General features: G+C 64.7%; 53 protein-coding genes, 2 tRNA genes and 1 pseudogene (1 of these 56 only partly in view). 20 read left to right on the plus strand and 36 right to left on the minus strand.

Annotated elements, in window-relative coordinates:
* The 7 genes from I6F20_RS06175 to I6F20_RS06205 all read right to left on the minus strand — a co-directional run.
* Positions 1 to 1,422: the 5' portion of a tetratricopeptide repeat protein gene (locus I6F20_RS06175; protein ID WP_225125459.1), read on the minus strand. 816 nt of this gene lie to the left of the window's left edge; the window shows 1,422 of its 2,238 coding nt (coding positions 1–1,422); it begins with the start codon at positions 1,420 to 1,422; its stop codon lies off the left edge, out of view.
* 118 nt (positions 1,423 to 1,540) lie between these two features.
* On the minus strand, positions 1,541 to 3,814 hold the full coding sequence (locus I6F20_RS06180) for an O-linked N-acetylglucosamine transferase, SPINDLY family protein (RefSeq protein WP_225125460.1): 2,274 nt from the start codon (positions 3,812 to 3,814) through the stop codon (positions 1,541 to 1,543).
* 112 nt (positions 3,815 to 3,926) lie between these two features.
* Positions 3,927 to 6,158, minus strand: a complete 2,232-nt coding sequence (locus I6F20_RS06185; RefSeq protein ID WP_225125461.1) for an O-linked N-acetylglucosamine transferase family protein — start codon at positions 6,156 to 6,158, stop codon at positions 3,927 to 3,929.
* Positions 6,159 to 6,250: 92 nt separating this feature from the next.
* Positions 6,251 to 6,988 (minus strand): amino acid ABC transporter ATP-binding protein, encoded by a 738-nt coding sequence (locus tag I6F20_RS06190; RefSeq protein ID WP_035999552.1) that lies wholly within the window; start codon positions 6,986 to 6,988, stop codon positions 6,251 to 6,253.
* Positions 6,989 to 6,999: 11 nt separating this feature from the next.
* Positions 7,000 to 8,520, minus strand: coding sequence for an amino acid ABC transporter permease (locus tag I6F20_RS06195; protein ID WP_109145812.1), 1,521 nt, complete (start codon positions 8,518 to 8,520; stop codon positions 7,000 to 7,002).
* The gene (locus tag I6F20_RS06200; RefSeq protein WP_036027974.1) at positions 8,517 to 9,722 is read right to left on the minus strand and encodes an amino acid ABC transporter permease; all 1,206 of its coding nucleotides are present in this window, start codon (positions 9,720 to 9,722) and stop codon (positions 8,517 to 8,519) included. Before I6F20_RS06200 ends, I6F20_RS06195 begins: the two co-directional genes overlap by 4 nt.
* A 25-nt stretch (positions 9,723 to 9,747) precedes the next feature.
* Positions 9,748 to 10,764: an amino acid ABC transporter substrate-binding protein gene (locus tag I6F20_RS06205; protein WP_036027973.1), complete on the minus strand. Its 1,017-nt coding sequence runs from the start codon at positions 10,762 to 10,764 to the stop codon at positions 9,748 to 9,750.
* A 397-nt stretch (positions 10,765 to 11,161) separates the two neighbouring features.
* Between I6F20_RS06205 and metC the strand changes: the two genes are divergently transcribed.
* On the plus strand, positions 11,162 to 12,346 hold the full coding sequence (gene metC / locus I6F20_RS06210; RefSeq protein ID WP_036039383.1) for a cystathionine beta-lyase: 1,185 nt from the start codon (positions 11,162 to 11,164) through the stop codon (positions 12,344 to 12,346).
* A 65-nt stretch (positions 12,347 to 12,411) separates the two neighbouring features.
* On the opposite strand, the gene I6F20_RS06215 is transcribed toward metC, so the two are convergent.
* The 6 genes from I6F20_RS06215 to I6F20_RS06240 form a co-directional block, all read right to left on the minus strand.
* Positions 12,412 to 12,750 (minus strand): lipid-A-disaccharide synthase N-terminal domain-containing protein, encoded by a 339-nt coding sequence (locus I6F20_RS06215; RefSeq protein ID WP_025036223.1) that lies wholly within the window; start codon positions 12,748 to 12,750, stop codon positions 12,412 to 12,414.
* The gene (locus I6F20_RS06220) at positions 12,747 to 13,484 is read right to left on the minus strand and encodes a glycosyltransferase family 2 protein (RefSeq protein ID WP_036027971.1); all 738 of its coding nucleotides are present in this window, start codon (positions 13,482 to 13,484) and stop codon (positions 12,747 to 12,749) included. Before I6F20_RS06220 ends, I6F20_RS06215 begins: the two co-directional genes overlap by 4 nt.
* A gap of 77 nt (positions 13,485 to 13,561) precedes the next feature.
* Positions 13,562 to 14,407 carry a phosphatase PAP2 family protein gene (locus I6F20_RS06225; protein ID WP_225125462.1) on the minus strand — a complete coding sequence of 282 codons (846 nt, stop codon included), beginning with the start codon at positions 14,405 to 14,407 and terminating at the stop codon, positions 13,562 to 13,564.
* 1 nt (position 14,408) lies between these two features.
* Positions 14,409 to 16,151 carry an ArnT family glycosyltransferase gene (locus I6F20_RS06230; RefSeq protein WP_225125463.1) on the minus strand — a complete coding sequence of 581 codons (1,743 nt, stop codon included), beginning with the start codon at positions 16,149 to 16,151 and terminating at the stop codon, positions 14,409 to 14,411.
* Between the two features lie 50 nt (positions 16,152 to 16,201).
* Positions 16,202 to 18,313 carry a penicillin-binding protein 1C gene (gene pbpC, locus I6F20_RS06235; protein WP_518513052.1) on the minus strand — a complete coding sequence of 704 codons (2,112 nt, stop codon included), beginning with the start codon at positions 18,311 to 18,313 and terminating at the stop codon, positions 16,202 to 16,204.
* A gap of 65 nt (positions 18,314 to 18,378) precedes the next feature.
* The gene (locus I6F20_RS06240) at positions 18,379 to 23,574 is read right to left on the minus strand and encodes an alpha-2-macroglobulin family protein (protein ID WP_225125465.1); all 5,196 of its coding nucleotides are present in this window, start codon (positions 23,572 to 23,574) and stop codon (positions 18,379 to 18,381) included.
* A 419-nt stretch (positions 23,575 to 23,993) separates the two neighbouring features.
* Between I6F20_RS06240 and I6F20_RS06245 the strand changes: the two genes are divergently transcribed.
* Positions 23,994 to 24,070, plus strand: a tRNA-Arg gene (locus I6F20_RS06245).
* 140 nt (positions 24,071 to 24,210) lie between these two features.
* Positions 24,211 to 24,429, plus strand: a complete 219-nt coding sequence (locus I6F20_RS06250; RefSeq protein WP_225125466.1) for a hypothetical protein — start codon at positions 24,211 to 24,213, stop codon at positions 24,427 to 24,429.
* Positions 24,430 to 24,450: 21 nt separating this feature from the next.
* Here the strand turns inward: I6F20_RS06250 and I6F20_RS06255 are convergent, their stop codons facing one another.
* Complete coding sequence (locus I6F20_RS06255) at positions 24,451 to 25,734, minus strand: PLP-dependent aminotransferase family protein (RefSeq protein WP_109143820.1); 1,284 nt, start codon at positions 25,732 to 25,734, stop codon at positions 24,451 to 24,453.
* A gap of 114 nt (positions 25,735 to 25,848) precedes the next feature.
* On the opposite strand from I6F20_RS06255, the gene I6F20_RS06260 reads away from it, so the two are divergent.
* Positions 25,849 to 26,076, plus strand: coding sequence for a DUF2171 domain-containing protein (locus tag I6F20_RS06260; RefSeq protein ID WP_025036201.1), 228 nt, complete (start codon positions 25,849 to 25,851; stop codon positions 26,074 to 26,076).
* A 282-nt stretch (positions 26,077 to 26,358) separates the two neighbouring features.
* Here I6F20_RS06260 and I6F20_RS06265 read toward each other — a convergent pair whose 3' ends face one another.
* The gene (locus tag I6F20_RS06265) at positions 26,359 to 26,550 is read right to left on the minus strand and encodes a hypothetical protein (RefSeq protein ID WP_225125468.1); all 192 of its coding nucleotides are present in this window, start codon (positions 26,548 to 26,550) and stop codon (positions 26,359 to 26,361) included.
* Between the two features lie 163 nt (positions 26,551 to 26,713).
* Between I6F20_RS06265 and I6F20_RS06270 the strand changes: the two genes are divergently transcribed.
* Positions 26,714 to 26,875, plus strand: coding sequence for a hypothetical protein (locus I6F20_RS06270; protein WP_035999590.1), 162 nt, complete (start codon positions 26,714 to 26,716; stop codon positions 26,873 to 26,875).
* Positions 26,876 to 27,158: 283 nt separating this feature from the next.
* Here I6F20_RS06270 and I6F20_RS06275 read toward each other — a convergent pair whose 3' ends face one another.
* The 3 genes from I6F20_RS06275 to I6F20_RS06285 all read right to left on the minus strand — a co-directional run bounded on the left by I6F20_RS06275 (position 27,159) and on the right by I6F20_RS06285 (position 28,641).
* Positions 27,159 to 27,920 (minus strand): hypothetical protein, encoded by a 762-nt coding sequence (locus I6F20_RS06275; protein WP_036028017.1) that lies wholly within the window; start codon positions 27,918 to 27,920, stop codon positions 27,159 to 27,161.
* Between the two features lie 171 nt (positions 27,921 to 28,091).
* The gene (locus I6F20_RS06280; RefSeq protein ID WP_057029336.1) at positions 28,092 to 28,328 is read right to left on the minus strand and encodes a hypothetical protein; all 237 of its coding nucleotides are present in this window, start codon (positions 28,326 to 28,328) and stop codon (positions 28,092 to 28,094) included.
* A 76-nt stretch (positions 28,329 to 28,404) separates the two neighbouring features.
* Positions 28,405 to 28,641, minus strand: a complete 237-nt coding sequence (locus tag I6F20_RS06285; RefSeq protein ID WP_035999592.1) for a hypothetical protein — start codon at positions 28,639 to 28,641, stop codon at positions 28,405 to 28,407.
* Positions 28,642 to 28,905: 264 nt separating this feature from the next.
* Between I6F20_RS06285 and I6F20_RS06290 the strand changes: the two genes are divergently transcribed.
* On the plus strand, positions 28,906 to 29,253 hold the full coding sequence (locus tag I6F20_RS06290; protein ID WP_036027966.1) for a DUF6481 family protein: 348 nt from the start codon (positions 28,906 to 28,908) through the stop codon (positions 29,251 to 29,253).
* A gap of 120 nt (positions 29,254 to 29,373) precedes the next feature.
* Here the strand turns inward: I6F20_RS06290 and I6F20_RS06295 are convergent, their stop codons facing one another.
* Positions 29,374 to 29,619, minus strand: a complete 246-nt coding sequence (locus tag I6F20_RS06295; RefSeq protein ID WP_035999609.1) for a pentapeptide MXKDX repeat protein — start codon at positions 29,617 to 29,619, stop codon at positions 29,374 to 29,376.
* A gap of 327 nt (positions 29,620 to 29,946) precedes the next feature.
* On the opposite strand from I6F20_RS06295, the gene I6F20_RS06300 reads away from it, so the two are divergent.
* Genes I6F20_RS06300 through I6F20_RS06310 form a run of 3 tightly spaced genes read left to right on the plus strand, consistent with a single transcriptional unit; the run spans position 29,947 to position 32,875 of the window.
* A complete protein-coding gene (locus tag I6F20_RS06300) occupies positions 29,947 to 30,969 on the plus strand; it encodes a TRAP transporter substrate-binding protein (protein ID WP_225125469.1) in 1,023 nt (340 codons plus the stop codon).
* A complete protein-coding gene (locus I6F20_RS06305) occupies positions 30,966 to 31,520 on the plus strand; it encodes a TRAP transporter small permease (RefSeq protein WP_057029145.1) in 555 nt (184 codons plus the stop codon). Before I6F20_RS06300 ends, I6F20_RS06305 begins: the two co-directional genes overlap by 4 nt.
* The gene (locus I6F20_RS06310) at positions 31,517 to 32,875 is read left to right on the plus strand and encodes a TRAP transporter large permease (RefSeq protein WP_225125471.1); all 1,359 of its coding nucleotides are present in this window, start codon (positions 31,517 to 31,519) and stop codon (positions 32,873 to 32,875) included. The genes I6F20_RS06305 and I6F20_RS06310 overlap by 4 nt, the downstream gene beginning before the upstream one ends.
* Positions 32,876 to 32,978: 103 nt before the next feature.
* On the opposite strand, the gene I6F20_RS06315 is transcribed toward I6F20_RS06310, so the two are convergent.
* Positions 32,979 to 33,662: a GntR family transcriptional regulator gene (locus tag I6F20_RS06315; RefSeq protein WP_035999625.1), complete on the minus strand. Its 684-nt coding sequence runs from the start codon at positions 33,660 to 33,662 to the stop codon at positions 32,979 to 32,981.
* A gap of 227 nt (positions 33,663 to 33,889) precedes the next feature.
* Between I6F20_RS06315 and I6F20_RS06320 the strand changes: the two genes are divergently transcribed.
* From I6F20_RS06320 to I6F20_RS06335, 4 genes and pseudogenes are all read left to right on the plus strand, one after another.
* Positions 33,890 to 34,498, plus strand: coding sequence for a TRAP transporter small permease (locus I6F20_RS06320; RefSeq protein WP_035999731.1), 609 nt, complete (start codon positions 33,890 to 33,892; stop codon positions 34,496 to 34,498).
* A gap of 29 nt (positions 34,499 to 34,527) precedes the next feature.
* Positions 34,528 to 35,761 (plus strand): annotated as a pseudogene (locus tag I6F20_RS06325) (TRAP transporter large permease).
* A gap of 23 nt (positions 35,762 to 35,784) precedes the next feature.
* Positions 35,785 to 36,768, plus strand: a complete 984-nt coding sequence (locus I6F20_RS06330; RefSeq protein WP_225125473.1) for a TRAP transporter substrate-binding protein — start codon at positions 35,785 to 35,787, stop codon at positions 36,766 to 36,768.
* A 73-nt stretch (positions 36,769 to 36,841) separates the two neighbouring features.
* The gene (locus I6F20_RS06335; RefSeq protein WP_225125474.1) at positions 36,842 to 37,768 is read left to right on the plus strand and encodes a dihydrodipicolinate synthase family protein; all 927 of its coding nucleotides are present in this window, start codon (positions 36,842 to 36,844) and stop codon (positions 37,766 to 37,768) included.
* A gap of 105 nt (positions 37,769 to 37,873) precedes the next feature.
* Here the strand turns inward: I6F20_RS06335 and I6F20_RS06340 are convergent, their stop codons facing one another.
* Genes I6F20_RS06340 through I6F20_RS06355 form a run of 4 tightly spaced genes read right to left on the minus strand, consistent with a single transcriptional unit; the run spans position 37,874 to position 43,596 of the window.
* Positions 37,874 to 38,785 (minus strand): hydroxymethylglutaryl-CoA lyase, encoded by a 912-nt coding sequence (locus I6F20_RS06340; protein WP_225125475.1) that lies wholly within the window; start codon positions 38,783 to 38,785, stop codon positions 37,874 to 37,876.
* A gap of 1 nt (position 38,786) precedes the next feature.
* The gene (locus I6F20_RS06345; RefSeq protein WP_225125476.1) at positions 38,787 to 40,790 is read right to left on the minus strand and encodes an acetyl/propionyl/methylcrotonyl-CoA carboxylase subunit alpha; all 2,004 of its coding nucleotides are present in this window, start codon (positions 40,788 to 40,790) and stop codon (positions 38,787 to 38,789) included.
* 4 nt (positions 40,791 to 40,794) lie between these two features.
* Complete coding sequence (locus I6F20_RS06350) at positions 40,795 to 42,399, minus strand: carboxyl transferase domain-containing protein (RefSeq protein ID WP_036027958.1); 1,605 nt, start codon at positions 42,397 to 42,399, stop codon at positions 40,795 to 40,797.
* Positions 42,400 to 42,423: 24 nt separating this feature from the next.
* The gene (locus I6F20_RS06355) at positions 42,424 to 43,596 is read right to left on the minus strand and encodes an isovaleryl-CoA dehydrogenase (protein ID WP_225125477.1); all 1,173 of its coding nucleotides are present in this window, start codon (positions 43,594 to 43,596) and stop codon (positions 42,424 to 42,426) included.
* Between the two features lie 111 nt (positions 43,597 to 43,707).
* On the opposite strand from I6F20_RS06355, the gene I6F20_RS06360 reads away from it, so the two are divergent.
* Positions 43,708 to 44,736 (plus strand): AraC family transcriptional regulator, encoded by a 1,029-nt coding sequence (locus tag I6F20_RS06360; RefSeq protein ID WP_225125478.1) that lies wholly within the window; start codon positions 43,708 to 43,710, stop codon positions 44,734 to 44,736.
* Between the two features lie 45 nt (positions 44,737 to 44,781).
* Here the strand turns inward: I6F20_RS06360 and I6F20_RS06365 are convergent, their stop codons facing one another.
* Positions 44,782 to 45,276: an Lrp/AsnC family transcriptional regulator gene (locus tag I6F20_RS06365; protein WP_057029137.1), complete on the minus strand. Its 495-nt coding sequence runs from the start codon at positions 45,274 to 45,276 to the stop codon at positions 44,782 to 44,784.
* A gap of 213 nt (positions 45,277 to 45,489) precedes the next feature.
* Positions 45,490 to 45,795, minus strand: coding sequence for an ETC complex I subunit (locus tag I6F20_RS06370; RefSeq protein WP_024337795.1), 306 nt, complete (start codon positions 45,793 to 45,795; stop codon positions 45,490 to 45,492).
* Positions 45,796 to 46,048: 253 nt separating this feature from the next.
* Here I6F20_RS06370 and I6F20_RS06375 point away from each other — a divergent pair, with 253 nt between their 5' ends.
* Entirely contained in the window at positions 46,049 to 47,221 is a 1,173-nt protein-coding gene (locus I6F20_RS06375; RefSeq protein WP_225125479.1) for an OpgC domain-containing protein, read from the plus strand.
* Positions 47,222 to 47,233: 12 nt separating this feature from the next.
* Here the strand turns inward: I6F20_RS06375 and I6F20_RS06380 are convergent, their stop codons facing one another.
* The 5 genes from I6F20_RS06380 to I6F20_RS06400 form a co-directional block, all read right to left on the minus strand.
* On the minus strand, positions 47,234 to 47,428 hold the full coding sequence (locus I6F20_RS06380) for a hypothetical protein (protein WP_036027955.1): 195 nt from the start codon (positions 47,426 to 47,428) through the stop codon (positions 47,234 to 47,236).
* A 715-nt stretch (positions 47,429 to 48,143) separates the two neighbouring features.
* Positions 48,144 to 48,220 (minus strand) — tRNA-Pro (locus I6F20_RS06385).
* Between the two features lie 92 nt (positions 48,221 to 48,312).
* Complete coding sequence (locus I6F20_RS06390) at positions 48,313 to 48,798, minus strand: DUF192 domain-containing protein (protein ID WP_035999663.1); 486 nt, start codon at positions 48,796 to 48,798, stop codon at positions 48,313 to 48,315.
* Positions 48,799 to 48,913: 115 nt separating this feature from the next.
* Positions 48,914 to 49,576 carry a cold-shock protein gene (locus I6F20_RS06395; protein WP_225125480.1) on the minus strand — a complete coding sequence of 221 codons (663 nt, stop codon included), beginning with the start codon at positions 49,574 to 49,576 and terminating at the stop codon, positions 48,914 to 48,916.
* 198 nt (positions 49,577 to 49,774) lie between these two features.
* Complete coding sequence (locus I6F20_RS06400) at positions 49,775 to 50,536, minus strand: SIR2 family NAD-dependent protein deacylase (protein WP_225125481.1); 762 nt, start codon at positions 50,534 to 50,536, stop codon at positions 49,775 to 49,777.
* A 253-nt stretch (positions 50,537 to 50,789) separates the two neighbouring features.
* Between I6F20_RS06400 and I6F20_RS06405 the strand changes: the two genes are divergently transcribed.
* Positions 50,790 to 50,954, plus strand: coding sequence for a hypothetical protein (locus I6F20_RS06405; RefSeq protein ID WP_167361660.1), 165 nt, complete (start codon positions 50,790 to 50,792; stop codon positions 50,952 to 50,954).
* A 98-nt stretch (positions 50,955 to 51,052) separates the two neighbouring features.
* Here I6F20_RS06405 and I6F20_RS06410 read toward each other — a convergent pair whose 3' ends face one another.
* A complete protein-coding gene (locus I6F20_RS06410; protein ID WP_036045604.1) occupies positions 51,053 to 51,337 on the minus strand; it encodes a hypothetical protein in 285 nt (94 codons plus the stop codon).
* Between the two features lie 283 nt (positions 51,338 to 51,620).
* Between I6F20_RS06410 and I6F20_RS06415 the strand changes: the two genes are divergently transcribed.
* Complete coding sequence (locus I6F20_RS06415) at positions 51,621 to 51,851, plus strand: hypothetical protein (protein WP_036022988.1); 231 nt, start codon at positions 51,621 to 51,623, stop codon at positions 51,849 to 51,851.
* Between the two features lie 77 nt (positions 51,852 to 51,928).
* The gene (locus tag I6F20_RS37915) at positions 51,929 to 52,054 is read left to right on the plus strand and encodes a hypothetical protein (RefSeq protein ID WP_035999737.1); all 126 of its coding nucleotides are present in this window, start codon (positions 51,929 to 51,931) and stop codon (positions 52,052 to 52,054) included.
* Positions 52,055 to 52,067: 13 nt separating this feature from the next.
* Here the strand turns inward: I6F20_RS37915 and I6F20_RS06420 are convergent, their stop codons facing one another.
* The 3 genes from I6F20_RS06420 to I6F20_RS06425 form a co-directional block, all read right to left on the minus strand.
* Entirely contained in the window at positions 52,068 to 52,265 is a 198-nt protein-coding gene (locus tag I6F20_RS06420) for a hypothetical protein (protein WP_035999739.1), read from the minus strand.
* Positions 52,266 to 52,750: 485 nt separating this feature from the next.
* On the minus strand, positions 52,751 to 52,885 hold the full coding sequence (locus I6F20_RS37920) for a hypothetical protein (RefSeq protein WP_260347228.1): 135 nt from the start codon (positions 52,883 to 52,885) through the stop codon (positions 52,751 to 52,753).
* A 402-nt stretch (positions 52,886 to 53,287) separates the two neighbouring features.
* Entirely contained in the window at positions 53,288 to 53,584 is a 297-nt protein-coding gene (locus tag I6F20_RS06425) for an HU family DNA-binding protein (protein WP_008558895.1), read from the minus strand.
* A gap of 272 nt (positions 53,585 to 53,856) precedes the next feature.
* Here I6F20_RS06425 and I6F20_RS06430 point away from each other — a divergent pair, with 272 nt between their 5' ends.
* Together I6F20_RS06430 and I6F20_RS06435 are read left to right on the plus strand one after the other, a co-directional pair.
* Positions 53,857 to 54,348 carry a hypothetical protein gene (locus I6F20_RS06430; protein WP_225125483.1) on the plus strand — a complete coding sequence of 164 codons (492 nt, stop codon included), beginning with the start codon at positions 53,857 to 53,859 and terminating at the stop codon, positions 54,346 to 54,348.
* A 115-nt stretch (positions 54,349 to 54,463) separates the two neighbouring features.
* On the plus strand, positions 54,464 to 54,766 hold the full coding sequence (locus tag I6F20_RS06435) for a hypothetical protein (RefSeq protein WP_225125485.1): 303 nt from the start codon (positions 54,464 to 54,466) through the stop codon (positions 54,764 to 54,766).
* A gap of 57 nt (positions 54,767 to 54,823) precedes the next feature.
* On the opposite strand, the gene I6F20_RS06440 is transcribed toward I6F20_RS06435, so the two are convergent.
* A complete protein-coding gene (locus tag I6F20_RS06440; protein WP_035999684.1) occupies positions 54,824 to 55,051 on the minus strand; it encodes a hypothetical protein in 228 nt (75 codons plus the stop codon).
* Between the last annotated feature and the right edge of the window lie 159 nt (positions 55,052 to 55,210).

A 55,210-nucleotide genomic window follows, 5' to 3' on the forward strand; every position in this document is an offset into this window, starting at 1 on the left:
GGCGAAGATCTGAAGCCTGTTGCCCGACGAGTGCCCGGACACGTCGATCAGGATGTCGACCTTGTCGGCCTCGATACGATCGGCCAGTTCGTCGTCGAACATCTGCCAGGCATCGACCCAGCCGTCTGCCGCCGACTTGAATTCGGCTGTGATCGCATCTCGTGTCGGCGAGCACGAATAGCAGACGACCTCGAAGCTGGCATGATCGTGATGGCGCAGCACCGGCAGCAAGCCGAACGCCGCCGAATGATACCAGAATTCGGCGGAAACATAGCCGATCACGATCCGCCTGTCGGGATCGAGCTGCCGGGGGGCGAGCTTCCTCTGCGGCACGCGGGCACCGATCGCTTCGCCCCAGGACCGTCGCGTCGCCTGCTGGATCGTGAAATCGGCGTCGGGGAGAAAGTCAAGATAGTAGATCTTCCGCGCCATCAAGTCTGGATCCGGAGAGATCGCCAGCGCGGCGTCGAGATGTTCGATTGCGGACGCGATTTCTCCCTGATTTGCAAAACAGGAGCTCAGCAACGCCAATGCGATCGTGGAACGTGGATTCTGCTCGAGCAAGGTCGTGCAGGCCAGGATCGCCTGTGCGGTGTTGCCCAGGCTGAGCGAGACCTCCGCCTTTCCCCGCAAGGCCATTTCGAACCGGGGCGAAAGTGCAAGGGCCGCATCGAAGTCCGCGGCCGCCTGTTCCAGCCGCGACAGCGCCGAGTTGAGGCGTCCGCGCTGCGCCAGGATCTTCGCCGAATCGGGCTTGATCGCGAACGCCGCTGCGAGTGCAGCTTCCGCCTCATCGTAGCGCTTGAGCTCGATGCTGACCACGCCTTTGCCGATCAGCGCTTCGACGTGGCGCGGCTGAAACAACAACGCGCGGTTAAAGCTCTCCCTGGCGCGGTCAAACCGGAACAGCGCCAGCTCCGCCACGCCATGATTGCAAAGCGCGTCGGCGTAGTCGGGCTTCAGCTTGATGGCGCGCTCGTAGACCTCGATGGCCTGTTCGGGCAGGTTCATCTGGAGCAGGATGTTGCCGAGGCCGGCCAGGGCGGGGGTAAAACTCGGCTTCAGCGCGATCGCTTTCTCCTGACAGGCGCGCGCCGCTTCCAATTTCTGAAGCACGAAGTAGACGGCCGCGAGATTGCTCTGAGCCTCGTGCGAACGCGGATCGATCGCAATCGCGCGCTCGAGCAGCTGTTGCGCTTCGTCGAGGCGCCCGCCCTGCTGCACGCTGAGGCCGAGCACGTGCGTCGCGTCGAAATGATCCGGAACGGCTTGCAAGATCTGGCGGCAGAGCGCCTCGCTCTCCGCATATCTGCCTTGACCATAGGCGCTCGCCGCGGCGGAGATGACGGCGTCGGCCTGCTTCTTCAATTTCTTCTGCAACCGCGCATTCTGGAATGCGCGCGCGCCGACGCTGCTCTGCAAGGTGTCTCTCCGGAAGATGGCCCAAGGCCGAGTCTAACTGATTCGCGCACCGACCCGGCCGGGCTGCCGGACCAGAAATCCGTCCGGGATATCCCGGGGGTCGCCTGCAGGATGCGGCTCAGGAGCCGCCAGGTGCGTCCGCCCCGCTGACCGCAGCGTCGCCGTGCTCGGCGGCAGCGGCACAATAGTCGCGCCAGAACTTTCGGTAACCCGCCTCGAGCTCACGCGTGTAGATCTCGACATTGCCGGCGGGCGAGGCTGCGATCTGGGCCGGTAAGCCCGCGCGCAACTTCGCCAGATATTCGGGCTGCGAGGCAAACTTGCGGGCGATCTCGACATAGCCGTCGTCATCCTCCGCGACCCAGTCGCCGAGGCCGACGGCCGCCACGATGGAGGCGCCGGCACGCGAGGAGGCTCCAATGCCGAGCTTGGCCACGACCGGAACGCCCTTGTAGAGGGATTCCCAGGTGCTGATGCCGCCGTTCTGCGGGAACGTGTCGAGGGAAATATCGATCTTGTCGAAGGCCATCAGATGGTCGTCACGCGAGGTGGTGCCGAGGCAAGTGATGTCCTCCTCCGCAATACCCTGTGCGATGAAGCGTGCGACCAGGCTATCGCGCAGCAGGGCATCGTCGAGCAAACCATGCTTGAGGATGATCTTCGATCCCGGCACTTCCCGCATGATGCGCGACCACACGCGGATCGCATCATCCGAGATCTTGTAGATGCGGTTGAACACACCAAAGGTGACGTAGCCGTTGCGGAGCATCGGCAGCTCGGAGGGCTTTAGATTGGTGACCGGCTCCATCGTGATCAGGCACGGCAGATCGTGGATCTTCTCGGGAAACAGATGCCGGGCCGATGGCGGAATGAAAATGGGATCGGCGAGCACGTAATCCATGGTCGGCATGCCCGTACCCGTCGCGTGTCCGAAGCCGGTGGCCTGGATCGGAGCCGGCTTCCGCGCGAAGCATTGCAGCCTGTTGCCGGTCGTGTGGCCGGAAACGTCGATCAGAATGTCGACATTGTCGGCCTGAATACGATCGGCGAGCTCGTCGTCCGACATCTGCCAAGCGTCGACCCAGACGTCCGCCAGCGCCTTGAACTTGGCGGTGTACTCGTCCGCCCCCGGCCAGGCGTAATAGCAGACGATCTTGAACTTGGCGTGATCATGATGGCGCAACACGGGCAGCAAGGTGAGTCCCGCCGAGTGTTGTCGGAATTCGGCCGCGACATATCCGACCACAATCTGCTTGTCCGGATCCAGCGGCCGCTTCGGCAGCGTCCTTTGCGGAATCCTCGAGCCGATTGCATCCCACCAGGACTTTCGCACCGCCTGCTGGACCGCGAAATCCGCCTCCGCAAGGTAGTCCAGCAAGAAGATCTTGCCTCTGATCGCGTCTCCATAGTCCGGTCGGAGCGCCAGCGCGCGATCGAGATATTCAATCGCGGATTCCATATCTCCCTGGTTCGAATAAGCGAAGCCCAGAAGCGCCAACCCCATCTCCGAGCGAGGATTTCGCTCGATCAAGGTCGTTGCGGCCGCCATCGCCTGCGCGGTCCTTCCCATGACGAGGCAGACCTGCGCCTTGCCCCGAAGGGCCAGCTCGAGCTTGGGCGAAATCGCAAGCGCCGCATCGAAATCCGCCAGCGCCTCCTGCAGGTGCTGCAGCTCGTAACTGAGCCGTCCGCGCTGGGCCAGAATTCGTGGCGCGCCTGGCTTGATTGCGAGGGCCTGAGCGAACTTGGCTGCGGCCTCCTCGTGGTGCCGCAGCTCCATGCTGACCATGCCGCTGCCGACGATGGCCTCGGCGTGACGCGGCTGAAACAGCAGGGCGCGATCGAAGCTCTCCTTGGCACGCATGATCTGCCCAAGCACGATCTCGACCATGCCGCGATTGCAGAGCGCATCGGCATAATCCGGTTTAATCTTGATGGCGCGCTCGTGCATCTCGAGCGCCTGTTCGTACAGCCCCATATGCATCAGCGTGTTGCCGAGGTTGGTCAGCGCCACCGCGAAATTCGGCTTGAGCGCGATCGCCCTCTCCTGGCAGCGCCGCGCCTCTTCGTAATTGCCGAGGTCGAAATGCACGGTCGCGAGGTTGTTGTGGGCATCGTGCAGGCGCGGATCGAGCGCGATCACGCGCTCGAGCAGCTCCCTCGCCTCTTCCAGGCGCCGGCCGTCATGGGCGCACATGCCGAGCAGGTGCATGGCATCGACATGATCCGGAAGGGCTTTCAGGATCTCGCGGCATAGCGCCTCGGTCTCGGCATATCGGCCCTGGCCATAGGCGTTCGCGGCAGCGGCAATGACGGCGTCGGCCTGCTTCATCAACTTCTTCTGCAATCGCGCATTCTGGAACGCGCGCGCGCCGCCGCCGCTCTTCTGCAAGGTGTATCTCCGGAGGATGCCCTCAGCAGAGTCTAACTGATTCGCGAGCTTGGCCTGCCGGTCACCGGAGTCCTATCGCCTCCGGGATTTCCCGGGGCCCAGCGCAATCGTCCTACGCCACGTCCGAGGCGGCGGCACAATGATCGCGCCAGAACCGGCGATAGGCCGCTTCGACCTCGCGCGTGTAAAACTCGACGTCGCCGGCCGGCGAGGCTGCGATCCGAGCCGGCAGATCCGCCCGCAGCTTTGCCAGGTAGGCCGGCTGCGCCGCGTGTTTGCACGCGATCGCGGCATAGCCCGCGTCATCCTCGGCGACCCAGTCCTCCAGGCCGACGGCGGCAACGATGGAGCCGCCGGCGCGCGACGAAGCGCCGCTGCCGAGCTTGGCGACCACGGGAACGCCGGCATAGAGGGACTCCCAGGTGCTGATGCCGCCGTTCTGCGGGAAGGTGTCGAGGGACATGTCGACCATCGCAAAGGCCCGCAGATGCTCGGGGCGCGAGGTCGAGCCCATGCAGATGACATTCTCTTCGGCGACCCCTTCTGCCGCGAACCGCGCGACCAGTCGATCGCGCAGCAATGGATCGTCAAGCAGCCCGTTCTTGACGATGATCTTCGATCCCCTCACCGCATGCATGACGTTCGACCACACCCGGATGGCTTCGTCCGAAATCTTGAAGATGCGGTTGAACACCCCGAAAGTGACGTAGCCGTTGCGGAGCATGGGTGGCTCTGAAGGCGGAATGTCCAGGATCGGATCGATTGTGATCAGGCACGGCAGGTCGTGCACCCTTTCGGCCAGGAGATGGCGCGCCGATTGCGGGATGAAGATCGGGTCCGCGAGCACGTAGTCCATGGTTTGAAGGCCCGTCCCCGTGGCATGCCCGAAGCCCGTCACCTGGATCGGCGCCGGCTTGCGGGCGAAGACATGAGGCCTGCTGCCGGTCGTGTGCCCGGAGACATCGATCAGAATATCGATGCCATCGGCCTGGATGCGGTCGGCCAGCTCGTCATCGGACAATTGTGCGGCATCGACGAAGACATCCGCGAGAGGCTTGAAGCTCTCCGTCATCTCGTCCTGCACCGGCCAGCAGGAATAGCAGACGACCTTGAACTGGGCGTGATCATGATTGCGCAGCACCGGCAACAGAGAGTATGCCGCCGAGTGGTCCCTGAATTCGGATGCGACGTATCCGATCACGATCCGCCGGTCAGGATCGAGTGGCCGCGGCGCCAGCGTCCTTTGCTGCAGCTTCGCGCCGATCGCGTCCCACCAGTATTTCCGCGCGGCCTGCTGGGCGGCGAAATCGGCCTCCGGCAGGTAGTCCAGCACGAAGATCTTGTATCCGATCGCCTCCGGAAAATCCGGCGCGATCTCGAGCGCGGCGTCGAGGTGCGCGAGCGCGGTCAGGATGTCTCCCTGGTTCACATGGCACGCCGCCAAAAGCGCCAACCCCATCTCGGATTGCGGATTGACCTCGAGCAGCGTCTTGACGCCTGCCATCGCCCGCGCCGTGTTTGCCGCGAGAATGTCGATCTGCGCCCGCCAGCACAGCGCGAGCTCGAGCCGTGGCGATTGCGCCAGCGCCGCGTCGAGGTCCGCGGCCGCCTGCTCCAGCCGGGCTAAACTCAAATTGAGCCTTCCACGCTGCAACAGAATCCGCGGCGAACCCGGCTTGATCGCGAGCGCGGCGTCGAAGGCGGCACCCGCCTGCGCGAAGTGCCGGAGCTCGAGGCTGACCATCCCCCTGCCCGCGATCGCCTCGGCGTGAGATGGCTGAAATGTCAGGGCACGGTCGAAGCTCGCCTTGGCGCGCTCGAACTGGCCCGTCATCAATTCCGCCATGCCGCGGTTGCAAAACGCATCGGCATAATCCGGCTTCAGCCTGATCGCCCGCTCGTGCAGCCCGATCGCCTCGTTGCCGAGGCCGATGTGCAGCAACGTATTGCCGAGATTGGTCAGGGTGATCGGACAATTCGGCTTGAGCGCGATGGCCTTCTCCTGGCAGGCGCGGGCGCCAGCGAATTTCTCCAGCGCGAAATAGACGGCGCCGAGATTGCCGTGCGCATCGGGCGAACGCGGCTCGAGTGCAATCGCACGTTCGAGCAGGAATTCCGCCTCGTCGAGCCGCCCGCCGTCGAACGCGCGCAGGCCGAGCAGGTGCGTGGCATGAAAATGATCCGGCACCTCCTTCAAGATCTCGCGGCAGAGCATCTCGGCCTCATCGGGCCTGCCCTGCCCGAGTGCCTCGATCGCGAAGGCCATGACGGCGTCCGCCTGCTTCTTCAGCTTCTTTTCCAGTCGCGCATTCTGGTATGCGCGCACGCCAGCACTGCTCTGCAAGGTCTCTCTCCGGAGATGGTCCGAAAAGAGGCAAGCCGATTCGGATGGTGCCAGGCTTGCGGTCAGACCGGCGAGGCCACGGGTCGCCGGACTCAGCGCAGAATCTGGCTCAGGAACAGCTTGGTGCGGGCGTGCTGCGGGGCGGCGAAGAACTCGTTCGGAGTGTTGGCCTCGATGATCTGCCCGGCGTCCATGAACACGACGCGGTTGGCGACCTCGCGGGCAAAGCCCATCTCGTGAGTGACGACCAGCATGGTCATGCCTTCCTCGGCGAGGTCGACCATGGTGTCGAGCACCTCCTTAACCATCTCGGGGTCGAGCGCCGAGGTCGGCTCGTCGAACAGCATCACCTTCGGGTTCATGGTCAGGGCTCGCGCGATCGCGACGCGCTGCTGCTGGCCGCCGGACATCTGACCCGGAAACTTGTTGGCCTGGTGCGGGATCTTGACGCGCTCGAGGAACTTCATCGCCGTCACCTCGGCGTCCTTCTTGGGGATGTTGCGGACCCAGATCGGCGCCAGCGTGCAATTGTCGAGCACGGTCAGATGCGGGAACAGGTTGAAGCTTTGGAACACCATGCCGACTTCACGGCGGACCGCGTCGACGTGCTTGAGGTTCGGCCCGAGCTCGATGCCGTCGACGACGATCTCGCCTTCCTGGAATTCCTCCAGCGCATTGATGCAGCGGATCAGCGTGGACTTGCCCGAGCCCGAGGGGCCGCAGATCACGATGCGTTCGCCCTTCTGCACCGCGAGATCGACGTCACGCAGGACGTGGAATTCGCCGTACCATTTGTTCAGGCCGGAAATCTTGACGATGGGCTCGGACATGGTGGCCTCGATCAGTTGCGGCGGTGGGCGTTGAGGCGGTGCTCGACGAACAAGGAATAGCGTGACATGCCAAAGCAGAACAGGAAGTAGATGATCCCAGCGAAGGCGAAGCCGGTGAACGCCGTCGACGGCGTCGACCATTTCGGATCCGCGAACGAAGCGCGCAGCGAGCCGAGCAGATCGAACAGCGCCACGATCGAGACCAGCGAGGTGTCCTTGAACAGCGAGATGAAGCTGTTGACGAGGTTCGGAATGACGTGCCGCAGCCCCTGCGGCAGCACGATCAGCGAGGTCGTCTTCCACCAGGACAGTCCGAGGGCGGCGGCCGCCTCGCTCTGCCCGCGCGGGATGGCCGCGAGCCCGCCGCGGACGTTCTCGGCCTGATAGGCACCGGTGAACAGCGCGATTCCGATCAGCGCACGCACCAAGCCGTCGACGGTGAAATTGCCGGGAAGGAACAGCGGCAGCATGTAGGTTGCGAAGAACAGCACGGTGATCAGCGGCACGCCGCGCCAGAACTCGATGAAGGCGATCGAGAAGATCCGGATCAAGGGAATGGTCGAGCGGCGGCCGAGCGCGAGCGCGATGCCGATCGGCAGCGAGGTGACGATGCCGGTGACGGAGACCACCAGCGTCACCAGGAGGCCACCCCACAGATTCGTCGTTACGATCGGCAATCCGCCGTGATCGAGATCCATCAGCCTGATGACGATGGCGATGCCAATGAAGGTGGCGATGCTCGACGCCAGAGCCCGCCCGCCGGTGCGAACACCACCGCCGAGAACGAAGGCGATCAGGCAGACGATCGCGCCCGTGACGGCGAAATCTGCCCAGACCGGCTGGCCCGTGCCCTGGATATAATCGCGCAGCCAGGTGAGCGGAAAGATCAGCCAATGGATCACCGTGCCGAGCAGCACGATGAGGCTCCCGAGCACCCACAGCAGCGGACCGACCGCGGAGGTCCTGCTCGAGGTGAGCAGCGCCTGTCCGGCACCGACGATGCTCTCGTCGAACAATTGCAGCAGGCCGGCCGTCCAGCTCAGCCCGAAGCCCTTGATGCCTCCGCCGTGCAGCAGGAAGAACGCCACCACCGGAAAGGCGACGAAGAACAGGCCGGCATTCAGGCTCTTCGCCGGCAGCCGCGGAATGAGCAGCGGCAACAGTAGGACCACTGCAAGCAACAGCGTCAAGTTCACCCGCCAACGCTCGGCCTCGGGATAGAAGCCGTAGATCAGTTGCGGGAGCTTCGCCTGGATGTAGGGCCAGCAGGCGCCGACCGCAAAGCCGGCGTTCTCGGCGAGGCACGCGGTGCGGTCCTTACCGCTCCAGACCGCATCGACCAACAGGAACTTGACGGAGGGAACGATGGTGAACCAGAGCAGCAAGGCGCCGACGATCGTCAGCAGGATGTTGGTCGGCGAGTTGAACAGGCGCGTGCGCATCAGGCCGATGAAGCCCGTGGTCTTCACCGGCGCCGGACGCTCGGCGAGCAGGTCCTGGCGGACGAAGCTGGACGAGATGACATCGCTCATGCGCCGAGGCTCCGGCTGACACGCCAACCGTAGACGCTCATGATCGCGCTGGTCAGGAGCGAGATCAGGAGATAGACGCCCATCGTCATGGCGATGATCTCGATCGCCTGCCCGGTCTGGCTCAGCGACGTGCCGGCAAACACCGACACCAGGTCAGGATAGCCGATCGCGACCGCCAGCGACGAGTTCTTGGTGAGATTGAGGTACTGGTTGGTCAGCGGCGGCACGATGACGCGCATGGCCTGCGGCACGACGATGAGGCGGAGCGTGGCGCCGCGGCTGAGGCCGAGCGAAGATCCCGCCTCCATCTGCCCCTTGTGAACGGACAGGATGCCAGCGCGCACGATCTCGGCGATGAAGGCGGCGGTATAGGTCGCCAGCGCCACCGTCAGCGCCACGAATTCCGGGATGATGCGTGAGCCGCCGGCGAAGTTGAACCCCCTCAGCTGCGGCAGCTCGAAGGTGAAAGGCAGACCGAAGACCAGCATCGTGGCCAGCGGAAGCCCGAATAGCAGGGCCAGCACGGAAGGCCAGATGCGGATCACCTGCCCGCGCTGAAACAGCGCTCGCCTTGCGTAGACGCGCAGCGCCAGTGAGGCGACGATGCCGAGCGCCAGCACCGCGAGGAACGGCGCGAGACCGCTCTGACCGATCGGGCTGGGAATGACGAGGCCTCGATTGCTGATGAAGGCAATGCCGAACAGGGAAATGCTCTGCCGCGGATTTGGCAGGGCCGCGAGCACCGCCAGGTACCAGAACAGGATCTGGAACAGCAGTGGCAGGTTGCGGATGACCTCGACATAGATCTCGCCGACCCGCGACAGCAGCCAATTGGGCGACAGCCGGCACAGCGCGACGATGAAGCCGATCACCGTGGCGAAGACAATGCCCACCACGGAGACCACGAGCGTATTCAACAGTCCGACCACGAACACGCGCAGGAACGTGTCCGAGCCGGTATAGGAGATCAGGGTCTGGTTGACGTCGAAGCCGGCATTGTTCCTGAGGAAGCCGAAGCCGGCGGCGATGTGCTGGTTCTCGAGATTGGCCCGCGCGTTGGAGACGATCTCGTAGCCGATCCAGCCCAGGATCGCCGCGAAGGCAAACTGGACGGCAACGCCGTTCCAGCCTGCCTTGCCGCCCAGAATGCGCCGGATCTTCAGCGCGATCTGGGGCGGCGGTTTTCGAGCCTCGGTGCTCATGCCGCTGCCGGCCGATCAGGGCTGATCAGCGGATCGGCGGCGCGTACTGAAGACCGCCCTTGTTCCAGAGATTGTTGACACCGCGATTGATGCCGAGCGGCGAACCGGCGCCGACGGTGCGATCGAACACCTCACCGTAATTGCCGACGGTCTTGACGATCCGCACCACCCAATCCTTGGTCAGGCCGAGCTGTTCGCCGAAATTGCCGTCGCTGCCGAGCACGCGCTTCAGCTCGGGATTTTCCAGCTTCGCCTTCTCGTCGATGTTCTTCGAGGTCACGCCGAGCTCTTCGGCGGTGAGCATCGCGAACAGCGTCCATTTCACGATGTCGAACCACTGGTCGTCGCCGTGCCGCACCATCGGACCGAGCGGCTCCTTCGAGATGATCTCGGGCAGCACCATGTGGTCGTTGGGGCTGGCGAGCTTGAGGCGGTTGGCGTACAGGCCCGACTGGTCGGTGGTGAAGACGTCGCAGCGGCCGGCCTCATAGGCCTTGACGGTCTCGTCGTTGGTGGCGAACGCGATCACCTCGTACTTCATGTTGTTGGCCTTGAAGTAGTCGGCGAGATTCTGCTCAGTGGTGGTGCCGGTCTGCACGCAGACCGATGCACTGTTGAGCTCGAGCGCCGAATTCACCTTGAGCGACTTCTTCACCATGAAGCCCTGCCCGTCGTAATAGGTCACGCCGGTGAAATTGGCGCCGAGCGAGGTGTCGCGCGAGATGGTCCAGGTGGTGTTGCGCGAGAGCACGTCGACCTCGCCGGATTGCAGCGCCGTGAAGCGGTCCTTGGCCGACAGCGGCACGAACTTGACCTTGGTCGGATCGTTGAAGATGGCGCCGGCAATGGCGCGGCAGACGTCGACGTCGATGCCGGTCCAGTTGCCCTTGTCGTCGGGCGAGGAGAAGCCCGGCAGGCCTTGGCTGACGCCGCAGGACACCATGCCCCGATCCTTGACGGTCTTGAGCGTTTGCGCATCGGCGGCTTGGGCGGTGAGGCCGGCGGCGAGAGCAAGGGAGAGAGCCAGGGTTACGCGTTTCATGGGCTTTGGGCCTTTCAAGGTCGTCTCAAGGTCAGGAATGTTGTCTTAGGATCGTCTCTGCCAAACCAGGTCCTTCAAGAATCCGGCCTTGCAAGAGTCATGCTGGAAAACCTTGCCGAACACTCGCCGATCTCGGGAGCCCATACCTTCATCCCCGCCGCCGGCGCCCGCCATCTCTTGGCTGTGACGCGACGTCCGGTCAGGCAATGGATCGAAGGTCGCGGCAGGCCCCTCAACATGCGGCGACTGAATAGCACCTGCGCATCACAGAACGACTGGCGTTCCGGGTCAAGGGGTTGACGGGACTCTTCTGTGTTCTGTTATTAACGACCGCGGCCTTTCGGTCGGCCCAGGGGCGCGATGCGTCCGGTGGAAACGCGGTTTTGAAAGCAGGCGCATGGATTCTTCGTCCCCCCAAGAGCAGCACGCCGAGACCCGGCTGGTCACCTCCGGCCGCGACACCAAGGCGCAGAAGGGGTTCGTCAATCCGCCGGTCTTCCACGGCTCGACCGTGCTCTATCCGACCGCAGAGGACCTGCACGCCCATCGCGGCGAGTTCACCTACGGCCGTCACGGTTCCCCGACGACCAAGGCGTTCCAGGAGACGCTGATGGCGCTGGAGGGTCCGCAATGCGCCGGCGTCGGTATCGTGCCGTCGGGGCTGTCGGCGATTTCCACCACCCTGCTCTCGGTGCTCAAAGCCGGCGACCACATCCTGGTGGTCGACAACATCTATCGACCCTCGCGCAATTTCTGCAACGGCATGCTGACCCGCTACGGCGTCGAGACCACCTATTTCGATCCGATGATCGGCGCCGGCATCGACAAGCTGTTCAAGCCCAACACCCGGGCCGTTCTGGTGGAGGCGCCGGGCTCGCAATCGTTCGAGATGCCCGACATCCGCGCCATCGCCGAAGTCGCACATGGGCGCGGCGCGCTCGTCATCGACGACAACACCTGGGCGACGCCGCTCTATCACCGCTCGCTGGACCAGGGCGTCGACATCAGCATGCAGGCCGCGACGAAATATATCGGCGGCCATTCCGACATCATGTTCGGCACCATCTCGGCCAACGCCAAGGCCTGGCCGATGATTGCCGAAGGCATCCGCTTGCTCGGCGTCTGTGCCGGCCCCGACGACGTCTTCCTGGCGCTGCGCGGCCTCCGCACGCTGTCGGTGCGGCTGGCGCAGCATCATCGCTCCGGGCTCGAGATGGCGCGCTGGCTGGCGGCAAGGCCTGAGGTTGCGCGCGTGCTGCATCCCGGGCTGGAGACCGATCCCGGTCATGCGATCTGGAAGCGCGACTTCACCGGCGCCTCCGGCCTGTTCAGCATCGTGCTGAAGCCGGCGCCGCAGCAGGCGGTCGACACCATGCTCAATACGCTGAAGCTGTTCGGCATGGGCTTTTCCTGGGGCGGGTTCGAGAGCCTTGCAATTCCCTTCGATTGCGATGCCTATCGCACCGCGACCAAATGGGAGCCCGGCGGCCCGACGCTGCGTCTCCACATCGGGCTCGAGAGCACCGACGACCTCAAGGCCGATCTCGACCGCGGCTTCGCTGCCCTCAAAGCGGCCATGTGAGCATCAGGATTGGGCATCTCGCCTAGCAACGTGCCAGGCTTCAACAAGCGGAGCCGAACGCTGGATCAGCGGTCCAGCGTCTTCGAGGCGGTGCCGCGGTTCTTCCAGATCAGCATGATGTTTCTGATATAGATGATGGTCGCGAGCGACTGTCCGAGGATGATGACGGGCTCGCGCTTCACGACGCCATAGACCAGCGTCATCAGCCCGCCGCCCATCGAGCAGAACCAGAACGCCATCGGCACCACGCTGTTGCCGGCGCGCTCGCTCGCGATCCACTGCACCAGGAAGCGCGCCGTGAAGAACAGCTGCGCGACCAGGCCGAATGCCAGCCAGAAGTCGAACTTGGCGACGAAGACGTCATAGAGATAATTGCTCAGCGCCTGACCGTATTGAATGATCATGCGTCCACCTCGGTCACTTCTGGCGTCGGCTTCTTGCGGCGGATCAGCCACCAAACGCCGGCGAGATCCATGATGCCGATCCACAGCCGGTCGAAGAAACCATAGTTGGACACGCCCGAATGGCGCGGCCGGTCGATCACGTCGACATAGGCGATGTCGTAGCCTTCGCGGCGGACCAACGCGGGAAGGAAGCGATGCAGCCCGTCAAAATAAGGCAGCATCAGGAAAACGTCACGCCGGAACGCCTTCAGCCCGCAGCCGGTGTCGCGCGTGCCGTCCTTCAGGATGGCGTTGCGAATGCCGTTGGCGACGCGCGACTGGAATTTCTTGAAGCCGGTGTCCTTGCGCCCGATCCGCTGGCCGGCCGCGAGCCCGACGCGCCCTGCTCCCTTCTCGACCGCCGCGATCAGGTCGGGCAGGAAGGCCGGATTGTTCTGGCCGTCGCCATCGAGTGTCGCCACGATCTCTCCGCGCGCCGCGCGCACGCCGCTGCGCACGGCCGCCGACTGGCCGCCCGATCTTGCATGGCGAAGCTGACGCAGATTGCTCTGCTGCTTCATGATGGCGCCAAGCCGCTCGCCGGTGGCGTCGGTCGAGCCGTCGTTGACGTAGATGATCTCATAGGGCCAGCGGCCATCGAGTGCCGCGCCGATCTCCGCGATCAGCGGCGCGATGTTGTCGGCTTCGTTGCGCACGGGAACAACGATGGACACCGAAGGCTGGGACGTCGACAAATCGAGGCTCGTGGTTGGAATTGACCTGCCCAAAGGACCTGCCCAAGGGAACCGGCGGTCCCGGCAGGCAGCCGCTTTTATGGGGCGGATGCCCGGTGGGCAACCCTTTTGAGGCGGTCGGAAAACGTCCCTGAAAGCGGCACGATGGTGCCGTCGGCGCGGATGGCAAATCCGAGCTTTCGGGCCGCGAACCAGTAATGAACGGCCATGGCGCCCACCGTTCCGACCAGAGCGCCGGCGACCACGTCGCTCGGATGATGCGCCAGCAACACCAGGCGCGTCAGCACGATCACGATTGCGTAAGTGAACATGAAGACGCGCAGACGCGGCCACAGTGCCGAGACGGCAAACGCCAGGGCGAACGCGGCCACGGCGTGGCCTGACGGCAGGCTGGCATAAGCCCCCGTCCCCTCGAACGGGACGAAGTTGAACGGATTGGCCTTGCCCCCGACGAACGGACGTCCGCGGCCGATGACATATTTCAGGATCTCGGCGACGAAGGCTGACACGGCAACCGACAGAAACAGGAATTGCAGCCGCGTGCCGAAGCCGAGCAGCAGCGCGCGGCGGCTCCCACGCAGCCCGGCCGCGACGAGCGCCAGCACCACCAGCGCAGCCCCCAGCACCGAGAGGATATACTCGTCCTTGCCGAAATCGGTGAGGATGCGGATCGGCCACAGGCTCGGCGTGCCGCGCGGCGGCATCAGCAGGATCTCGGTCTGATCGAACGCGACCATCAGCACGATGACGAGCGCTGCACCCGCCGTGGCAAGCCACAGCGAATGCCGCGCCAGCTTCCGGGCGGCCTCGGCGCGGCGCGAGTGCGAGGGCGACCGCACGAGCTGCGCCAGCGCGCGCCAGGACACCGCTAGCAATTGCGCAGGATAGCCGGCATGCGCTGCAACGTCGGTCAGAGCCCGCATCCTATTCGGTACCTTCCGATCGGAAGATCGAGATCGAGATCGCGCGCCCTTGCGAGAAGTTATAGCCGTCGATGCGCGCGCCGACCTTGTAGCGCAGCCCGATCGCCTCGGCACGCTGCACGAAGCTGCGCTCCGAGCGCTGCTCGATCAGCGCGAAGCGGCAGCTGCCCTGCCGCAGGAAGTCCGCCGCACCGGAGCCGTCCGTGAGCAAGGTCCGGGTGCCCGCCAGGAAGACGAGGCTCGGCTCGTGATAACCGGCCGCAGCCGCCTTCGGTCCGACGCAGGTGACGTTGCGAAGCGCGCGCGCGATCTCGATGCTGGGAAACAGCGGGGTCAGCGACGGCAGCACGATGCCGTAAATCGTCACGGCGAGCATCAGGCCTGCGACCAGGGCGTTGAGAAACGAGCGCTCGGCGCGGTTGGTATCGAACAGCCACCAGGCGAACAGACCGAAGATCAGCGCGGCCGCGATGAACGGCCAAGCTACGAAAGCGGGCTGCCGCGTCAGTATCACCGAGCCGACCACCGCGATGATGGAGGCGGCTGCGGGGATCGCGAACCACCAGGCCGAGCCGCGCATCAGCCAGGAGCGCGACAGCACGCGCCGCTCCACCGCGCCGGCGGTGAGGATCGCGATCGCGGGATACAACGGCAGCACGTAATGCGGCAGCTTGGTCAGCACCGCCTCGAACACGATCCAGGACGGGATCAGCCAGGCCAGCAGGAACTGCGCACCGGGCTCGCGGCGGGCCCGCCACACCGCGGGCGCCGCCATCGCCGCCAGCGGCGCACCTGGCCAGAACGTGATCCAGAACAGCGCCAGGTAAAGTCCGGGCGGTGCGCCGTGGGATTCCTGGGCGCCAAGCTTGCTCAGCATGTCGCCGCCGACGGAGGTGGTGAAGAAGGTCTCGCCCGCGCGCCAGAAGATCGCGACGAACCAGGGCAGCACCAGCACCAGCATCCACATCAGGCCCCAGACAGGCCGCAGCTTCCACAGCCAGGAGGCGTCGCGGTCCTGGATCGCGAGCGCGACGATGGTCAGGCCTGCGAACATCAGGATCAGCGGCCCCTTGATCAGGATGCCCGCAGCAAGCGCGGTCCAGAAGATCGCGGGCCAGCTCCAGGGCGGATGCGTCTCGTCCTCGGCGCGCTGCCAGGACAGATAGGCCCGCGCCATCGCGCCCATCGCGGCAACCACGCAGAGCAGCAGCACGGCGTCGGTCTTGGCCAGGCGCGCCTCGACGCCGAGCAGCACCGAGGCGCACATCATCAGCGCCGCCAGCACCGCGGCACGCCGCGTGACGAAGCCGAGCGCGGCCCAATACGTCATCAGCACGGCGCCGATCGCCCCCATCAGCGACGGCAGCCGGTAGACCCAGATCCGCAATTCGGCCTTCGGCAGCTTGAGCATCGAGGCGGCCTCGACGGTTGCCGACTGCAACCAGTAGATGCCGACCGGCTTCTTGTAGCGGACGTCGTCCTGAAAGCGGATGTCGACATAGTCGCCGCTCTCGACCATCTGCTTGGTGGCCTGGGCAAACCGTGCCTCGTCGCGGTCGATCGGCGGGATGGTGAAGAAGCCCGGCAGGAACAGCAGCAGCGCACACAGCACCAGGAAGCCGACCGCGCGCGGGTGGCTGGCAGTGACGATGTCGAGCATGCGCACGAGCCCGCTGCCCGGATTTGTGGGCGATTTCGACTCGCGGGGGGCACCAAAACGGGGGCTGGGGTAGGTGTCGGCCATTGGTTCCGCTTACGCTGAAACCGCCATGGCGACAACCGCTTAAGGCAGGGTCATTGAATTCGAATGACGACTGTGTCCGCGGCGCCCGTGGCGTCGATCACGGTGAGCCGTGCAAAGCCCGGGCCGGGCGGATCTATCAGCCGCTGACGGCGGCCGTCGATCTCGCCGAGCGCGGTGCCGTTAACCATGACGGTCATGGGCAGCACGCCGCCGGCGACCTTGACTGGCATCGCCGCGCTCGCCCGGCCACCCGATCGATCGACGTCGATCCGCGAGCCGTTCAGCGGAAACTGGATGTGCAGCGGCTGCTCGCCCCCGCTTCGCACCAGTTCGCCGACCGGACGGAACCGCTTCAAGGGCAGCGGCAGCTTCGCGTTGCTTGCGACTAGGGTTCCCTTGGGCGGCTTCGGCAAGGCGGTCAGCGTCTTGCCGCTGCGGGCGAAGGCATCGAACAGGATGGGCGCGGCGGCAACGCGTCCGATCAGGCCGGGAACCGGCGCTCCGTCCGGACGGCCAACCCAGACGCCGATGGTCATGCGACCGTCGAAGCCGACCGACCAGGCGTCGCGATAGCCGTAGGAGGTGCCGGTCTTGAAGGCGATGCGGTTGTGGGCGGCGTTCTCCGGCGGTGGCGTGCCGAGCAGGACGTTGCCGACCTGCCAGGCTGCGACCTGATCCAGCAGCCGCAGCGGCTCCCGATCGTCCCTGGCCGTCACGATCTCGCGCAGCGGCTTGGTGGTCCCGAGGCGGGCAAAGCCGGCATAGAGCTGGGCCAGATCCTGCAGCGTCACGCCGACGCCGCCGAGCCCCATGGCGAGGCCGGGCGCTTCGTCCTTGGGCAGGACGAGGTTGCCGCCGGCCTGCCGCAGCCGCGAGGTCAGCCGGCTCGAGCCGACGCGGTCGAGCAGCACGATGGCCGGCACGTTCAGCGACAGTTGCAGAGCCTTCCTCACCGGAACCGTGCCCTGGAAAGTCATGTCGAAATTTTCCGGCGCATAGGAGCCGAAGCGGACCGGGCGGTCGTCGATCAAGCTGTCGGGATGGACAAAGCCGTCCTCGAAGGCGAGCCCGTAGATGAAGGGCTTGAGCGTCGAGCCGGGTGAGCGGATGGCGCGGGTCATATCGACCTGCCCCGCCCGGCTCTCGTCGAAATAATCGGCCGAGCCGACGCGGGCGAGCACGTCGCCGCTCTCATTGTCGACCACGACGATTCCGACCGAGATGTTCGGACCCAGCGCAGTTGCGCGGTCGCGCGCCAGCGGCTCCAGCACCTTCTGCAAGGTCGCATCGAGCGTCAGCTTGATGATCGGCGCGTCCTTGACCGTCGACTGCGCGGCGTCGGAGGCATGCGGCGCCAGGATCGGCATCGGCCTGCGCAGTTTCGGCACCGGCATCGCTTTGGCCTGATTGGCGTCGTCGGCGCTGACCACGTGCTCCTCGACCATGCGGTCGAGCACGCGGTCGCGCGCCTTGCGCGCAGCCTCCGGAAACCGGTCGAGCCGGCGTGTCTCCGGCGATTGCGGCAGCGCGACCAGCAACGCGGCCTCCGCCAGCGACAGCCGCTTCGGCTCCTTGCCGAGATAGGAGATCGACGCCGCGCGGATGCCTTCGAGATTGCCGCCATAGGGCGCCAGCGCCAGATAGAGATCGAGGATCTGCTCCTTGCTCATGCTGCGTTCGATCTCGATGGCACGCACGATCTGCCGCAATTTTGCGTAAAGCGAGCGCTGCCGCCGCGGCTCCATCAGACGGGCCAGCTGCATCGTGATGGTCGAGCCGCCCGAGACGATGTGGCCGCGCGTTCCGAGCTGCAAGGCGGCGCGTCCCAGGGCGAGCGGATCGATGCCGCCATGGGCGTAGAAGCGCTGGTCCTCATAGGCGAACAGCAGTTTCAGGTAGGTCGGATCGACGTTGGTCCTGGCATCGACCGGCAACCGCCAGCGCCCATCCGCCATCGCATAGGCGCGCAGCAGCTTGCCGTTGCGATCGATGATGGTGGTTGAGACCTGGCGGGCTTCGTCGAGCGGGAGCGGGCCGAGCGAGTAGACCCAGCCAACGAAGCCGATGATGGCGAGGATAAAGGTGAGCGCGGCTGCGGAGAGAAGGCGAAAGGCGATCCGCCCCCTCCGCCCGTCATGGCCGGGCTTGACCCGGCCATCCACGCCAACACCCACCGCCGGCGCGGCTGTGGATGCCCGTGTATGTGGCTCGACCTCGCTCATCTCACTCACTTCGCCGCCCGCACCTCGACACTGCCCGTGCCGGTCCGGCCATAGCGCGAGGGATTGTACATGTCCTCGACATAGGCCTGCGGCAGCACGTATTTGCCGGGCGAGACCGCGCGCACGACATAGCCGAGCGTGAAGACCGACTTGGAATCCGAGGCCCGGTCGACGGCCGCGGTGAAGCGGTCGTCGCGGAATTCGGTATGTTCCGGCTCCTCGCCGTCCTCGATCCAGTCCAGCGTGCCGCTGTCGCCGGACGACACCAGGTTCGGATTGTCGATCTCCAGGCCCGCCGGCAGATAGTCGGACACCATGATGTGGCCGTACTCGGGCTTGGCCTCGGTGATCTTCAGCACCACCGCAAAGCGCTGGTTCTGCTTGACCTTGCTGATGTCCGCGGGCTTGCCGTCGAGCGTATAGTAGCCGCGCTCGATCTTGAAGCCGTTGGACGCCGCCGGCTCCGGCGTGACCGGCGAGCCCGACACCGAGACGACCGCCTGCACCGGCGCCTCGCCGGTGTTGGTGATCTTCGGCGGCTTGCCACCCAGCGTGTCCGCCTTGTAACTGCGGTACAGCGCAGTCTTGACCGGCTGCCCATCGACCTCGATCGAGAGGTTCTCCTTGGCGAGCGCCCGTGCCGCCAGCACCAGCCACGCATTCTCCTGCGTGGAGGTGTAGGGCGTCAGCCCACGGGCGGTCTCGACCCGCGACACCGCCTGCGTCAGCGTCGCCCTCGGCGCATTGCCTTCACTGGCGAGCGACACCAATGCTGCGGCATCGCGCAGCTGCGAGCCGTAGTCGGTGCGGCCGAATTCCAGCGCGGGCTTCGGCGCAAGGCTGTCGAGCGCCGCGCCATAGACCCGTTCGGCGCGGTTGCGGTCGCCGACCAGGGCGAGCGCCGCCGCAAGCTGCGATTTCGCGATTGGGGTCGCGAGGTTGGCGAGCTTGGTATCGGCGAGATAGCGGAGATCGCCGATCGGAGCTGCGCCGTTACGGGCGAGCACATAGAGGCCATAGGCGAGATCGCGGCCACCGTCCTTCTCCGGCTCGTCGGCATTGACGACGGAGTTGCGGATACGGTCGAGCGCGTTCTTGAACAGCACGTCCGGCACCGCAAAGCCCTTCTCGCGGGCACGGGTGAGGAAGTCCGTCACGTAGGCATCGAGCCAGGCATCGTCGCCGCCGGCCAGCCACAGGCCGAACGAGCCGTTCGAGCCCTGGCGCGCCAGCAGCCGCTCGATGGCGTCGCGGATGCGCTGGTCGACCTCGGTGTCCATGGCAAGATGCGCGCCGGCCGCGAGCTCGTTGACATAGAGCAGCGGCATCGCCCGGCTCGTGATCTGCTCCGAGCAGCCATGGGGATAGCGGTCGAGCGCTTTCAGGATCGTTGCCGCATCGAGCGCGGTCGACAGGCTGGCCGAAACAGAGACACTGCCAGTGCCCGGCACGAGGTCGGAGAACATGTCCGAGCTCAGCGTCAGGCTCTCGCCCTTCGCCAGCGTCCGGATCGAGCGCCGCGCCAGCACCTGCGTCGCCGGCTTGACGTCGAACACATAGTGACGCACCAGCGCGAGGCCATTCGGCCCCTTGATGTCGACGTCGAGCGTCGCCTGCCCCGCCGCGGTCGCATCGAGCGCGAGCGAGAACGAATTGCGCTGCTTGGCGGCGAGCTTCACCGTGGTTGCGGGATTGCCGGTCATCTTCACCGGGCCGCCCGCCTTCACGTTGATGACGTAGTCGCCGGCCTGGCCCTCCACATTGTCGATCTCGAGATTGACCGAGCCGCGGTCGCCATTGAGCAGGAAGCGCGGCAGCGTCGTCGTGAGCACGACGGGATCGCGGATCACGACGTCGGTGTTGGCGCGGCCGAGCTTGGTCGCGGTCCACGCCACCGCCATCACGCGCGCGGTGCCGGCGAATTCCGGAACATCGAAGCTCACTTCGGCCGAGCCGTCGGCGGCGACCGTGACGATGCCGGAATAGAGCGCGAGCGGCTTCTGCGTGGGCGGCGAGCCCTGTAGCTCGCCACCGGCGTCGCCGCCGGACTTGATCTGGCCGCGCGTGCCCGACATGCCGTCGATCAGCTGCCCGTAGAGGTCGCGGATCTCGGCGCTGAGGCGACGCTGGCCGAGATAATAATCGTCCGGCGCCGGGGGCTTGTAATTGGTGAGATTGAGGATGCCGACGTCGACCGCGGCGATGACGACCTTGGCGTCCTCGCCCGGATTGAGCCCATCGAGCTTGACGGGGATCTTCAGCGTCGAATTCGGCCGGATCAGCGAAGGCGGCGACAGCTTGACCTGCAAGGTGCGAGCCTGCTTGTCGATGCCGAACCATTTCAGCCCGATCGCACGGCCAGGCATGCGCTGGGCGGCGGCATCGAGCGGACGGCGCAGCGTCGCCACCACATAGGCGCCGGTGCCCCAATCCTTGCCGATCGGGAGCTTGACCTGCGCGGTGCCTTCCTTGACGTCGATGGTCTGCGTCGTCAGCAGCCGCTCGCCGAGCACGTTGATGGTGAGCTTGCCGGCGCTGCGGACGTTGACGGACACCGTCATGGTGTCGCCGGAGGCGTATTGCGGCTTGTCGATCGAGGTCTCCAGCAGGTCCGGCGTGTCGGCGCTGCCGTCCGAGTACCAGCCGACGTCGAACTGCACCGAGGTCACCGGGCCGTCGGCCTCGTTCGACTTGACGTCGAGCCGGTAGCGGCCGGGCTCCGGCGTGAGCGAGAGCCGCGTCGGCTTGTCGACCGTAACAGTGACGTCGCCGTCGGCGACGCGCGAGGTCGACTTGACCGGCTCGTACTCCCAGTAATTGTTCTGGCGGTACCACTGGTAGCGCGATTCGATCTTCAGGAGCTCGTAGCGCAGACCGTCGCGGCGCAGCTTCTCGCCGTCCGGCGAGACGAACACGACGTCGAACTCGGCCTTGTCGCCCTCCGTGACGTTCTTGTCGCCGAACAGCGGCTTGATGCCGATCTGCGCCGTTGCCGGCGCGACCGGCAGCACGATCTTGCGCTCGACGGCGCGGCCGCCGGTCTCGACCATGCGGACGAAGATCTGTGCCTCCTGCGGGCGCGTCGAGGCCGGCTGCTTGTCCAGCGTCACCGGGAAGGTCGCGACGCCATTGGCGTCGGCCTCCGGCAGGTTCTCCAGCGGCGTGCGCTCGTTCGAGGTGGTCTCTTCGTCGTCGACGCCGAACTTGTAGCCGGCAAAGCCGGGCCGCTCGGCCGCCGGCGCGATCAGCATGTCGCCTTCGAGCTGCAGGCCCGAAGCAGGTGCGCCATAGAGGAAATGACCGTCGGCCTTAAGCTCCACTGGAGCGTTAGCTTTGATCAGCTTGTCCTTGGCGGACAAGTCGAATTCGATCCGATCGGGGACGTAATCCTCGACCATGAAGGTGGTCTCGCCGACCGAAGCTCCCTTCGGATCGGTGAAGGCGCGCACCCGCCAGGTGCCGGTCGGTACGGCCGAGTTGAGCGGCACGGACAGCGTGCGGCCGCCGGCGCCCTGATCCGCCAGTACGGCGCGACGATATTCGACGCCGTCCGGGCGCTCGACCACCAGCGTCATCGGCCCGCCGGTGACGGCATTGCCCTGCCCGTCGCGCAGCAGCGCGGTGAGGAACACGGTCTCGCTGGAACGGTAGACGCCACGCTCGGCATAGACGAAGGCATCGGCGCCGGCGGGCACCGCGCGCCCCGAAACGCCGCGGTCGGACAGGTCGAAGGCCGAGGTCTTCAGGCTCAGGAAGGCATAATCGGCCTTCTCGCCGGTGACCGTGAGCATCGCCGGCGACAATCCGCCCTCGCCGCGCGCAAGGCCGGCCTCGAACAGCACGTGACCGGCATCGTCGGTCTTGCGCGTCGCCAGGATCTCGTTGTTGCGCGCGACCAGGCGCACCTCGGCCTTGCCGACCGGGTCGGTCGACGCCAGCGAGTTGACGAAGACATGAATGCCGTCATTGCCGGAATAAGCGGCGATGCCGAGGTCGGAGACGATGAACCATTGCGTGGCGAGCTGGTAGTCCTCGTCCGAGGCCCTCGCCGCGGCCGTCATGACGTAGACACCGGGCTGGAGCTCGCCGAGCGCCTGGTCGACCGGGAACGCCGTGGTGACGTCCTGGTTCAGCGTCGTCGCAGTCGCAAGCTCGCCGGTCCACACCTTGACGCCGCGCTCGTCGCCGAGCTCGCTGAGCTGGTACTTCGACAGCGTCCTCTGAAAATCGCTGTCCACGACCGTGTTGATCAGGTTGCGGTCGCCGATCCGGAAGACATTGATGCTAACCGCAGGCGTGTTGACACTGACGACGGGAATGCCGCGCTGGCCGGTCCGCGGCAGCACATAGGCGCGGCTGGTAAAGCGCACGAACGGCTTGCGGTCGCGCACATAGATGTTGAACTCGGCCGATTTCGGCAGCCCCTCCTTCACGGACGACGGCAAGCCGGCGCGCAGGTTGATGTTGTAGCGCTCGCCGTGCTTCAGCCCGTCGACGCAGAGCTGCTTGCCTTCGGCCGACAGCGCCGGCTTGTCCTGGCCTGCAAGCGCCAGGAACGGCGCGAAGTCGATGCGCTTGGCGAGCTCCTCGGAGAACTGGAAGCAGGCGCGCGGGCTCGCCGAGTCCGAGTCGACGGTATAGTCGAGCAGCCGGAAGCCGTGCTCGTCGCGCATCTTCTCATATTGGCCGCGGACCTCGGCGACCTCGCGCATGTCGAGCGACAGCCGCAGCGCATCCAGTGCCGGCCGCCACAGCTTGCGGTCGGCCAGCGCCTTGCCGAGCACGGCGAGCGCGTCGGCCTCCTCGCCCGGATTGCCGGCGCGCATGTAAGCGATATAGGCCGCCGTCGAGGCGCGCTCCAAAAGGAAGGTCTGCTCGCTCGAGCTCTTCGGCGAGATCTGGAAGATGACCTTGGCGAGCCGCAGCCAGTTGCCGGCATCCTCGGGCGTGGTCGCGGCGATCTGGCCGAGCACCGAAAGGCCGGTGCGGTAATCATTGCGCCGGAAGGCGGCGTCGGCGTCCGTCTTCAGCGTCGCATTGGTCTTGGCGACCGGCCCCGCCTCGCTCTTGATCTGGGCCTCCAGCTTGATCGCGGAATCCGCGAGGTCGTCGCGTTTGAACGCCTTGTCGGCGGCCTGCGCGGTGACAAGGCCGAGCGCTAGCGCGGCGCAGATTGTGACGGCGCGAACGAGACCGATCATTGAAGACTCCCGGAAAGCGCGGACGAACGCCGCGGCGGCAAATGAAATGCGCGGAAAGGTGACGGACTCAAGGCGATGGAACCAGAAGGTGCAAAGCGTCGCTTTCGCCATGACAGAGGTAAGCCCAGAGGAGACCGGCCAAGATATCGCCACGCACGCCGTCCTGATGGCGCAGCACTACCTGACCAGTCGACCGGCGGCCGTGCCCCGGAAGCTGTTCAGCGTTCCCGGCGATGTGATCCATCGTCCAGTCCGCTGCCGCTCAACCCGGCACCCGACACCCCACCGTTCCGCTTTGTCGCCGCACTGAGGAAAACGGTTCGGTTCAGACTTGGCGAAACACCAGTTTTTTCATATTGGCATGCTACATGAACGGCCAGCCGCCCAATCCGGGCGGCTCAAGACGGCCGGCTCAAGACGGTCCCGTAGCTCAACTGGATAGAGTAGCGGATTTCTACTCCGCGGGTTGCAGGTTCGAGTCCTGCCGGGATCGCCAGCTCGTTGCCTTGCCGCCGCTCTTCACGAACGCGTGGGTAACCATATGCCGGCCTTTGAACGGCGCCGATCAGCCCTATCTAAGCGCCGGGTGAGACGCGCCCGATAGGTTTGGGAATGCAGCAATCCGAATTGACGAGAATGGCGATCGCATCTGCGGTCGCGATCGTTGCGATCTCGTATTTGGCGGTCGACGCGGGCTTGGTGAGCACCAATGCGGTCACGAGGCCCATCAAGGTGGTCCAGGCCTCGATCCTTGGCGCCGCAACGGGACAACGTCAGCCTGCATTTGCAGTTGAGGACTGGGCGCGCCGCGGTCACGACAAGCCGCGACTCGAATATTGCCTGGCGGTCGACTGATCGACGCGCCCGCCCTCCGGTCTATCCACAGCCTGCCCGCTGATGACCCCGCCACCACCGCGCAATGGCCGCGGTGAGATCGTCCCACACCTCCGTCGGCAGGTCCGGCACCGCCACCCGGACGCTGTACTGGTCCGTCGTCGCGTCGTGAAACCACTCGGTCGCGGCGAAATCGAAGCCGAAGCTGCCGGCGTGGCGGATGGGAAAGCCCGCGCGGCGCAATTCGCAGCTCATGTCCTCGGCAGCCTGCCGTGCTGCCGCCTCGTCGAGCGCGCGCCTTCCGCGAAGAGTCACGTAGAGGCCGTGAGCGAAGCGAAGCTGAGCCGAGAGCGCCGGGATCTCGGCGGCAAAGCATCGCGCCGAGCTGCGGCCGTTGCGCAAGATCGCCGCCACGCGCCGCTTCGTCAGCGCCCAATACGCCGCGCTGCCCGCGAAGGGCGGGAAGTGGGCCGGCAATGCCGCGCCGCCGAGCAGCCGCACTGCGTTGCGCGTTTCGAACGCGAGGCGTGACCATTCAGCGTCCCCTGCCCGCGGTGGACGCTCATGCCCGCGCACGAAGACGGCCGAGCCGAGGCGGCCATATTCCGCTCCGAGCGAATCGAGCTTGTTGTGGCTTCGCACCAGCACCAGCGCAATTCCGTGTCGCCTGGCCCACCCCACGACGCGCCTGATGCGGCCCGACCTGCCGGCGAAGCACGTCGTATCGAAAATCAGGAGATCGAGGCCCGAGCCGTCACAGCGCAGCACCGCCTCGATGGCGCCGGCGACGGAGCAGGAATCCAGCAGCAGGATCCGCGGCGAGCTCACCCGTGCAAGCGCATCGCCGAGCGGCAGCGGCAAGGGTTCGATCCGCAAATGCGGCATGAAGCTTCGGATCAGCTCCAGCGTCTCGCCATAGCAGCCTGGCAGCACCAGGATATCCGCCTTCGCGACGATCCGCGCGGAGGCGAGCAGCACCGCGGAGATCGCCGCCATCCCCGAGGCAGTGTAGATCGCCGTGCTCGTGCAGCCGCCGTCGAGCTCGTAGAACGACGGACCGCGTACCGTGAGATCGGCCCGCTGGTAGTCGTAACTGAACTCGAACGGCCCGCTGGCGGGATCGGCCGTGTGCGACCAGGCGGTCTCGGTCGCCTTCCACTCGTGTAATTCATGCTCCGCCCTGAGCGCGGCAGTGATCTGGAATTTGGACCTGACGACGTCATCGACGGAACGCGGCGACGCCAAATCGAGCGGGTTTCTCAGGCCGTCGTTTAACAGCCTGAGTTCCCAGTGCTTGCGTTCCAGATAGGCCCGAACGGTCTCCATCGCGCTTCTTGACAGATCCAATCAGGCGTCAACGTCCGGAAATCCCAACGGGTCCAACGTGCCTGCTGCAACGAACCGGCGCCTTCGCAGTTGAAGCCATGCAAGGAGGACAGCATGGCTGACATCAGAGAGCACATGAAGATCATCGGCAAGGACGGCGCACATGTCGGCACCGTCGATCGTCTCGAGGGCAACCGCATCAAGCTGACGCGCAAGGACAGCCCGGAAGGTCACAAGGACCATCATCACTACATCGACACGAAATATGTCGGCGCCGTCGAAGGCGACGTGGTCAAGCTGTCGGTGAATGCCGACGCCGTCCCGAAGACCGAAGCTGCGTAAAACACTGAGCCCCTGCGGGGGCTTTTTGTTTGTTCACGGTCCGACTCCGCTTGGTTCGCGAGTACGAATCGCGACTGCAATTCGATTGCGCGGAGCATTCGTTAACGATGACTTTCTGCGGAAGGTCGCTGCAATGCGATCGGATTTCAGCGCTGCGGATTGACCGGGAACGAATGCGCGATCCGCGCGTTGGAAGACCGAACTGAGTGGTGCCGACCCGCCAGCCCCGGTCGGCTTTGAAGGACCCCGTGCTTGTCCCCCGAGCACGGGGTTTTTCTCATCTCAGCGCTCTCGGGCCAAAGGCCTGCGCCCGGCTGGATGCGAGGGGCCGCCTTGCTCATCGTGCAGATCGCGGGCGAGTTCGTGCCATGCCAGGGCCAGCTGGATCAGCCGTTGCCTGTCGGCACCCTCGGCCTCCGCGGCGCGCTTCATAGCGGCCTCGGCCTCATGTTGCGGATCGTACTCGGTGTACATGCGCAGACTCTAGCCGGCCATCTGGACGAGTGCGTGGCAATTTCGTCCGTATGATTGCGGGGTAACGACCAGCCTTCCTGCACCCCTCTGTGAACCACGTCACAGCCTGTCCGCGACATCTCCGCTAAACTACGTGTCCAGGCTTCATGGGTGATGTCCGGTCATGACACGCAAAGCAGCAACCGAAGTCATCGTCCCGAGGCAGCGACATCGCGCGGACCTGCTCGGCATCGCCTATCTCGGCACCATCGGCGTCGTCATGGTGGCCTGGATCGCGGGCCTGGTCTGGGCCTCGATCGCATTCTTCGACTGGCTCGTGTCCTGACCGCCCAAGGCATGGGCCTGCCAGCTGATCGCCGTTTTAGAGCAGGTAGGGCAACGCCTGCGAGAGTTTAATTCCGCCGCAAACGATCATGGCCCAGAGCGCCACGCTGATCTGGATGGCATCCAGCATGTCCCACATCCCCCGCGAATCATCCCGTCATTTTTCTTTGAAATTGACGTGAGGGGGCGACGAGCACCAGAGCCAATTCAAAGCGACCATCGGCGTGCAAATGGATGAGGCGGGCCGAAGCCCGCCTCCAATGGTCCGATCCTGCCTGCAAAACTCAATAGCAGGCGCGGGGATCGGCCTGCACATATTGGCCGTTCGGATAGCGGTAGTAGCAGGTGCCCTGCGCCCAGTAATAGCCGGGCTGGGACGCCGCGGTCGCGCCAGCAATCGCGCCCGTCGCGCCGCCAAGAACCGCGCCTGCGGCGGCCCCGGTTGCATTGCCCGAGATCAGTCCGCCCAGCAGGCCGCCGACGAGCGCGCCGCCGAGCGCGCTGGCGCCGGGATCGGCCGGCGGTGGCGGCGGCGGAGGTGGCGGCGCATAGGCCACCGGAGGCCGGGCGTAGACCACCGGCACGTCGTCGATATAGTCCTCTGAAATGTAGGCGGGCGGGCCGGCCATACGCTGCGGATAATAATACCAGACGCCGCCAACGTCCCACCACCAGCCGGATCGGCCATGGCGGACGTCGTGGCGCCAGCGTCCACCCTCCCAGGCAAGGTTGCCGCGATAGGTGTGCCCACCCCAATCACGTGTGGGAGCAGGACCGCGCGCGACGTGACGTCCGGGCGGCGGGCCCCCGGCGTTGTGACCCGCATGGGGCTGACCGCCGGGCTGCGCAGGCCTGGTCGCTTGCTGCGGCGGAGGGCCCTTGCGCATGGGCGGATTGGCCTGTGGCGGCGCGCCTGCTGCCGGCCCGGCCGGCGGTTGGACGACCTCTTGCCGGGACCTGGCCTCTTGCGCCTGCGCCGACAGCGCGAGCAGCGACGTGGCCGAAACCAAGGGAATGAAGATCTTCAGATGTTTGGACGCACTCATGCGTGCTCGCCCCCTGCTCTCATGGCCGTGAATCCCGGGCGCGATCGGCGAATCGCCGCGCGCCGGGCTGATGCCGGCCGAAATCACTGCCCTGCTTGATCGGCTAAGTCCCGTTACAAATGATTAAGATCAGGGCATTTTTTCGGCCCCATGGCCATGCTGTAGAGCGCTCTAGCGAGCCGGCTCGATCACATTGCAATTGCTTCGCCCGGACATCAGACAATCCTGCATCTTGCTGGCTGCCGTCAGATCCCGGGCAAGCCACCAGCCGACGCCGAGGATCACGACCGCGATGATCAATCCTGCCAGCGCGCCGCGGCGGTCGCCGCCGGACGGAGGCTTGGGCTGACGGTTCGGTCGAGGATGGGGCTCCTCGCCCGGTTCGGATCTGGACTCTGGCTTCGACATGGCCGCCTGGTCACGCTGGCGCGCTGGCTTTACCACCTCTGCGGCGTCGCGTCACATCCGGATCGTCCGGCCCAATTCAGCCCCGGGTCTGCTGGATTGCATCCTTGCGCAAGGTTTCGACCGCCGGAATTGCCTCCTGAACGCGCGGTGCGCAGCTCGTGAGCACGAATGCGGTCTGGGTGCATTCCCAATCCGCTCCCAGCACGGCACTTTCGATGGGCTGCGGACGAGCCAGCAGCAGCGCGGCGCCGGCCACGCCTGCCAGGGCGACGGCAATCGCGAGCGCCTTCAGGCTTGGTCTTGAGATTGTCATGCCCGTGCTCCGTCTCGTACGGGGCGGACGCTAGGCGTCGCCCATGTGCTCCCTTATGAGGGACATCACAATTCGGCAGTTTTTTCGGGCTACGAGAGATCGTCGGGGGGCGATTTTTCGTTGACCTGATCGGCTGCGATTATGGGTGGCTTCGCGACGCGCGCCGATGTACACGCTTCTGCGTCGCGTGGCGCCTGCTATGCCCAGCCGACTTACCAACAGGCACCGATGTAGGATCGAAAGCGAGGAAGACAAGGCTCGTCGATGAGTGGATTCAGGGAACCCGGCTTTGCAGACCGGCAAAAGGCGGCGCAGGACGCCCGCAAAAATCTTTTGAACAAGTTCAAGTCGCAGCCGGGGCCGGATGATCCCGCGGTGGCGGCGAAGCGCGCCGAGCGTGAGGCCCTCGCGGCCAAGCGCGCCGAGGCAAAGGCCGCGCGCGAGGCCGAAAAGGCTGAGCAGAAGCGCCTCGAGGAAGAGGCCAAGGCAGCCGAAGCTGCGCGGATCGCGCGGGAAGCCGAGGAAGCCGCCGAGAAACAGGCTGCGCTCGAGGCCGAGCAGAAGGCCAAGCGCGATGCGCGCTACGCCGCCCGCAAGGCTAAGCGCAAGTAAAACGCGCTGGTCACGTTCAATTGAACTTGAACTGAGCCATCATTCCGGCGGCCTCAAATGCCGCCGGAATTCGAGAGGACGCGGCCCGCCCAAGGGGCGTTGCGCGATGACGACCCGGGATCAGTTCTTCTTCATCATCCCGTCGTCCTTTTTCATGCCGTCCTTCGACATGTGATCCTTCTTCATGCCGTCGTCCTTGGACATGTGGTCCTTCTTCATCATGCCGTCCTTGGACATCGTGTCCTTTTTCATCATGCCATCATCCTTGCCCATCTTGTCCTGAGCAAAGGCGGCCGGCGCAAACGCGAGGCCTAGCGAGAGAGCGGCAGCCGAGACGCCGAGCACGATGCGGGTGCGAATGGTCATGGTTCATCTTCCTTCGTGATTTGTTTGTCAGCGACGGACGCCGCTATCCTGTCTCGACGGATAGCCGTGTGGCGTTGTTACGCTGACCATCGATAAATTTCTGCGGCCAGCCGCCCTCGTTGATTGGCGAGCCCGCATGGATCGGATGTGCTGCAGCGCAGCACAACCGGCACTTGCCGCGGCACTCTGTCTCGAACTATCAGATGAAAGACCATCGGATGGAGACCGGCTTGGATTGGCCCCGCGGTCGCGAAGAACCCAGTTCAAATCACCTCTGCCAAAAACACTCCGAGAAACGCCCAAAGAAACGCCCAAGGGGATTACATCATGTTCACGCGCCGCCATCTGCTCGCGACCGCCGTCGCGGCACCTGCCATTCTCCGCTTCGGCACCGGCACCGCGCAGGCCGCGACCACGCTGAAGATCTCGCATCAGTTCCCAGGCGGCACTATCGACAAGGGCGATTTCCGCGACCGGCTGTGCCGCATGTTCGCTGCCGAAGTGAGTAAGCGCAGCAATGGCGACATTGCCGCCGAGATCTATCCGAACTCCTCGCTGATCAAGACCAACGCGCAGTTCTCCGCCATGCGCAAGGGCGCGCTCGATATCAGCCTCTATCCGATGCCCTATGCCGGCGGCGAAGTGCCGGAGACCAATATCGGCCTGATGCCGGGCCTCGTGACCAACTACGACCAGGGTCTGCGCTGGAAGAAGGAGCCCGTCGGCAAGGCGCTGACCGACTTCCTGGCCGACAAGGGCATCATCCTGCTCACCTGGGTCTGGCAGGCCGGCGGCGTTGCTAGCCGTTCCAAGCCGATCGTCGCCCCGGAGGACGCCAAGGGCCTCAAGGTGCGCGGCGGCTCGCGCGAGATGGACATGGTGCTGCAGACCGCCGGCGCCTCGGTGTTGTCGGTCCCGTCGAACGAGATCTACGCGGCGATGCAGACCGGCGCCTGCGATGCCGGCATCACCTCCTCGACGAGCCTGATCTCGTTCCGCCTGGAAGAGGTCGCGAAGTCGCTGACCTCGGGCGCGGGCGCCTCCTATTGGTTCATGCTCGAGCCGCTGATGATGTCGAAGGCGATCTTCGACAAGCTGCCGAAGAACCATCAGGACATCCTGCTCGCGGTCGGCACCGAGCTCGAAGCCTTCGGCCGCAAGGGCGCGCAGGATGACGACGTCGAGGTCGCCAAGGTCTATGAGAAGGCCGGGGCCAAGGTCTCGGCGCTCGACGCCGCCACCGTCGGAAAATGGCGCGACATCGCCCGCGACACCGCGTGGAAGGACTACAGCGCCAAGACCGCGACCGCCGCAAACCTGCTCAAGCTCGCCATCGACGTCGCAGCATGAGCCACGGTCCGCTTCCGGATCGTGACGACCGGACGAGCGTTGCCGCGGGGACCGGCCCTGCGGCGGCGATCGATCGCGGTCTCGCCGTCCTCAACAGCATCATCGTCGTGTTCGCCGCGATCGCACTTGTCGCGGCCTGTGCAATCCTGAGCTACAGCGTGCTCAGCCGCGCGCTGTACAAGGCCGCGAACTATTGGCAGGACGAAGCCGCCGTGTTCCTGCTGGTCGGCGCGACCTTCATGACGGCGGCCTATGTGCAGCAGAACCGCGGTCATATCGGCATCGAGGCCTTCGTCGGCCTGCTCTCGCCATTCGCGAACCGGGTCCGGCTCTGGCTGGTCGATGCCGCCACGTTCCTGTTCTGCGCCTTCTTCACCTGGAAGTCGTGGACACTGGCGCACGAAGCCTATGTCGACGGCCAGGTCTCCAACTCGATGTGGTCGCCGCCGCTCGCCATTCCCTACACGCTGATGGCGCTGGGGATGAGCCTGCTCTGCATCCAGATCCTCGTGCAGCTTGCGCTGCCTTTCGCCGGAGCCAAGCGGCCATGAGCGTTTTCGGCATCGGCCTCGCCTACGGCATCGTGACGCTGCTCGTGATGTTCTCGGGCATGCCCATTGCGTTCGCGCTCGGCGCGGTCGCGGTGGTGTTCATGGCCATCTTCATGCCCTCGGCCTCGCTCGATACGGTGACGCAGAACGTCTACGAGGAGATGGCCTCGATCACGCTGTTGTCGATCCCGCTCTTCATCCTGAAGGGCGCGGCGATCGGCAAGTCCCGCGCCGGCCAGGATCTCTATCTGGCGCTGCATGCCTGGCTGCACCGCGTGCCCGGCGGCCTCGGCGTTGCCAACGTGTTCGCCTGCGCGCTGTTCGCGGCGATGGCGGGGTCTTCGCCGGCAACTTGCTCGGCGATCGGCTCGGCCGGGATCCCCGAGATGCGCAAGCGCGGCTATTCCGGCGGCTTCGCCGCCGGCATCATCGCAGCGGGGGGCACGCTCGGCATCCTGCTGCCGCCCTCGATCACGATGATCCTGTTCGCGGTCGCCGCCGAGAAGTCGCTCGGCCGCCTGTTCCTCGCCGGCATCGGTCCCGGCCTGCTGTTGGTCTTCCTATTCGGCGCCTATGCCGTCGTTCGCTTCCGCCAGGAATATGCCGCCGCCGAGGTGGCTTACAAGAACGGCGAACCGGAGGCTCCGATCTTGCATCGTGACGAGTACACGCTCGCCGAACGCTTCAGCGTGCTGCCGCGCGTGATCCCCTTCGTGCTGCTGCTCACCGGCGTCATGGTCGCGCTCTATGGCGGCTATGCCACGCCGTCGGAGACCGCCGGCCTCGGCGGCCTCCTGGCGCTGGCGCTGATCGCTGCGATCTACAGCGTGTGGCGGCCGAGCGACCTCGCGCCGATCATGAAGTCGACGATCCGGGAATCGACCATGCTGATGATGATCATCGGCATGTCGCTGCTCTATTCCTACGTGATGAGCTATCTGCACATCTCGCAATCGGTCGCCGAATCCATCGTTGCGATGCACCTGCCGCGCTGGGAGCTGCTGTTCGCGATCCTCGTCATGGTCGTGGTGCTCGGCTTCTTCCTGCCGCCGGTCTCGATCATCCTGATGACGGCACCGATCATCCTGCCGCCGCTCCGCGCCGCCAATTTCGACATCATCTGGTTCGGCGTCGTCATGACCATCGTGATGGAGATGGGGCTGATTCATCCGCCGGTCGGCCTCAACATCTTCGTCATCCGCAACGTCGCGCCCGATATTCCCCTGCGCGAGGTGATCTGGGGTACGCTGCCCTTCGTGCTCTTGATGATGCTTGCAGTGCTGCTGCTGTGCCTGGTGCCGGGGATTTCGACCTGGCTGCCGGACCTCGTGATGGGGCCGGACGGAAGCAGGTAGAAGCGATCGCCGGCCTGTAGGGTGGATTAGCCGAAGGCGTAATCCACGTCTTCTGTCGCAGCGGAGACGAACAGCGGTGGGTTACGCCTTCGGCTAACCCACCCTACGATTTCTCCTTCCGCCGCGACTTCGGCGCGTTCGCCACCACCTGCAGCAGGTCTTTGCGCACGGCCTCGATGTGCCGCTCCAGGAAGCGGCAGGCCTCCTCTACTTTCTGCGCACGACAGAGCGCGATCAGATGGGCGTGCTCCTTCTCGGCAATGCCCATCGACTTGGTGTTGGAGAGTTGTAGCCGCGTGTAGCGGTCGCTGGTCTGCAGCAGCGACAGCACGATCGCGCGCGTGCGCGGCTGCGGGGCGTGGACGTAGAGCGCCATGTGGAAGTCGGCATTGAGCTGGCCCCATTCACTGACGTTGCGCGCCTTAATCGCCTTCTCGAAGCTCCGGTGGATGTCGTCGAGCCCATCGAAATCCTGCGTGGCGAAGTGCGGCGCCGACTGCGCCAGCAGTCGCGGCTCCAGGATACGACGGAGGTCGAACACGTCGTTGATCTCGTCCAACGACAGCTCCGAGACGATGGCGCCCTTCTGCGGCACGATCCGCACCAAGCCTTCCGCCTCGAGCTGGAACAGCGCCTCGCGCACCGGGATGCGGCTGACGCCATAGGCTTCGCCCAGCGCGTCCTGGCGCAGCTGCGATCCGGCCGGATAAGTGCCGTCGAGAATTGCCTGGCGGAGCTGGTCGACGATCGCGGCCGACAGGGTGCGATGCTTCAGAGGCTGTTTCATCTGATCGTCCGATGTCCTTCCCGACTCGCGCGGCCGACGCGGTCCCTGTCTTGCATGTCGAGCTGCCCGGCAAAAGCCGGGGCGCCGCATAGTGCCCAGCAAACGCGCGCCCTGCCGCCGAAATGACCGCAAACTCCGTTTGACTCTCAAAATGTATAAATTATACATTTGGCAATCGCACGACAAATCTTCAGGGGGTTGGGGCCTCTTTCATGATCGAGCAGACCATGCCGGCCACGCGCGCACTCAGCCTCCGACGCATGATCGTCCGGATGTCGAGTGCCCTGCTGGCCTGCGAGCGGCTCGCGCTGATGGGCCTGATGTACCTGCTCACCGGTCTGATCCTGGTGAACGTCGTCACCCGCTACTCGCATTTCCCGATCTACTGGATCGATGAATCCGCCGTCTATTGCGTGGTCTGGCTGACCTTCATCGGGGCATCCGCGATGACGCGGCTGAGGCTCGATTTCGCCGTGACCATGCTGACGGAGCGACTTTCCGGTCAGCACCAGAAATTTGCAAAAGTGATCTCGACCGGCCTCGTCGTGGTGTTCGGCGTCGCCCTGATCGTCACCTGCGTGCTCTGGATGGACCCGGTGGGCCTCGCCCGCGCCGGCTTCGACGGGCGTAAGCTCGCCGCCGAGACCTTCAACTTCCTCTACACCGAGCGCACGCAGACGCTGAACTGGCCGACCTGGGTGCTCTATCTGACGCTGCCGATCTTCGCGGTGTCGATGACCGTACATGGTCTCGCCAACCTGCTGGAAGATCTCGAGCTGGTCCCGCGCACGCCGCCGAAGGGCTTCCAGCTCTCCGAGCTCGACGGGGTCAATTGATGATCACGTCAGCAGCCTTCATGGCCTTCATGCTGGTCGGCGTACCGATTGGCCTCTGTCTCTGCCTCGCCGGCCTCGTCTACATCGCCGCCTCGGGCAACCCGGTGCTGTTCCAATCCTATCCGCTGCAGCTGTTCGGCGGCGTCGACAGCTACGGCCTGATCGCGATCCCGCTCTTCATCCTGATCGGCGAGATCATGAATGGCGGCGGCATCACGCGGCGCATCGTCGACATGGCGATGGCCTTCGTCGGCTCACTCAAGGGTGGTCTCGCCTACGTCAACATCCTCGCCAATGTTCATCTCGTCCATCCTGGGATCGGCGACCGCGCAGGTCGCGATCATGGCGCAGATCATGGTCCCCGAGATGGAGAAGAAGGGCTACGACAAGACCTTCGCGGCCGGCCTGACGGCCTATGGCGGCATGCTCGGCCCGATCATCCCACCCTCGGTGATGTTCGTGGTCTACAGCGTGCTGGCGCAGGTCTCGGTCAGCGACATGCTGATCGCCGGCATCGTCCCGGGCGTCATCCTCACCGTGATGTTCTGCCTCGTCATCGCGCTGATGGGCTACATCTACAACTATCCGCGCGCGGACTACCAGACGCCGCGCCAGCGCGTCATGACCATCCTGCGGACCTCGCCGACGCTGCTGATCCCGATCGTCATCGTCGGCACCATCCTCGGCGGCCTCGCCAATGCGACGGAATCCGCGGCCGTCGGCGCGGTGGCTGCGGCCGTGGTCGGAAAGTTCTGGACCAAGGAATTCAAGTTCTCGCAGCTGCCGCAGATGATGCTGCGCAGCGCGATCTATTCGGCGATCGTGCTGTTTCTGGTCGCAGCCGCCGCGGTGTTCTCCTGGGTGCTGATCTTCGGCAAGGTGCCGCAGGAGACCGCCGCCTGGATCCAGACCGTCGCCAAGGATCCGGTCAGCTTCATGCTGATCTGCAACGTCATCCTGCTGCTGATCGGCACTGTCATCGACGGCATTCCCGGCTTGATCATGACGGTGCCGATCCTGCTGCCGGTCGCAACCGAGATCTATCACATCGACCCCCGGCAATTCGGCGTCGTCGTGGTGATCAACCTCGTGCTCGGCCTTTTGTCGCCGCCGGTCGGGCTTTGCTTCTTCGTCGCGGCCGCCGTCACCGGCGCCAAGCCCGGCAGGATGTTCATGGTGACGCTGCCCTTCTTCGTCATCGCCTGCATCCTCCTGGTGCTGCTCTCGCTCTATCCCTCGCTCTCGCTGATCCTCGTCAAATAGACCCATCCGAAAGGAGCCCGACCATGCCGCTTTCACGCCGCCACTTTCTCGCCGCCAGTGCCGCCGCCTCGGTGTTCGCCCCGTCGCTGGCGCTCGCCCAGGCCAAGGAATTCCGTCTCGGCCTGATCACGCCGAACGGCCATTCCTGGAACAAGGCCGCGCTCAAATTCGGTGACGAGCTCAAGGCCGCCACCAACGGCCGCCTGACCTTGACCGTCTTCCACGCCGGCCAGCTCGGCAACGAGACCGCGATGATGCAGCAATTGCAGTCCGGCGCGCTCGACATGGGCTTCATCCAGGCCGCCGAGCTCGGCTCGCGCGTGCCGCACATCGCCGCGATCAACGCGCCCTACATCGTGCGCTCGACGCCGGCGGTGGCAAAGTTCGTGCGGCATCCGGCGGCGGTGAAGTTGTTCGAGGTGCTGCCGCAGGAGACCGGCACGATCGGGCTCGGCTGGGGCATCACCGGCATGCGCGCGGTGTTCTCCTCCAAGGACCTGAATTCGCTGGCCGACATCAAGGGCATGAAGCTGCGCATCAACCCGACGCCGGTCTATCGCGACTTCTATTCCTCGCTCGGCGCGGCGCCGACGCCGATCCCGACGCCGCAAGTGTTCGACGCCATGGCCAACGGCCAGGTCGATGGTCTCGAGGCCGATCTCGAATTCTCCTGGAACCAGCGTTTCGACAAGGTGTCGAAGGTGATCCTGCAGATGAACGCCGTCTTCATGCCGATGGCCGCGGTCGTCTCCGGCCGCGTCTGGCAATCGCTGCCCGCCGCCGACCGCGAGCTGATCACGAAAACGATCAAGGCGACGCTGGACGCGCAGATCGACGAGCTCGCCGGCAACGAGCCCACGCTGATCGAGAATTTCAAGAAAGCACCGATCCCGATCCGCCAGGTCGACGCCAAGGACACCGAGGCCGTCATCGCCGAGTTCGACAAGATCTGGCTGCCCAAGGCCCCCGTCCTCGCCGAGCTGCGCAAAGTCGGCGCAACGCTCTGATCCCGTTCCCCATCCCTTTCACAAGAGCCGGCGGCTCCAGCCCCCCGCCGGCACATACCCCTGGAGTCAAACCATGAGCCGCCGCGTTGCCTGGGAAGGCGTCTTCCCGGCCGTCACCACCCAATTCCACGACGATCTCTCGCTCGACATCGACGCAACCGCCAAGGTGATGGACGGATTGATCCGCGACGGCGTCTCCGGCCTGATCGTCTGCGGCTCGGTCGGCGAGAACACCTCGCTCGAGCGCAAGGAGAAGGTCGCGATCATGGAAGCGGCGAAGTCGGTCGCGAAGGGCCGCGTGCCCGTGCTGTGCGGCATCGCCGAATTCACCACGGCGTTTGCGGTGGAGACCGCTAAGGAAGCCGCACGCGTCGGCATCGACGGCGTCATGGTGATGCCGGCGCTGGTCTATTCCTCCAAGCCGCACGAGACCGCCGCGCATTTCCGCGCCGTTGCCTCCGCGACTGACCTTCCCGTGATGCTCTACAACAACCCGCCGATCTACAAGAACGACGTTACGCCCGATATCCTGGCCTCGCTCGCCGACGTCGAGACCGTGGTCTGCTTCAAGGATTCCTCCGGCGATACGCGGCGATTCATCGACACCCGCAACATGGTCGGCAACCGCTTCGTGCTGTTCGCAGGTCTCGACGACGTCATCGTCGAGAGCGTCGCGATGGGCGCCGTCGGCTGGGTCTCCGGCATGTCCAACGCCTTCCCGCGCGAGGGCGAGACGCTGTTCCGCCTCGCCAAGGCAGGGCGCTTCGCCGAGGCGATGCCGCTCTACGAATGGTTCATGCCGCTCCTGCATCTCGATGCCCGCCCGGACCTCGTCCAGTGCATCAAGCTGTGCGAGCACATCATGGGCCGCGGCACCGCCCTGACCCGCCCGCCCCGCCTGGCACTGCTGCCGCAGGAAAAGGCCGAGGTCGAGGCCCTGATGGCCAAGGCGCTGAAGAACCGCCCGCGCCTGCCGGATGTCGGGCTGAAGGCGGCTTGAAAACTCTCTCGGTCGTCATTGCGAGGAGCCCTTGCGACGAAGCAATCCAGACCGCCTCAGCGGAAAGACTCTGGATTGCTTCGCTTCGCTCGCAATGACGGAGAACTAGGAGACAGCCCGCTTCTTCTTCGCGTTCAGCGCGGAGGCCACGCGGCTCACGGGCGGCTTGCCGAGCACGCCGCTCATCGCGTTCGTCGCCGCCAGCAGCTTCTCCATATCGACACCCGTCCTGACGCCCATACCCTCCAGCATGTAGACGACGTCCTCGGTCGCGACGTTCCCCGTCGCGCCCGGCGCATAGGGACAGCCGCCGAGCCCGCCGGCAGCGGCGTCGATGACGCGGACGCCCTCCTCCAGCCCTGCATAGAGGTTGGCGAGCGCCTGGCCGTAAGTGTCGTGGAAATGCATCGCGAGCCTGGCTGCGGGAATGTTGGCGGCAACCGCGCGCAGCATCTCCTTGGCCCTGGCTGGCGTGCCGACACCGATGGTGTCGCCGAGCGAGATCTCATAGCAGCCAAGATCGAACAGCGTGCTCGCAAGATCCGCCACCGCCTTCGGCTTGATCTCGCCATCGAACGGACAGCCCAGCACGCAAGAGATATAGCCGCGCACCTTGACGCCATCCTCCCTGGCGCGCGCCAACACCGGCTTGAAGCGCTCGATGGACTCCGCAATCGTGCAGTTGATGTTCGCCCGGGAAAACCCCTCGGAGGCCGCCGCGAACACGGAGACCACTTTCGCGCCCGCGGCACGCGCGGCGTCATAGCCTTTGTCGTTCGGCACCAGCACGTGGAATTCGGCGCCCTTCACATGCGCGACGCCGCGCAGCACGGCATCCGAGCTTGCCATCTGCGGGATAGCCTTGGGCGAGACGAAGGCGCCGACCTCCACGGTATCCAGCCCGGCCGCCACGAGCGCCTCGATGAAGGCGATGCGCGCCTCGACGCTGACGGACGTCTTCTCGTTCTGAAGGCCGTCGCGCGGCCCCATTTCGATGATGCGGACCGGATCGCTCATCTCATTCCCCTGCAGGTTCGACCAGAGCGAGCTCGACGCCCTCCTGCACGATGTCGCCGACCTTGCACTTGATAGATTTCAGCACGCCGGCATAGGGCGCGCGCAGCGTCTGCTCCATCTTCATCACTTCCAGCGTGAGGATCGGCGCGCCCTTCTCCAGCTCGGCCCCCTCCTCGGCCAGCACGGCAACCACCGTGCCCGGCAAGGGTGCTGCGATCTTGTCCTCGCCGACATGCTCCTCGCTCTCGCCGCCGAACGGATCGACCCAATGCAGGTCGAAGCGGCCGTTGCGCGTGCGCAGGTACAGCTCATGGCCATCGATGACCGCTGCCACTGACGATTTGACGCCGTCGAGCGTCAGGTCGAAGCCGCCATCCTTCGCAGCGATCGTGAACGCCAGCTCGCGGTCGCCGATCACCAGCGTCGACGGTCCGCTGCCGTAGTTCAGCGTGATCTTCTGCTCCGGACCATGGCCGACACGGAAGGCAAAGCTGCGCTGGCGGCGACCGACCGGCTGCCAGCCGAAGGTCTGCCAGGGCGAACTCGCCTCCGCATGCGCGGTCTGCCGCTCCTCGTTGACGATGGCGGCAACTGCGGCGCAGAGCTCGAGCTCTCCGGGCGCCGGCGCCGCGGCGGTCAGCACCGCCAGCTCGCGCTCGATGAAGCCGGTGTCGATCGCATTCGCCCGCACCTTCGGATGCGTCATCAGCGCCGACAGGAACGGGATGTTGGTGACGATGCCGCGGACGTCGGACTCCTCCAGCCCGCGGTTCAGCCGCTCGATCGCGACGTCCCGCGTCGGCGCCCACGCGATCACCTTGGCGAGCATGGCGTCATAATACGGCGAGACCGTATCGCCCTCGCGATAGCCGGCGTCGATGCGCAAGCCCCCGGTCTCCGCCGGCAACCGCCAGGTCGAGATCCTGCCGACCGACGGCATGAAATTCTTGGTCGGGTTCTCGGCGTAGACGCGCGCCTCGACGGCATGGCCGTTGAGCCTGATCTCATCCTGCTTGAGCGGCAGCGCCTCGCCGAAGGCAACGCGCAGCTGCCACTCGACCAGGTCGATGCCGGTGATCAGCTCGGTGACGGGATGCTCGACCTGCAGGCGCGTATTCATCTCGATGAAGAACACGTCCTTGCCGTCGGAGACGAACTCGATGGTGCCGGCACCGACATAGTTCACCGCGCCCGCCGCTTTTCGCGCGGCGGCGCAGACGGTTTCGCGCTGCGCAGCATTGAGCGTCGGTGATGGCGCCTCCTCGATCACCTTCTGATGCCGGCGCTGGAGCGTGCATTCGCGCTCGAACAGCGAGAGCAGATTGCCATGGCTGTCGCCGATGATCTGCACCTCGATATGCCGGGGATTATCGACATATTTTTCAATCAGCATGCGGTCGTCGCCGAAGGCGGCCTTGGCCTCGCGCTTGGCGCTGACGATCGCCGGCGCCAACTCATCGGCGGACCGCACGATGCGCATGCCGCGCCCGCCGCCACCGGCGGAGGCCTTCACCAGCACGGGAAAGCCGATCTTGTCCGCCGCCTTGGCGAGCGTCGCCTCGTCCTGGGCCTCGCCGTGATAGCCTGATACCAGCGGCACGCCGGCCTTCTCCATCAGCTCTTTCGAGCCGGATTTCGAGCCCATTGCCGTCATCATCCCGGCGGTCGGCCCGACGAAGACGAGGCCGGCGTCATAACAAGCCTGCGCGAACTCGGCATTCTCGGAGAGGAAGCCGTAGCCGGGATGCACGGCCTCCGCTCCGGTCTTGCGCGCGGCCTCGATCAAGCGCTCGATATTGAGATAGCTGTCGCGGGCGCGGGCGGGCCCGAGCAATACGGCCTCATCGGCGAGCGCGACATGCATCGCCTCGCGATCGGCCTCGGAATAGATCGCGACCGTGCGCAGGCCCATCGCACGGGCGGTGCGGATAACGCGGCAGGCGATCTCGCCGCGGTTGGCGACCAGGAGCGTGCGGAAACGCCGGTAGAGTTTTGAGCGGTCCATCACATCACATCCTGAACAGGCCGAATTTCGTCGGCTCGAGCGGCGCATTCGATGCCGCCGAGAGGCCAAGGCCGAGCACGAGACGCGTGTCGGCCGGATCGATCACGCCGTCGTCCCACAGCCGCGCGGTCGCGTAGTACGGGTGGCCCTGGCTCTCATATTGCGCGCGAATGGGCTCGCGGAACTTGTCTTCCTCTTCCCTGGACCAGCTGTCGCCCTTGGCCTCGATATTATCGCGTCGGACCTGGCTCAGCACCATCGAGGCCTGCTCGCCGCCCATCACCGAGATGCGCGCGTTCGGCCACATCCAGAGGAAGCGCGGCGCGTAGGCACGGCCGCACATGCCATAATTGCCGGCGCCGTAGGAGCCGCCGATCACGACGGTGAATTTCGGCACCGACGCCGTCGCAACCGCCGTGACGAGCTTGGCGCCGTCGCGCGCGATGCCGCCCGCCTCGTACTTCTTGCCGACCATGAAGCCGGTGATGTTCTGCAGGAATACCAGGGGAATGCCGCGCTGACAGCACAGCTCGATGAAATGCGCACCCTTCAGCGAACTCTCGCTGAAGAGAATGCCGTTGTTGGCGATGATGCCGACCGGATAGCCCCAGATATGGGCGAATCCGCACACCAGCGTCGTGCCATAGAGTTTCTTGAACTCGTCGAACTCCGAGCCGTCGACGATGCGCGCGATGATATCGCGCACGTCGAACGGCTTGCGGCCGTCGACCGGCACCACGCCGTAGATTTCCTCCGCCGCGAACAGCGGATCGCGCGGCTTATGCATGTTCAGGTTCGGCCGCACGGAAGGCTTGAGCGTGCCGACGATACGCCGGGCGATGCCGATCGCATGCGCATCGTTCTGGGCGTAGTGATCGGTCACGCCGGACTGCCGCGAATGCACGTCGGCGCCGCCGAGCTCCTCCGCACTGACGACCTCGCCGGTCGCGGCCTTCACCAGTGGCGGGCCGCCGAGGAAGATGGTGCCCTGGTTGCGCACGATGATGCTCTCGTCCGACATCGCCGGCACATAGGCACCGCCGGCGGTGCAGGAGCCCATCACGATCGCGATCTGCGGAATGCCCTGCGACGACATCTGCGCCTGATTGTAGAAGATGCGGCCGAAGTGCCGCTCGTCCGGAAAGATCTCGTCCTGCAGCGGCAGGAAGGCGCCGCCGGAATCCACCATGTAGACGCAAGGCAGATTGTTCTGCCGCGCAATGTCCTGCGCACGCAGATGCTTCTTCACCGTCATCGGGTAGTAGGTGCCGCCCTTGATGGTGGCGTCATTGGCGACGATCACGCATTCGCGGCCCGAAATGCGCCCCACCCCCGTGACGACGCTCGCCGAATGCACATCGCCGCCATAGAGGCCATAGGCCGCGAGCGGCGACAGCTCCAGGAACGAGGTCCCGGGATCGACCAGGAGGTCGACGCGCTCGCGTGCCAGCATCTTGCCGCGCGCGGTGTGGCGCTTGCGCGAAGCCTCGCCGCCGCCGCCGGCGACCTCGCTGAGTTTCTCACGCAAGTCCGCGACGAGACCGCGCATGGCCTCGGAATTGCGTGCAAAATCTGATGACGACGGATCGATGCTGGAATGAAGCGGCATGGTGTTTCCAATGGGGTGAAGGACTTAAGCCGTCTCGGCCATCAGCTCGCGGCCGATCAGCATGCGGCGCACCTCCGAGGTGCCCGCGCCGATCTCGTAGAGCTTTGCATCGCGCCACAGGCGCCCGACCGGGAATTCGGAGGTATAGCCGACCCCGCCCAGCGCCTGGATTGCTTCGCCCGCCATCCACGTTGCCTTCTCCGCGGAATAGAGGATCGCAGCAGCCGCGTCCTTGCGCAGGGTGCGCGCGTGGTCGGCGCGGTCGCAGGCGCGGCCCACCGCATAGACATAGGCGCGCGTGGCCTGCCAGGTCGCATACATGTCGGCGAGCTTGCCCTGCATCAGTTGGAAGTCGCCGATCGGCTGGCCGAACTGCTTGCGTTCATGCATGTAGGGCACCACCGCATCCATGCAGGCCGCCATGATGCCGAGCGGGCCACCCGAGAGCACCGCGCGCTCATAATCGAGGCCGGACATCAGCACCTTGACGCCCTCGCCCACCTTGCCCATCACATTCTTCTCCGGCACCTCACAATCGTCGAAGAACAGCGGATAGGTGTTGGACCCGCGCATGCCGAGCTTGTCCAGATGCTGGCCGTGTGTGAAGCCCTTAAAACCCTTCTCGACCAGGAACGCGGTCATGCCGCGCGGCCCGGCCTCCGGATCGGTCTTGGCATAGACCACCAGCACGTCGGCATCGCCGCCGTTTGTGATCCACATCTTGGAGCCGTTGAGCACGTAGCGGTCGCCGCGCTTGTCGGCGCGCAGCTTCATCGAGACCACGTCGGAGCCGGCGCCCGGCTCGGACATCGCGAGCGCACCGACATATTCGCCTGAGATCAGCTTCGGCAGATAACGCTGCCGCTGCGCGTCATTGCCGTTGCGGCGGATCTGGTTGACGCAAAGATTGGAATGGGCGCCGTAGGACAGGGCCACGGCCGCCGAACCGCGCGAGATTTCCTCCATGGCGACGATATGGGCGAGATAGCCCATATTGGAGCCCCCATATTGCTCCGGCGCGGTCATGCCGAGCAGGCCGAGGTCGCCGAAGCGCTTCCAGAGATCTGCGGGGAAAAGATTAGCCTTTTCGATCTCGGCGGCACGCGGGGTGATCTCCGCCTCCACGAACGAACGAACGGTGTCGCGCAGCAGGCTGATGTCTTCGCCCAGATCGAAATCGATGCTCGGGATGTTCAAGGCGAGTCCTCCGTATTTTGGGCTCCGAAACTAGCCCGGTCCCGGCCCTCTTGCAGTCGAAAAGGTTGCATTTTCCGCCAAACTTGGCGAGGATTTCCGAAAGGAATTCCGATGCCTTTTCAAGCCGCCACCGCGATTCCGCGCCGCGCCGTCACGCCCGCCGCCTTCGTCCGCGGCGTGGTGGCCGCGTACGAGCATTACGGCCGCGATCCCGCCGAAGCCTTGAGCCGGGGTCAGGTCGCGCCGGAGCTTGTGAATTCTCCTGATGGGCGTGTGACCGCGGCCCAGTTCGAAGCGCTGGCGGGCCATGCCATGCGCGAGCTCGATGACGAGGCGCTTGGCTGGTTCTCGCGCCGGCTGCCATGGGGCACCTACGGCATGCTGTGCCGGGCCTCGATCACCGCACCGACGCTGGAGGTCGCGCTCAAGCGCTGGTGCCGGCATCACCGCTTGGTCACAGAGGATGTGCTGCTCGATCTCGAGGTTGGCGAAGAGACCGCCGTCGTGTCGATCCGTCAGCTCCGTGACCTCGGACCCTTCCGCGAGTTCTGCCTCGTCACGCTGTTCCGCTACGTGCTCGGCTTCTCATGCTGGGCTGTCGACTCCCAGATCGCGCTCCGCGCGGCTGAGTTTCCTTACTCAGAGCCCGGCCACGTCTCGGTCTATCCGACCATCTTTTGCCGGAGCGTCCGCTTCGACGCGGACCGCGCGGCCATCGTCTTCGACAAGCACTATCTGTCGCTACCGCTGACGCGCAGCGCGGCCGATCTCGACAACATGCTCAAGGGCGCGCTCCGGCTCACCGTGCTGCCGTACCGGCGCGACCGCCTGCTGGTCGAGCGCGTCCGCCGCGTGCTGCGAGAAGCGCGCGGACGGGTCCTCGGCGCCGAGGACGTCGCGCGCGAGCTTGCGCTCTCCACCCGCACGATGCATCGCCGTCTGCGCGAGGAGTCCACCTCGCTGCGCGATCTCAAGGAGGAGACGAAATTCGAGCTGGCCAAACAGGAGCTGATGCGCGGCCGCACGCCGATCAAGCGCATCGCCGAGATCGCCGGCTTCCGCAACGAGAAGAGCTTTTCGCGGGCCTTCCGAACCTGGACCGGCACCTCCCCGCGCGAGTTTCGGGGGCGGTATCGCTGAGGCGCTTTTCTGAGATTCAGACTTGATCGTGGAATATTCGGAGCCCTACCCCGCCGGCTCTGCCACCGCGACCTCCTGCAATGGCAGCGGCACGTCCTTGGCAACCCCGAGCACGGGGAAGCTGCGCACGTTCTTGACGTTAGGCATCGCGGCGAAATGCAGGAGCTGCTGCCGCATACTCTCGACACTCGGGGCCACGCATTTGAGCAGATAGTCGGTGTCGCCGGAAATCCGCCAGCATTGCTGGATGCGCGGGATTGCGGCGATCGAGCTCTCGAACGCCTCCAGCACCGGCTGGGCCTGGCTGCCGAGCTGGATCGAGACGAACGACACCACCTCGTAGCCGAGCAGCCGCTCGTCGATCACGGCGCGAACCGCCCGGATCACGCCGCGGCTGAACAGCGACTTCAGCCGCCGCAGGCAGTTCGGCGCGGACACGCCGACCCGCAGCGCCAGCTCGTTGTTGCGAACCCGCCCGTCCTGCTGCAGTTCGGATAGGATTTTCAGATCGACGCCGTCGAGCTGGTCACGCCCCGCCATCCCCCACCTCGTCCTGGTCGTGTCATGCGAGGCAGCGAAGCACGGGGCGGAATTGGTGCCAAGGGTTCTCAGGCGCGGGCGACCAGCCGCTCCCTTCTTCATGGCCGGGCTCGTCCCGGCCATCCACGTTCTTCGTCTACCGCCAAAAATGTGGATGCCCGGGACAAGCCCGGGCATGACGGCACTTTGGATGCTTCGGGTGAGAATGGCCCCTCAATGCGTCCAGGGTTCGCCGCGGCGGAACGAGAAATTGTCGGCATAGGCAACCGGCCGGCGGATCGACTCCTTGGGCTCGATCACCTGGTAGGCGATGCCCTTGCGCTCGCAATAGGCGATCGCCTCTTCCTTGCTGTGGAAGCGCAGCGTTATTTGCTGCTTCATGTCGGCCGACGAGGTCCAGCCCATCAGCGGCTCGACCGAGCGCGGCTGCTCCGGCTCGTAATCGAGCTGCCATTCCCTGGTCTTGGACCGGCCGGATTGCATCGCGTTCTTGGCGGGCTTGAAAATGCGTGCGGTCATGACTGGTCCGGGCCTCTTGGTCTTTCCGTTCGATTTCGATGCGTCACGGTGGCAGTTGGTGGAAATCTCGGGGATAGTATAGAGAAGCCGGTTGGGAACTGATCCTGATTCCGGGCCCGGCAACCCTCGCCAACGGTATAGTCATTATGCTGCACCGTGACAATTGCGTACCCGCGTTTCATCCTGGGACCCCGTTTGGCGGCCCGGTTTCATCGATCTCCGTGCTTCTGTCCTCTCTGAAAGCTCCCGACGCATGGCCTTCCTGAACGTCAGCGCCACACTTCCCGACAAGGGTCGCGACCTCCGGCTCGACCTGTTTCGCGGTGTCGCAAACTGGGCGATCTTTCTCGACCATATCCCCGACAACGTCGTGAACTGGATCACGACCCGCAACTACGGCTTTTCCGACGCGGCCGACCTGTTCGTCTTCATCTCCGGCTACACCGCCTCCTTCGTCTATGCACGGATGATGCTGGACCGCGGCTTCATCGTCGGTGCCACCCGGCTGACCAAGCGGGTCTGGCAGCTCTATGTCGCCCACATCATCCTGTTCGTGATCTACATCGCATCAATCAGCTATCTCGCGCTGCGCTTCGGCGATTCCGAGATGATCAACGAGTTCAACGTCGCCGGCCTCGTCGACAACGCCACCGAGACGCTGCGCCAGGGCCTGTTCCTGCGCTTCAAGCCGCTCAACCTCGACGTGCTGCCGCTTTACATCGTGCTGATGGGCCTGTTTCCGCCGGTGCTGTGGTTCATGCTGCGCAAGCCCGATTTGACGATGATACTGTCGATCGTGCTGTGGCTCGCCGCGCGCCATAACGGCTGGAACCTGACCGCCTATCCGGCCGGCCAGTGGTACTTCAACCCCTATTGCTGGCAGGTGCTGTTCGTGTTCGGCGCCTGGTGCTCGATGGGGGGCGCGCGGCGCTCGGCAACGCTGATCAATTCGCCTGTTACGCTGTGGGTCTGCCTCGGTTATCTCCTGTTCGCGCTGGTCATGACCATGGCCGGCCGTTTCCCCACCTTCGGCGGCATGTTCCCGGAATGGCTGTTCTCGGCCTTCAACCCCAATGACAAGACCAACCTCGCACCGTATCGCTTCCTCCACTTCGTGGTGATCGTGATCCTGGTGATCCGCTTCGTGCCGAAGGAGTGGCCGGGGCTGGAGTGGAAGGTGTTCGACCCCTTGATCGTCTGTGGCCAGCAGTCGCTCGCCGTGTTCTGCGTCGGCGTGTTCCTGTCCTTCGTCGGTCATTTCGAGCTGTCGATGAGCTCAGGGTCGCTGCTCGCGCAGATCTTCGTCAGCGTCGCCGGCATCGCGATCATGACGACGGTGGCTTATTACATCTCGTGGTCGAAGAAGCAGGACAAGCCGCTGAAGCCGCCGCCGGCCAAGCCGGCTGCGGAGGCGAAGGCGGCCTGAGAGAGGCGGCAGTTAGGCCGCCTCTTCGCCGTCGAACTCGGTGAACTTCTTGTAGATCCAGTCTCGGCCGTCATGGCGGCGCCAGACCTTGCCGAGCACGAACTGCCCGTTGATGGAGCGGCGCGGCACGATCACCGTCCAGAGGTGCCAGATCTCGGTCCAGTTTGACTGCGGACCGATGGTCCCGATGTTGCGGTCAATAGACATGGCAGAACTCGCTGGCGCAGAACTTAGGCTGATCCGCGCGCCGCGACGAACAATCATCTGTGGTGGCACAGAATGGACAGCCCATCGCGAGCCGGGACCGACCTGATAGCAGCCAGCCAAACGGCCGCAACAGCCGCTCGCCTTTAACCTTGCCGATCAACCTTACTTCTTGGGATGGAGCGGCGCGTTTGGTTGAAAGCCCGCGCCGGTTTTTCTAGAATGCCCGTGATTTGAGGACGGGCGCGCCGTTTCGGCGCAGGGCGATTTTAAGACTGAACTTTGCAGACGATCGGACGTTTGGAAGCAAGTAGATTGCTGGGGGGACGACAATGATGAAATTGCAATGTGCGCGTCTGCGCCTCGCGTTGCGCGTGATCCCGCCCGCGCCAATCGTGAGCATGGCGTCGCAACGGCCGCCGCAAGCCGCCAACGACAATCAGATGGCCTGGCCGTACGTGCCATTTCCGCCCGGCTGGTACGCCTCGAACTGACGAGCGCGGCGGACAAAACGCAACGCCGCGCAAGCGGAATATTCATCGCTTGGCGGCGTCCGGTTAGACATTGGGCGCTGAAATCCCCAACACGGATTTGTCTATCGCGACGGGCGAAGGTTCGATGAGGCTTTGCTGATTTCCGCGCGAAGCGGAGGCCGGACGCGTAGATGCCTGGCCATTGCCGGTTGGATGCTGACCTCTAGGCCAGCGCCGCCCGGGACTGGTCGGGGCAGCTGGATTCGAACCAACGACCTGCAGTACCCAAAACTGCCGCGCTACCAGGCTGCGCTATACCCCGAATGTCCGGCGAGCCCCGTCGATACACGCTTCCCGGAGCGCCAGCAAGCTTTCCAAAGCCGCCGGCCTGGGCCGCAATCGCCCCTGCCCGTCCTATTTGCCGCCGAACAGGGGGTGGCCGACGCGATCACCGGGGCGGATGCCGTACTTCTGCGCCGTCCCCGCCACCACCTCCAGCACGGCCCGGGCGGGTCCCCGGGAGGAGATGATCTTCGTCGACAACGGCTCGGTATTCTCCGCAATGCGCAGGATGCGGCCATCGGCGCGGATGAAGATCATGTCGAGCGACACATAAGTGTTCTTCATCCACATCGAGATTTCCTGCTCGGGATTGAAGTCGAACAGCATGCCTTTGCCGTCGGCCAATTCCTTGCGGTACATCAGGCCGGTCTCCTTCTCCTCCGGGGTCGTTGCCATCTCGACCGAGAACACCTGCACGCCGTTCTTGGTGACGATCTCGAGCGGCTGGAAGCTCGCGGCGCCGGCCGGCGCGCCGGCGACGGCCCAGCCGGCGATGACGAGGATGGCGGCCAGCCAGCCCTTCAGAGCGGACCAGGCGGCCTTTCGATCAGAATTCATCGGGGCTCTCGCGGCGTGGGACTTCAATCAGTCCTTACGCGGCGACCGCCGGAAAAGGAAGAGGCGCGCCGGACTTGCAGCGCGCCTCTGCTCACAATTGCTGGAAGTCATAGCCTTAGTGCGACTGCAATCCCGGCGATCCGGTCTCGGGATGGATCTCGGCCGCCATCATGCCCTTGGAGCCGGGCCCGAAGCGGACCAGCACATACTGGCCCGGCCTCAGCTCAGTCATGCCGAAGCGGCGTAGCGTCTCCATGTGCACGAAGATGTCGGGCGTGCCCTCGCCGCAGGTCAGGAAGCCGAATCCGCGCAGCCGGTTGAACCATTTGACCTGGGCCCGTTCCAGCCCGCTGGTTGGGGTGACCGTGACATGGGTGCGCGGCGGCAGCATCTGCGCCGGGTGGATCGCGGTCGACTCGTCCATCGAAACGACGCGGAAGGCCTGGTAGCCCTTGGCGCGCTGGATGCACTCGACGACGATGCGGGCGCCCTCATAAGCCGTCTGGAAGCCATCGCGCCTAAGCACGGTAACGTGCAGGAGCACGTCCGGCCAGCCATTGTCGGGAACGATGAAGCCGTAACCTTTGGAGGCGTCGAACCATTTGATGACGCCGGTGACCTCGACGAGGTTGGCGCTGGGTTCGCCCAATCCGGTGAAGGGATTGAGCGCATTGTCGCGGCCGGCTCCGCCATGCTCGCCCGGCGTCAATCGCCCCTGCGAGGTGCCCTGTCCGGGAACTCCAAGCTTCTTGGACTCAAATCCGTCCGACGACCCCATAACCCCGGACCCCACACTGCCATGCAACCCGCCACATTGGCGGCGCTCGAATCACGCGCCTTAAGAGAATGTTCTCAATTCGACGCGACGCGAATCTTTCGACTCAAAAGATAACACTCCCGGTTGAGACGCATAGACAAAAAAGAGATTCGCCGGAACCTATGAACAGCTTGCACAGCCGCGAATCAAATTGATGCCTCAATTGCCGACAAAGGGCCCGAGAGTCTCGCCGATGTCGTGGTGGATGACGAGGTCGGCGATGTCGTCCTGCTCGGTCGGCTCGCGATTGATGATCACGAGACGTGCACCGGCGCGCTTGGCCATGATCGGAAAGCCGGCCGCCGGCCAGACCACCAGCGAGGAACCGATCGCGATGAAGAGATCGCAGGCCTGCGACAGCGCTGTCGCGCGCTGCATCTCCTCGTCCGGCATCATCTGCCCGAAGGAAATCGTGGCGGTCTTCACCGGCGCGTCGCAGGCGGTGCAGTCGGGCGCGATGCCATCGTCATCGAAACGGCGCTTCACCCAGTCGAGCGGGTAAACCTGCCCACATCCGATGCAGCGCGCATAGGTGGTATTTCCGTGAAGCTCAACCACGTGCTCCGGCGCGAAGCCGGAGGCCTGGTGCAGATTGTCGATGTTCTGGGTGATGACGGCGGGAACCTTGCCGGCGCGGTAGAGCGATGCCAGCGCCCGATGGCCGCGGCCGGGCTTCGCTGCGGCGAAGACCTCCTCCATCGCAAAGCGGCGGCGCCAGGATTCGTCCCGCGCTGACTGGCTCGCGACGAACTCGTCGAACGGGATCGGACGGTTACGCGTCCAAATTCCGCCCGGCGAGCGGAAGTCGGGAATGCCGCATTCGGTCGAGATGCCGGCACCGGTGAACGGCACGATGGTCCTGGCCTCGGCGATCATGTCGCCGAGCCGTTCGATACCGCTCTGAAGATCCGATGCGATCAACCGCGCCTCCCGAATAGTTTGGCCTGACAGCAACATGCGCAAGCGGCAAGATCGTTGACGCTCTTATCAAGCGCTAACGCAATGCGCTCGGCAATTTCTTCCGACCTTCGCATATCACAATCCTGCAATGCCTCCTCCCCATTGACGCCCCATTCGGAAGTGCCAATGGATGTGTTGACGCGACTCAACGTGATTGCGGCGGCAGTGCTTGAGTTTCGGATGTGCACATACTCAGGTGTAGAGGGGATTTGACATGACCGAAGACGAACAACGCAAAGAGCGCGAACGCGAAGAAATCGCCGCCCGTGTCGCCGCCTTCCGTGCCACGCAGGAAAAGTTCAAGCGCGAGCGCGAGGAATATTTCGTGGCGACGCTGGAGAATGCCCGCAAGGTCGAGCGGCCCTCGCTCTGGCCGTAGGCATCATCGCGTCGGCAAGGGCGAAAATGGGCGAGTAAACAAGACCTGCGAATGAAAAAAGCCCGGAGCTCCGCTCCGGGCTTTTCGCTATTCGCCGACTACCAATGACGGTAGTGGTGGTGACGGTAGTACGGCCCGCCGTAATAGGCGTACGGACCCGGTCCGTAATAGGCGGGACCGTCGTAGTAGCGGTAGCGGGGACCGTAATAGCCATAGGGCTGGGAAGCCGCGACTGCGCCCGCGGTGATCGCGCCGGCGGCGAGGCCGAACGCGAGGCCCGGGCCGATACCGCCGCGGCCACGCGCCTCAGCCGGCGCGGGCGCCGCGACCGCGGTCACACCAACCGCCGCGATGGTGGCCAGAACTGCCAGTGTCTTCTTCATGCTTGTCCTCCTTCGCGTGTCGCCGAGACAACGGCGAGCGCCTGCGATGGTTGCCGCATGGATGGAACCAGCCCGCAGGCGAGAAATGTCGATGAAGCGGGAACGAAACGGCGAGACGGGGGTTAGCCTCTCAAGTGCGGGAGCCTCCGCCATCCGGGTCGAGGCGACAGCACGAAGACCCCGTCAGCATCTCCGCGGTGCTGGCGGGGTTTTCAGTTTCATGGGAGCAGATGGCAGCAGACCATGACGGTTGCCAGCGGGGACGACAATCATGGAGGAGAGTTTGCCCTTATCCGCTTTGCTGGCCCGTATCCGCAAATTGGTTCCAAAATCCGAGGATGAACATTACGACGAGATCGTCCGCAGCTTCGGTGTCGGCACGCTGCGCCCGCCGCCGACGCCGATGAGCGACCGCGAGCTGGCGCAGGCCATCGCCGAGTTCCTCAAGGAGCAGCCGTCGAGCGAATCCGTCGCGACCCTCGGCCGCCGGCTCGACCCGACCACCCGGCTCTGAGTTTCTTCGCAGGAGTATGGAACCAGGAATGCGCGCGGACGTTGAGTCCGTTCCCTGCTGAGCGGAGAGAAAGAGATATGCCCGCCTGGCTCGAAGTCTTGCTCAACCTGTCCGGCTATGCCGGCTTCGTGGCGCTCGCCTCGCGCGGCGCCGGATCCCCGCAGGCGCGGGCCGATGACCGCCGTTGCGGCGACGAGCGTTAATTGGCGCGCGGCGTTAGTTGGCGCGCGCGGCTTGGCCTGCCGTGCGGACCAGCCGGTCGGCCTTGACCGCAACGCGCGTGTCCTCGGCCTGCGGCCGCAGCGAGAAGCTGATCACAACGAAAGCAAGGCAGAACAGCGTGCCGACGACGGCGACGCGCCGGTAGGTGTGCCGGTCGCCTTGGAAAAAGGACGGAGTTGAAAAAGGCATCATGGCAAATTGCTGCTTGGGCAAATCGTTTTCGGCAAAGGCGTTTCTTGCTTGTCTTTGCCGAACACCTACCCCAAGCCGCAGCAAGCGCAACGCGATTGGGCTTTTAACCTAACCGAATAGGGTTATCGGCATCCGCATAAGCTATCGTTAGCCAGACGCATCCGGCACCATCGCGGCGAGAGCGCGCAAGAACGCCCGGCTTTGTTCCAGCTTCGACTCCGTTTCGTTCGCGAAGAACGAATCGGAGTCGCAAGAATGCGCGGAGAGCAACTCCTAACCATCGATGAAAGCGCGCACGCTCACACCATCGACGCGGCAGGACCCTTCTTCGACGAGTGTCTTCTGCAACAAGTCTCTTCTGCAACAAGACTCTTCATCGACAAAACTTCGAGAAGACTCTTCGCCGGCAAGCAGCGCGGCGAGAGACCAAGCGCGAACCCTCGGAGCGGATCGCGCTTGCGCGTTGCCGCGTGGCGTCGACAAAGTCAGGCGGCCCGCTTCGGCTTCTCCTTCGAGAAGCATTCGAGGATCTGGATGCGCAGCTCCTCCGCCGCAGGGCCCTCGACCTTTCTGAGCTCGTTCCAGAGCCTGATCACTTCGCGCTGTTTTTCGACGGTCATGAGCAACCTCCAACGGTCCATCAAGGCGCCTCCCTAGAACAAAATGAGAACAAAAAGTCCAGCCCCGGACGTAAAATTTTGGTGGGGGCGGCGTTGAACCTTTTCGGCGCGGCAAGCACCTATGGAAGCTGGGGATTTCAGCGCCCAGTTACACGGCAGCGCCGCCTGACGAACATACTCCGTCGTGGCGGCGCTGTTGCTTTTTGCGATTTCAACTTTAGGTTAAAGCCATGGCTGTCGGCCAGGCGCTGAAATCCCAACGCCGTCAGCCAGAAAAGCCTCGCGCGAAAGCGCGGGGCTTTTTCTTGTGAAGCGGATGAGGATGGTGAGGGAACGAAGCCTCGCCCCCCGATTGCTGCGCCGGCGCGTCAATGAGCCCACCGCACCGACATCGCCGGCACGTCAGACGGCGTCCTTGGCCACCTTCAGCGGCGAGGCCTTGACCGATTTGCTGGCGGGCTTCGCCGCAAACTGCATCGGCTCCTTGGTGAAGGGATTGATGCCCATGCGGGCTTCGGTCGCCGGCTTGTTCACGACCGACATCTTCACGAAGCCGGGAATGACGAACTCGCCGGACTCGTTGAGCTCCTTGTAGCCGACCGTCGCCATGTACTCGATCACCGACTTCACGTCGTTCTTCGAAAGCTGCGTGCCCTCGGCAATTGCATCGATCAATTGGGTCTTCGTCATCTTCGCCATGGTCTGAATTCCTTTGAATGGGTGCGCGGAGCAATTCTGCTGCTGGGGACGCGGCCGGACCCGCGAGTGCGCGCTGCTGATTCATGCCAGAAGTCATGAAGCGATCGGGCTTAGACCCTATCGAGGCCAAAAACGCAAGCACGGGCTCCGCGAGGTTCCCGACTTCCCGTGCAAGACGTTGGAGGACCTGCAATTTTAGGACCCGCAATTTCTCGAACCTGGCACAGCGCCGCGGCTGCTATAAGCCAGGAAAGGTATCTGATGGGGTTCTGATGAAGGTCGCTATCGTCATCGCAGGTTTGATCGTGGTCGCCGTCGCAGCCCTCGTCGCGATCCAGCCTAGCTTCTTGAAGCCTGCGTCCTTCGCCCTCGTGAAAAAGTCCGACATGTTCGGCTTCTCGCCCGGGATGACATTCGACGAGGCCAACAAGCTCGTCGCGCGACGCCACTATCTCTGCCGGCCGAGCCGAGGTCCGTACACGCTCACATGCGACATCAACGGCGCCAAGGTCGCCGTCGACGGCGACGAGACCGATCCCAGGCATCCGATCTGGCGCGTCAATGCGACGCTGAACAATCCGGGATCGCAGGAAACCGCCGTCAAATCGATTTCCGAGCAGTTCAACGCCTCGGCCATCAAGGACCGGGAAGGCTGGATCTGGATCGTCGGCCGCGGTTTCAAGCTGAGCTATGACGGCGCCAACTTGACTCTCGTCGACGAGGCCGCCGAAGCCAGGCTGCGCAAGGAGGACGCCAAGCGCTAGATCGCATCGCGCTTCCTCGTTCGTGAAACTTGTGGCCGGCGATCCGTTGTTGACGCTTCAGTAACCTAACGCGACCAAGCTTCTGTCAGGTTGGTTGCGTTGGAGTATCCTCAAAGTGCTGGATTTTAACGAGCTGCGTGAACTCGCGGCAGATGTTCGTGTTTTTGTAGATGTCGCCGAAGACAAGGCCGAGGCGCTCAGAGCCGTGATCGCGGCCTACGATGTGGTGCTGGCGATCTTCCCCGTCAATGACGGCATGGGCCTCCACGTCATCAAGGGCAAGGGGATCCTGGACCAGATCGCGACGTCGCGCACACACGCGATGTACAGCCACACGGCGATCGCGGTTCCGGATCTCGCCCACGCCGAAGCGCTCAAGTTCCTGACGGCGCCGGTCGAACAGCGGATTGCGGCCTGAGCATCGTTCAGCCGCTCCGCTCGCGTAGAGCGGCGCGGCGGAATTGTCGTGGTCGCTTCAGCGGCTTTGTCTGGGCGTGCGGGCTGTTCGCCGCTTCCGTCGCAGACCGATGCGCGTGCCCGGAAGATTGATGCCAAGCTCGATCGCACGCGACCTGATCGATGCAATGGGACGCTTGAGCTTCACGATCATCAGCGTGAGGCTCTTTCCCGTTTCGCACATGGATCGAAGCAGCCGGTCGTCGTCTTCCGACCAGCGTTCGTGGTTATAGGTGCGGGCAGCCATCGACGTTTGCCTCTGAGGCCAATGAGGCGGGACCTTAAGCGGGAGAATGTCAAAGGACCCAGCTTCACCTTTTTCTGAGCGCGGCGGCTGGGTGTCAGTTGAGGGGCGGCTTGTTACGCTGCCGCCTGACGCAGAGATAGTTTTTCGGCGTCGATTTTC

The sequence above is a fragment of the Bradyrhizobium sp. IC3123 genome (assembly GCF_020193625.1).
Classification (GTDB): domain Bacteria; phylum Pseudomonadota; class Alphaproteobacteria; order Rhizobiales; family Xanthobacteraceae; genus Bradyrhizobium; species Bradyrhizobium yuanmingense.

What these genes read in the sequence shown, in the direction of transcription:
- I6F20_RS06375 (WP_225125479.1), top strand. Translation starts at nt 46,049, where the DNA reads ATGGCCTTCCTGAACGTCAGCGCCACACTTCCCGACAAGGGTCGCGAC.
- I6F20_RS06390 (WP_035999663.1), bottom strand. Translation starts at nt 48,798, where the DNA reads ATGAATTCTGATCGAAAGGCCGCCTGGTCCGCTCTGAAGGGCTGGCTG.
- I6F20_RS37915 (WP_035999737.1), top strand. Translation starts at nt 51,929, where the DNA reads ATGCCCGCCTGGCTCGAAGTCTTGCTCAACCTGTCCGGCTATGCCGGC.
- I6F20_RS06310 (WP_225125471.1), top strand. Translation starts at nt 31,517, where the DNA reads ATGAGCGTTTTCGGCATCGGCCTCGCCTACGGCATCGTGACGCTGCTC.
- I6F20_RS06200 (WP_036027974.1), bottom strand. Translation starts at nt 9,722, where the DNA reads ATGAGCACCGAGGCTCGAAAACCGCCGCCCCAGATCGCGCTGAAGATC.
- I6F20_RS06205 (WP_036027973.1), bottom strand. Translation starts at nt 10,764, where the DNA reads ATGAAACGCGTAACCCTGGCTCTCTCCCTTGCTCTCGCCGCCGGCCTC.
- I6F20_RS06280 (WP_057029336.1), bottom strand. Translation starts at nt 28,328, where the DNA reads ATGTCGAAGCCAGAGTCCAGATCCGAACCGGGCGAGGAGCCCCATCCT.
- I6F20_RS06270 (WP_035999590.1), top strand. Translation starts at nt 26,714, where the DNA reads ATGACACGCAAAGCAGCAACCGAAGTCATCGTCCCGAGGCAGCGACAT.
- I6F20_RS06350 (WP_036027958.1), bottom strand. Translation starts at nt 42,399, where the DNA reads ATGCCGCTTCATTCCAGCATCGATCCGTCGTCATCAGATTTTGCACGC.
- I6F20_RS06340 (WP_225125475.1), bottom strand. Translation starts at nt 38,785, where the DNA reads ATGAGCGATCCGGTCCGCATCATCGAAATGGGGCCGCGCGACGGCCTT.
- I6F20_RS06405 (WP_167361660.1), top strand. Translation starts at nt 50,790, where the DNA reads ATGACCGAAGACGAACAACGCAAAGAGCGCGAACGCGAAGAAATCGCC.
- I6F20_RS06255 (WP_109143820.1), bottom strand. Translation starts at nt 25,734, where the DNA reads ATGGAGACCGTTCGGGCCTATCTGGAACGCAAGCACTGGGAACTCAGG.
- metC (WP_036039383.1), top strand. Translation starts at nt 11,162, where the DNA reads ATGGATTCTTCGTCCCCCCAAGAGCAGCACGCCGAGACCCGGCTGGTC.
- I6F20_RS06230 (WP_225125463.1), bottom strand. Translation starts at nt 16,151, where the DNA reads ATGGCCGACACCTACCCCAGCCCCCGTTTTGGTGCCCCCCGCGAGTCG.
- I6F20_RS06285 (WP_035999592.1), bottom strand. Translation starts at nt 28,641, where the DNA reads ATGACAATCTCAAGACCAAGCCTGAAGGCGCTCGCGATTGCCGTCGCC.
- I6F20_RS06420 (WP_035999739.1), bottom strand. Translation starts at nt 52,265, where the DNA reads ATGATGCCTTTTTCAACTCCGTCCTTTTTCCAAGGCGACCGGCACACC.
- I6F20_RS06290 (WP_036027966.1), top strand. Translation starts at nt 28,906, where the DNA reads ATGAGTGGATTCAGGGAACCCGGCTTTGCAGACCGGCAAAAGGCGGCG.
- I6F20_RS06320 (WP_035999731.1), top strand. Translation starts at nt 33,890, where the DNA reads ATGCCGGCCACGCGCGCACTCAGCCTCCGACGCATGATCGTCCGGATG.
- I6F20_RS06240 (WP_225125465.1), bottom strand. Translation starts at nt 23,574, where the DNA reads ATGATCGGTCTCGTTCGCGCCGTCACAATCTGCGCCGCGCTAGCGCTC.
- I6F20_RS06370 (WP_024337795.1), bottom strand. Translation starts at nt 45,795, where the DNA reads ATGACCGCACGCATTTTCAAGCCCGCCAAGAACGCGATGCAATCCGGC.
- I6F20_RS06425 (WP_008558895.1), bottom strand. Translation starts at nt 53,584, where the DNA reads ATGGCGAAGATGACGAAGACCCAATTGATCGATGCAATTGCCGAGGGC.
- I6F20_RS06365 (WP_057029137.1), bottom strand. Translation starts at nt 45,276, where the DNA reads ATGGCGGGGCGTGACCAGCTCGACGGCGTCGATCTGAAAATCCTATCC.
- I6F20_RS06260 (WP_025036201.1), top strand. Translation starts at nt 25,849, where the DNA reads ATGGCTGACATCAGAGAGCACATGAAGATCATCGGCAAGGACGGCGCA.
- I6F20_RS06195 (WP_109145812.1), bottom strand. Translation starts at nt 8,520, where the DNA reads ATGAGCGATGTCATCTCGTCCAGCTTCGTCCGCCAGGACCTGCTCGCC.
- I6F20_RS06410 (WP_036045604.1), bottom strand. Translation starts at nt 51,337, where the DNA reads ATGAAGAAGACACTGGCAGTTCTGGCCACCATCGCGGCGGTTGGTGTG.
- I6F20_RS06225 (WP_225125462.1), bottom strand. Translation starts at nt 14,407, where the DNA reads ATGCGGGCTCTGACCGACGTTGCAGCGCATGCCGGCTATCCTGCGCAA.
- I6F20_RS06305 (WP_057029145.1), top strand. Translation starts at nt 30,966, where the DNA reads ATGAGCCACGGTCCGCTTCCGGATCGTGACGACCGGACGAGCGTTGCC.
- I6F20_RS06190 (WP_035999552.1), bottom strand. Translation starts at nt 6,988, where the DNA reads ATGTCCGAGCCCATCGTCAAGATTTCCGGCCTGAACAAATGGTACGGC.
- I6F20_RS06300 (WP_225125469.1), top strand. Translation starts at nt 29,947, where the DNA reads ATGTTCACGCGCCGCCATCTGCTCGCGACCGCCGTCGCGGCACCTGCC.
- I6F20_RS06315 (WP_035999625.1), bottom strand. Translation starts at nt 33,662, where the DNA reads ATGAAACAGCCTCTGAAGCATCGCACCCTGTCGGCCGCGATCGTCGAC.
- I6F20_RS06360 (WP_225125478.1), top strand. Translation starts at nt 43,708, where the DNA reads ATGCCTTTTCAAGCCGCCACCGCGATTCCGCGCCGCGCCGTCACGCCC.
- I6F20_RS06250 (WP_225125466.1), top strand. Translation starts at nt 24,211, where the DNA reads ATGGCGATCGCATCTGCGGTCGCGATCGTTGCGATCTCGTATTTGGCG.
- I6F20_RS06345 (WP_225125476.1), bottom strand. Translation starts at nt 40,790, where the DNA reads ATGGACCGCTCAAAACTCTACCGGCGTTTCCGCACGCTCCTGGTCGCC.
- I6F20_RS06335 (WP_225125474.1), top strand. Translation starts at nt 36,842, where the DNA reads ATGAGCCGCCGCGTTGCCTGGGAAGGCGTCTTCCCGGCCGTCACCACC.
- I6F20_RS06295 (WP_035999609.1), bottom strand. Translation starts at nt 29,619, where the DNA reads ATGACCATTCGCACCCGCATCGTGCTCGGCGTCTCGGCTGCCGCTCTC.
- I6F20_RS06395 (WP_225125480.1), bottom strand. Translation starts at nt 49,576, where the DNA reads ATGGGGTCGTCGGACGGATTTGAGTCCAAGAAGCTTGGAGTTCCCGGA.
- I6F20_RS06330 (WP_225125473.1), top strand. Translation starts at nt 35,785, where the DNA reads ATGCCGCTTTCACGCCGCCACTTTCTCGCCGCCAGTGCCGCCGCCTCG.
- I6F20_RS06380 (WP_036027955.1), bottom strand. Translation starts at nt 47,428, where the DNA reads ATGTCTATTGACCGCAACATCGGGACCATCGGTCCGCAGTCAAACTGG.
- I6F20_RS06440 (WP_035999684.1), bottom strand. Translation starts at nt 55,051, where the DNA reads ATGGCTGCCCGCACCTATAACCACGAACGCTGGTCGGAAGACGACGAC.
- I6F20_RS06215 (WP_025036223.1), bottom strand. Translation starts at nt 12,750, where the DNA reads ATGATCATTCAATACGGTCAGGCGCTGAGCAATTATCTCTATGACGTC.
- I6F20_RS37920 (WP_260347228.1), bottom strand. Translation starts at nt 52,885, where the DNA reads ATGACCGTCGAAAAACAGCGCGAAGTGATCAGGCTCTGGAACGAGCTC.
- I6F20_RS06430 (WP_225125483.1), top strand. Translation starts at nt 53,857, where the DNA reads ATGAAGGTCGCTATCGTCATCGCAGGTTTGATCGTGGTCGCCGTCGCA.
- I6F20_RS06275 (WP_036028017.1), bottom strand. Translation starts at nt 27,920, where the DNA reads ATGAGTGCGTCCAAACATCTGAAGATCTTCATTCCCTTGGTTTCGGCC.
- I6F20_RS06265 (WP_225125468.1), bottom strand. Translation starts at nt 26,550, where the DNA reads ATGTACACCGAGTACGATCCGCAACATGAGGCCGAGGCCGCTATGAAG.